Origin of the sequence: Nissabacter archeti (genome assembly GCF_018257325.1) — a bacterium.
In the GTDB taxonomy this organism is placed as follows: domain Bacteria; phylum Pseudomonadota; class Gammaproteobacteria; order Enterobacterales; family Enterobacteriaceae; genus Chimaeribacter; species Chimaeribacter arupi.
The window spans coordinates 171997-227643 of sequence record NZ_JAERKB010000003.1 but is presented as its reverse complement, the minus strand read 5'-3'; the positions used below and the strand labels follow the sequence as shown (position 1 = coordinate 227643).

Annotated in this window: 55 protein-coding genes, 1 tRNA gene and 1 other RNA gene (1 of these 57 only partly in view); 34 read left to right on the top strand and 23 right to left on the bottom strand. The window is 59.2% G+C overall.

Annotated features, from left to right (window positions below; translation table 11 throughout):
* The first annotated feature begins 18 nt into the window (after positions 1 to 18).
* From fni to crtB, 5 genes are read left to right on the top strand one after another with little or no spacing between them, the layout of a single operon-like run.
* Entirely contained in the window at positions 19 to 1062 is a 1044-nt protein-coding gene (fni, locus tag JK232_RS05465) for a type 2 isopentenyl-diphosphate Delta-isomerase (protein ID WP_072926386.1), read from the top strand.
* On the top strand, positions 1059 to 2342 hold the full coding sequence (locus JK232_RS05460) for a glycosyltransferase (protein WP_212588916.1): 1284 nt from the start codon (positions 1059 to 1061) through the stop codon (positions 2340 to 2342). Before fni ends, JK232_RS05460 begins: the two co-directional genes overlap by 4 nt.
* Positions 2339 to 3505, top strand: a complete 1167-nt coding sequence (gene crtY, locus JK232_RS05455) for a lycopene beta-cyclase CrtY (RefSeq protein WP_212588915.1) — start codon at positions 2339 to 2341, stop codon at positions 3503 to 3505. Before JK232_RS05460 ends, crtY begins: the two co-directional genes overlap by 4 nt.
* On the top strand, positions 3505 to 4986 hold the full coding sequence (locus JK232_RS05450) for a phytoene desaturase (RefSeq protein WP_101827872.1): 1482 nt from the start codon (positions 3505 to 3507) through the stop codon (positions 4984 to 4986). The genes crtY and JK232_RS05450 overlap by 1 nt, the downstream gene beginning before the upstream one ends.
* Positions 4983 to 5912 carry a 15-cis-phytoene synthase CrtB gene (gene crtB / locus JK232_RS05445; protein ID WP_212588914.1) on the top strand — a complete coding sequence of 310 codons (930 nt, stop codon included), beginning with the start codon at positions 4983 to 4985 and terminating at the stop codon, positions 5910 to 5912. Before JK232_RS05450 ends, crtB begins: the two co-directional genes overlap by 4 nt.
* Here crtB and JK232_RS05440 read toward each other — a convergent pair.
* The gene (locus tag JK232_RS05440) at positions 5845 to 6381 is read right to left on the bottom strand and encodes a sterol desaturase family protein (RefSeq protein ID WP_072926394.1); all 537 of its coding nucleotides are present in this window, start codon (positions 6379 to 6381) and stop codon (positions 5845 to 5847) included. The genes crtB and JK232_RS05440 overlap by 68 nt on opposite strands.
* 1014 nt (positions 6382 to 7395) lie before the next feature.
* Between JK232_RS05440 and JK232_RS05435 the strand changes: the two genes are divergently transcribed.
* Together JK232_RS05435 and JK232_RS05430 are read left to right on the top strand one after the other, a co-directional pair.
* Complete coding sequence (locus tag JK232_RS05435; RefSeq protein WP_212588913.1) at positions 7396 to 8100, top strand: acid phosphatase; 705 nt, start codon at positions 7396 to 7398, stop codon at positions 8098 to 8100.
* Positions 8090 to 9016, top strand: a complete 927-nt coding sequence (locus tag JK232_RS05430; RefSeq protein ID WP_212588912.1) for a hypothetical protein — start codon at positions 8090 to 8092, stop codon at positions 9014 to 9016. Before JK232_RS05435 ends, JK232_RS05430 begins: the two co-directional genes overlap by 11 nt.
* Before the next feature lie 234 nt (positions 9017 to 9250).
* Here JK232_RS05430 and JK232_RS05425 read toward each other — a convergent pair.
* Positions 9251 to 9327 (bottom strand) — tRNA-Arg (locus JK232_RS05425).
* A gap of 255 nt (positions 9328 to 9582) precedes the next feature.
* Between JK232_RS05425 and folD the strand changes: the two genes are divergently transcribed.
* Positions 9583 to 10449, top strand: a complete 867-nt coding sequence (gene folD / locus JK232_RS05420; protein ID WP_212588911.1) for a bifunctional methylenetetrahydrofolate dehydrogenase/methenyltetrahydrofolate cyclohydrolase FolD — start codon at positions 9583 to 9585, stop codon at positions 10447 to 10449.
* A 74-nt stretch (positions 10450 to 10523) separates the two neighbouring features.
* Entirely contained in the window at positions 10524 to 10736 is a 213-nt protein-coding gene (gene ybcJ / locus JK232_RS05415; protein WP_072926402.1) for a ribosome-associated protein YbcJ, read from the top strand.
* A gap of 77 nt (positions 10737 to 10813) precedes the next feature.
* Here ybcJ and cysS read toward each other — a convergent pair whose 3' ends face one another.
* Positions 10814 to 12199: a cysteine--tRNA ligase gene (gene cysS / locus JK232_RS05410; RefSeq protein ID WP_212588910.1), complete on the bottom strand. Its 1386-nt coding sequence runs from the start codon at positions 12197 to 12199 to the stop codon at positions 10814 to 10816.
* Between the two features lie 259 nt (positions 12200 to 12458).
* On the opposite strand from cysS, the gene ppiB reads away from it, so the two are divergent.
* Complete coding sequence (ppiB, locus tag JK232_RS05405; RefSeq protein WP_072926405.1) at positions 12459 to 12953, top strand: peptidylprolyl isomerase B; 495 nt, start codon at positions 12459 to 12461, stop codon at positions 12951 to 12953.
* 15 nt (positions 12954 to 12968) lie between these two features.
* On the top strand, positions 12969 to 13691 hold the full coding sequence (lpxH, locus tag JK232_RS05400; RefSeq protein WP_101857576.1) for a UDP-2,3-diacylglucosamine diphosphatase: 723 nt from the start codon (positions 12969 to 12971) through the stop codon (positions 13689 to 13691).
* A 1-nt stretch (position 13692) separates the two neighbouring features.
* On the opposite strand, the gene JK232_RS05395 is transcribed toward lpxH, so the two are convergent.
* Positions 13693 to 14304 (bottom strand): MiaE family protein, encoded by a 612-nt coding sequence (locus tag JK232_RS05395; RefSeq protein WP_072926408.1) that lies wholly within the window; start codon positions 14302 to 14304, stop codon positions 13693 to 13695.
* A 177-nt stretch (positions 14305 to 14481) separates the two neighbouring features.
* Here JK232_RS05395 and purE point away from each other — a divergent pair, with 177 nt between their 5' ends.
* Together purE and purK are read left to right on the top strand one after the other, a co-directional pair.
* Positions 14482 to 14991, top strand: coding sequence for a 5-(carboxyamino)imidazole ribonucleotide mutase (gene purE, locus JK232_RS05390; RefSeq protein WP_072926410.1), 510 nt, complete (start codon positions 14482 to 14484; stop codon positions 14989 to 14991).
* Positions 14988 to 16052, top strand: coding sequence for a 5-(carboxyamino)imidazole ribonucleotide synthase (purK, locus tag JK232_RS05385; RefSeq protein ID WP_212588909.1), 1065 nt, complete (start codon positions 14988 to 14990; stop codon positions 16050 to 16052). Before purE ends, purK begins: the two co-directional genes overlap by 4 nt.
* Before the next feature lie 90 nt (positions 16053 to 16142).
* On the opposite strand, the gene ybbP is transcribed toward purK, so the two are convergent.
* Both ybbP and ybbA read right to left on the bottom strand, forming a co-directional pair.
* Complete coding sequence (ybbP, locus tag JK232_RS05380) at positions 16143 to 18575, bottom strand: putative ABC transporter permease subunit YbbP (RefSeq protein ID WP_212588908.1); 2433 nt, start codon at positions 18573 to 18575, stop codon at positions 16143 to 16145.
* Entirely contained in the window at positions 18572 to 19258 is a 687-nt protein-coding gene (gene ybbA, locus JK232_RS05375) for a putative ABC transporter ATP-binding protein YbbA (RefSeq protein WP_072926415.1), read from the bottom strand. Before ybbA ends, ybbP begins: the two co-directional genes overlap by 4 nt.
* Here ybbA and tesA point away from each other — a divergent pair.
* The 5 genes from tesA (at position 19229) to JK232_RS05350 (ending at position 23170) form a co-directional block, all read left to right on the top strand.
* Entirely contained in the window at positions 19229 to 19864 is a 636-nt protein-coding gene (gene tesA, locus JK232_RS05370; protein WP_165698446.1) for a multifunctional acyl-CoA thioesterase I/protease I/lysophospholipase L1, read from the top strand. The genes ybbA and tesA overlap by 30 nt on opposite strands.
* Before the next feature lie 28 nt (positions 19865 to 19892).
* Positions 19893 to 20672: an SDR family oxidoreductase gene (locus JK232_RS05365; protein ID WP_072926424.1), complete on the top strand. Its 780-nt coding sequence runs from the start codon at positions 19893 to 19895 to the stop codon at positions 20670 to 20672.
* Positions 20673 to 20745: 73 nt separating this feature from the next.
* A complete protein-coding gene (locus JK232_RS05360) occupies positions 20746 to 21603 on the top strand; it encodes a co-chaperone YbbN (protein ID WP_072926426.1) in 858 nt (285 codons plus the stop codon).
* Positions 21604 to 21806: 203 nt separating this feature from the next.
* Positions 21807 to 22712: an SPFH domain-containing protein gene (locus JK232_RS05355; protein WP_072926428.1), complete on the top strand. Its 906-nt coding sequence runs from the start codon at positions 21807 to 21809 to the stop codon at positions 22710 to 22712.
* Between the two features lie 2 nt (positions 22713 to 22714).
* Positions 22715 to 23170 carry an NfeD family protein gene (locus tag JK232_RS05350; RefSeq protein ID WP_212588907.1) on the top strand — a complete coding sequence of 152 codons (456 nt, stop codon included), beginning with the start codon at positions 22715 to 22717 and terminating at the stop codon, positions 23168 to 23170.
* A gap of 3 nt (positions 23171 to 23173) precedes the next feature.
* Here the strand turns inward: JK232_RS05350 and cueR are convergent, their stop codons facing one another.
* The gene (cueR, locus tag JK232_RS05345) at positions 23174 to 23605 is read right to left on the bottom strand and encodes a Cu(I)-responsive transcriptional regulator (RefSeq protein WP_072926431.1); all 432 of its coding nucleotides are present in this window, start codon (positions 23603 to 23605) and stop codon (positions 23174 to 23176) included.
* A 106-nt stretch (positions 23606 to 23711) separates the two neighbouring features.
* Between cueR and copA the strand changes: the two genes are divergently transcribed.
* The 3 genes from copA to ybaK all read left to right on the top strand — a co-directional run bounded on the left by copA (position 23712) and on the right by ybaK (position 28146).
* Positions 23712 to 26474 (top strand): copper-exporting P-type ATPase CopA, encoded by a 2763-nt coding sequence (gene copA, locus JK232_RS05340; RefSeq protein WP_212588906.1) that lies wholly within the window; start codon positions 23712 to 23714, stop codon positions 26472 to 26474.
* 113 nt (positions 26475 to 26587) lie between these two features.
* The gene (locus tag JK232_RS05335; protein WP_072926435.1) at positions 26588 to 27403 is read left to right on the top strand and encodes a TraB/GumN family protein; all 816 of its coding nucleotides are present in this window, start codon (positions 26588 to 26590) and stop codon (positions 27401 to 27403) included.
* Between the two features lie 260 nt (positions 27404 to 27663).
* Positions 27664 to 28146, top strand: a complete 483-nt coding sequence (ybaK, locus tag JK232_RS05330; RefSeq protein WP_072926436.1) for a Cys-tRNA(Pro)/Cys-tRNA(Cys) deacylase YbaK — start codon at positions 27664 to 27666, stop codon at positions 28144 to 28146.
* Positions 28147 to 28186: 40 nt separating this feature from the next.
* Here ybaK and ushA read toward each other — a convergent pair whose 3' ends face one another.
* Positions 28187 to 29824, bottom strand: coding sequence for a bifunctional UDP-sugar hydrolase/5'-nucleotidase UshA (gene ushA, locus JK232_RS05325; RefSeq protein ID WP_241506078.1), 1638 nt, complete (start codon positions 29822 to 29824; stop codon positions 28187 to 28189).
* 269 nt (positions 29825 to 30093) lie between these two features.
* Here ushA and JK232_RS05320 point away from each other — a divergent pair, with 269 nt between their 5' ends.
* Together JK232_RS05320 and ybaL are read left to right on the top strand one after the other, a co-directional pair.
* Entirely contained in the window at positions 30094 to 31308 is a 1215-nt protein-coding gene (locus JK232_RS05320) for an MFS transporter (RefSeq protein WP_072926439.1), read from the top strand.
* Between the two features lie 208 nt (positions 31309 to 31516).
* Positions 31517 to 33208 (top strand): YbaL family putative K(+) efflux transporter, encoded by a 1692-nt coding sequence (gene ybaL / locus JK232_RS05315; protein WP_212588905.1) that lies wholly within the window; start codon positions 31517 to 31519, stop codon positions 33206 to 33208.
* 70 nt (positions 33209 to 33278) lie between these two features.
* On the opposite strand, the gene JK232_RS05310 is transcribed toward ybaL, so the two are convergent.
* The 9 genes from JK232_RS05310 to JK232_RS05270 all read right to left on the bottom strand — a co-directional run bounded on the left by JK232_RS05310 (position 33279) and on the right by JK232_RS05270 (position 42992).
* Positions 33279 to 34583 (bottom strand): inosine/guanosine kinase, encoded by a 1305-nt coding sequence (locus JK232_RS05310; protein WP_072926442.1) that lies wholly within the window; start codon positions 34581 to 34583, stop codon positions 33279 to 33281.
* Between the two features lie 139 nt (positions 34584 to 34722).
* Positions 34723 to 35685 carry a ferrochelatase gene (hemH, locus tag JK232_RS05305; RefSeq protein ID WP_072926444.1) on the bottom strand — a complete coding sequence of 321 codons (963 nt, stop codon included), beginning with the start codon at positions 35683 to 35685 and terminating at the stop codon, positions 34723 to 34725.
* Between the two features lie 201 nt (positions 35686 to 35886).
* The gene (gene adk, locus JK232_RS05300; protein ID WP_072926446.1) at positions 35887 to 36531 is read right to left on the bottom strand and encodes an adenylate kinase; all 645 of its coding nucleotides are present in this window, start codon (positions 36529 to 36531) and stop codon (positions 35887 to 35889) included.
* A 188-nt stretch (positions 36532 to 36719) separates the two neighbouring features.
* Positions 36720 to 38600, bottom strand: a complete 1881-nt coding sequence (gene htpG / locus JK232_RS05295; RefSeq protein WP_079205156.1) for a molecular chaperone HtpG — start codon at positions 38598 to 38600, stop codon at positions 36720 to 36722.
* Positions 38601 to 38774: 174 nt separating this feature from the next.
* Entirely contained in the window at positions 38775 to 39380 is a 606-nt protein-coding gene (recR, locus tag JK232_RS05290) for a recombination mediator RecR (protein ID WP_072926449.1), read from the bottom strand.
* Positions 39380 to 39709 carry a YbaB/EbfC family nucleoid-associated protein gene (locus tag JK232_RS05285; RefSeq protein ID WP_072926450.1) on the bottom strand — a complete coding sequence of 110 codons (330 nt, stop codon included), beginning with the start codon at positions 39707 to 39709 and terminating at the stop codon, positions 39380 to 39382. Before JK232_RS05285 ends, recR begins: the two co-directional genes overlap by 1 nt.
* A 50-nt stretch (positions 39710 to 39759) precedes the next feature.
* A complete protein-coding gene (gene dnaX, locus JK232_RS05280) occupies positions 39760 to 41796 on the bottom strand; it encodes a DNA polymerase III subunit gamma/tau (protein WP_101827886.1) in 2037 nt (678 codons plus the stop codon).
* Positions 41797 to 41873: 77 nt separating this feature from the next.
* Entirely contained in the window at positions 41874 to 42425 is a 552-nt protein-coding gene (apt, locus tag JK232_RS05275; protein ID WP_072926453.1) for an adenine phosphoribosyltransferase, read from the bottom strand.
* A 198-nt stretch (positions 42426 to 42623) separates the two neighbouring features.
* The gene (locus JK232_RS05270; protein WP_101854783.1) at positions 42624 to 42992 is read right to left on the bottom strand and encodes a DUF454 family protein; all 369 of its coding nucleotides are present in this window, start codon (positions 42990 to 42992) and stop codon (positions 42624 to 42626) included.
* A gap of 168 nt (positions 42993 to 43160) precedes the next feature.
* On the opposite strand from JK232_RS05270, the gene priC reads away from it, so the two are divergent.
* The 3 genes from priC (at position 43161) to rsmS (ending at position 44211) form a co-directional block, all read left to right on the top strand.
* Entirely contained in the window at positions 43161 to 43700 is a 540-nt protein-coding gene (gene priC, locus JK232_RS05265) for a primosomal replication protein PriC (RefSeq protein ID WP_072926455.1), read from the top strand.
* Positions 43701 to 43785: 85 nt separating this feature from the next.
* Entirely contained in the window at positions 43786 to 44034 is a 249-nt protein-coding gene (locus JK232_RS05260; RefSeq protein WP_072926456.1) for a GlsB/YeaQ/YmgE family stress response membrane protein, read from the top strand.
* A 9-nt stretch (positions 44035 to 44043) separates the two neighbouring features.
* Positions 44044 to 44211, top strand: a complete 168-nt coding sequence (gene rsmS, locus JK232_RS05255; RefSeq protein WP_072926458.1) for a pleiotropic regulatory protein RsmS — start codon at positions 44044 to 44046, stop codon at positions 44209 to 44211.
* Between the two features lie 137 nt (positions 44212 to 44348).
* On the opposite strand, the gene acrR is transcribed toward rsmS, so the two are convergent.
* Positions 44349 to 45032, bottom strand: coding sequence for a multidrug efflux transporter transcriptional repressor AcrR (gene acrR / locus JK232_RS05250; protein ID WP_072926460.1), 684 nt, complete (start codon positions 45030 to 45032; stop codon positions 44349 to 44351).
* Positions 45033 to 45174: 142 nt separating this feature from the next.
* Between acrR and JK232_RS05245 the strand changes: the two genes are divergently transcribed.
* From JK232_RS05245 to ykgO, 4 genes are all read left to right on the top strand, one after another.
* Positions 45175 to 46389, top strand: a complete 1215-nt coding sequence (locus tag JK232_RS05245) for an efflux RND transporter periplasmic adaptor subunit (RefSeq protein ID WP_072926461.1) — start codon at positions 45175 to 45177, stop codon at positions 46387 to 46389.
* 16 nt (positions 46390 to 46405) lie between these two features.
* Positions 46406 to 49564: a multidrug efflux RND transporter permease subunit AcrB gene (gene acrB / locus JK232_RS05240; RefSeq protein ID WP_072926463.1), complete on the top strand. Its 3159-nt coding sequence runs from the start codon at positions 46406 to 46408 to the stop codon at positions 49562 to 49564.
* Between the two features lie 147 nt (positions 49565 to 49711).
* Positions 49712 to 49972, top strand: a complete 261-nt coding sequence (locus tag JK232_RS05235) for a type B 50S ribosomal protein L31 (protein WP_072926464.1) — start codon at positions 49712 to 49714, stop codon at positions 49970 to 49972.
* A 10-nt stretch (positions 49973 to 49982) separates the two neighbouring features.
* On the top strand, positions 49983 to 50126 hold the full coding sequence (gene ykgO / locus JK232_RS05230) for a type B 50S ribosomal protein L36 (protein WP_101827887.1): 144 nt from the start codon (positions 49983 to 49985) through the stop codon (positions 50124 to 50126).
* A 147-nt stretch (positions 50127 to 50273) separates the two neighbouring features.
* Here ykgO and JK232_RS05225 read toward each other — a convergent pair whose 3' ends face one another.
* From JK232_RS05225 to JK232_RS05215, 3 genes are read right to left on the bottom strand one after another with little or no spacing between them, the layout of a single operon-like run.
* Entirely contained in the window at positions 50274 to 51152 is an 879-nt protein-coding gene (locus JK232_RS05225) for a metal ABC transporter substrate-binding protein (RefSeq protein WP_101827888.1), read from the bottom strand.
* A 21-nt stretch (positions 51153 to 51173) separates the two neighbouring features.
* The gene (locus JK232_RS05220) at positions 51174 to 52031 is read right to left on the bottom strand and encodes a metal ABC transporter permease (protein WP_072926469.1); all 858 of its coding nucleotides are present in this window, start codon (positions 52029 to 52031) and stop codon (positions 51174 to 51176) included.
* On the bottom strand, positions 52028 to 52768 hold the full coding sequence (locus JK232_RS05215) for a metal ABC transporter ATP-binding protein (protein ID WP_079205170.1): 741 nt from the start codon (positions 52766 to 52768) through the stop codon (positions 52028 to 52030). Before JK232_RS05215 ends, JK232_RS05220 begins: the two co-directional genes overlap by 4 nt.
* 432 nt (positions 52769 to 53200) lie before the next feature.
* On the opposite strand from JK232_RS05215, the gene JK232_RS05210 reads away from it, so the two are divergent.
* From JK232_RS05210 to JK232_RS05200, 3 genes are all read left to right on the top strand, one after another.
* The gene (locus tag JK232_RS05210; protein ID WP_072926472.1) at positions 53201 to 53554 is read left to right on the top strand and encodes a hypothetical protein; all 354 of its coding nucleotides are present in this window, start codon (positions 53201 to 53203) and stop codon (positions 53552 to 53554) included.
* Between the two features lie 158 nt (positions 53555 to 53712).
* Positions 53713 to 54081, top strand: coding sequence for an Hha toxicity modulator TomB (tomB, locus tag JK232_RS05205; protein ID WP_072926474.1), 369 nt, complete (start codon positions 53713 to 53715; stop codon positions 54079 to 54081).
* A 52-nt stretch (positions 54082 to 54133) separates the two neighbouring features.
* Positions 54134 to 54337, top strand: coding sequence for an HHA domain-containing protein (locus tag JK232_RS05200; protein WP_072926899.1), 204 nt, complete (start codon positions 54134 to 54136; stop codon positions 54335 to 54337).
* A 447-nt stretch (positions 54338 to 54784) separates the two neighbouring features.
* Here JK232_RS05200 and ffs read toward each other — a convergent pair.
* Positions 54785 to 54881, bottom strand: an RNA gene (gene ffs, locus JK232_RS05195) — signal recognition particle sRNA small type.
* 292 nt (positions 54882 to 55173) lie between these two features.
* Between ffs and JK232_RS05190 the strand changes: the two genes are divergently transcribed.
* Positions 55174 to 55485, top strand: a complete 312-nt coding sequence (locus tag JK232_RS05190; protein ID WP_072926901.1) for an MGMT family protein — start codon at positions 55174 to 55176, stop codon at positions 55483 to 55485.
* A gap of 30 nt (positions 55486 to 55515) precedes the next feature.
* Here the strand turns inward: JK232_RS05190 and JK232_RS05185 are convergent, their stop codons facing one another.
* Positions 55516 to 55647, bottom strand: partial view of a YbaY family lipoprotein gene (locus JK232_RS05185; RefSeq protein ID WP_072926476.1) — the end only. Its footprint extends 429 nt past the window's final position; the window shows 132 of its 561 coding nt (coding positions 430–561); the start codon falls outside the window, past its right edge; it ends in the stop codon at positions 55516 to 55518.

The following is a 55647-nucleotide window of genomic DNA, read 5'->3' as shown; positions in this document are numbered from 1 at the left end:
TTATTTACCGGAGTGTCAATGAAGGACGCGGAGCTCATCAAACGCAAGAACGACCATCTGGATATTGTGCTGCATCCGGCGCGCGCGGTAAGCCGCGTCCGCACCGGGTTTGAGCGCTGGCGCTTTGAACACTGTGCCCTGCCGGAACTGGATCTGGATCGTATCGATCTGCGCACCTCGCTCTTTGGCCGCCCGTTAAACGCCCCGCTGCTGATAAGCTCCATGACCGGCGGGGCCAACCGCGCCCGCAGTATTAACCGCCACCTGGCGGAAGCCGCGCAGGCGTTGGGGCTGGCAATGGGGGTCGGTTCCCAGCGGGTGGCGCTGGAGGGCAACAGCAATGTCGGGCTGACGCGCGAACTGCGTGATATCGCGCCGGACATTCCCCTGCTGGCGAACCTGGGCGCGGCACAGATTATTGGCCGCGACGGCCTGGATTTTGCGCGGCGCGCCGTAGAGATGATAGATGCCGATGCGCTGATCGTGCATCTCAACCCCTTGCAGGAAGCGTTGCAGAGTGGCGGTGACCGCGACTGGCGCGGCGTGCTGGCGGCCATCGCCCAGGTGGTGGCAGCCTTGCCGGTGCCGGTGGTGATCAAGGAGGTCGGTGCCGGGCTGTCGGCCCCGGTGGCGCAGCGGCTGGCGGAAGTGGGCGTGACCATGCTGGATGTGGCCGGGGCGGGCGGCACCAGCTGGGCGGCGGTGGAAGGCGAACGCGCCGCCACCCCCCAGGCGCGCGCCGTGGCCATGGCCTTTGCCGACTGGGGCATCCCGACCGCTGAGGCGCTGCGCGGGCTGCGCCAACAGCTCCCGGAGATGCCGCTGATCGCCTCCGGTGGCATCACCGACGGCATTGATGCGGCCAAGGCACTGCGCCTCGGTGCCGATCTGGTGGGCCAGGCGGCGGCGGTACTCGGCAGTGCGACAGCCTCAACGGAGGCGGTCACCGCCCATTTCCAGACGATTATCGACCAATTGCGGGTGGTCTGTTTCTGCACCGGCAGCGCCAACCTCACCGCGCTGAAAGCCGCGCCGTTGCTGAGCGCGGAGGCCACGGCATGAGCCACTATGCCGTGGTGGCCCCGCCGCTCTACAGCCATGTCCGGGCGTTACAGGCCCTTGCGCAGGCGCTTATGGCCCGCGGCCACCGGATCACCTTTATCCAGCAAGCCGATGCCGCCGGCCTGCTCAATGACCCGCGCATCGCCTTCCACCCGGTCGGCGCAGACAGCCATCCGCCCGGCAGCCTGGCCCATACCCTGCGGCTGGCGGCCAACCCGGCCGGGCCGGCAATTCTCCGCCTGATCAAAGACATGGCTGCCTCGACTGACATGCTCTGCCGGACGCTTCCCGCCGCCTTCCACCAGCTGGCGGTGGATGGCGTGATTGCCGACCAGATGGAGCCGGCCGGGGGGCTGGTGGCAGAGGCGCTGGGGCTGCCGTTTGTCTCGGTCGCCTGTGCGTTGCCGCTCAACCGTGAGCCGGGCCTGCCGCTGCCGGTGATGCCGTTTGATTACGCGACCGATGAGCGCGCGCTGACGCTGTACACCTCAAGCCAGAAAATTTATGACTGGATGATGCGCAGCCACGGGCGGGTGCTGGCACGCCACGCCCGGGCCTTTGGCCTGCCGCCACGCCACGGGTTGCATGAGTGCCTCTCGCCGCTGGCGCAAATCAGCCAGACGTTACCGGCGCTGGATTTCCCCCGGCAGGCGCTGCCGCCCGGCTTTCACGCCGTCGGGCCGCTGCGTGCGCCGGCGACGGCTGCGCCGTCTGAACACACCTGGCCGGCAGACCCGGCCCGGCCGCTGGTTTATGCTTCCCTCGGCACCCTGCAAGGGCATCGCTACGGCCTGTTCCGCACGCTGGCCCGCGCCTGCCGCAGCCTGGATGCGCAACTGCTGGTGGCACATTGCGGCGGCCTGACGCCTGCGCAGGCCGACAGCCTCTACGCCTGTGGTGCCACCCATGTTACCGATTTTGCCGACCAACCGGCCGTGCTGCGCCAGGCACAGGCGGTGATCACCCACGGTGGCCTGAATACGGTGATGGATGCCGTCAGCAGCGGGACGCCGATCCTCGCTGTCCCGATTGCCTTTGACCAGCCGGGCGTGGCGGCACGGGTGGTGTACCACGGCATTGGCCGCCGGGTGTCGCGCTTTGCCTGCCGCTTTACCCTGGCCGATAACCTGCACCTGTTGCTGAAAGAGCCGGGTTACCGGCAGCAGATGGCCCCGCTGAGCGCCCAGATCCAGCAGGCCGGAGGGGCCTTGCGGGCCGCCGCGATTGTCGAGCAGGCATTGTATGCCCGGCAGCCGGTGCTGGCGGAGGCCGTGTCGTGAGCAGTCCCTATGACCTGATTCTGGTAGGCGGTGGGCTGGCAAATGGGCTGATTGCCCTGCGCCTGCGCCAGTGCCAGCCGCACCTCAACGTACTGGTGATTGAATCTGCCCCGCATCCCGGCGGCAACCATACCTGGTCATTCCATCAGGATGACCTCACAGACGCCCAGCATGAGTGGGTCGCGCCGCTGGTGGCGCACCGCTGGCAGGGTTATGACGTCCGCTTTCCTCAGCTTACCCGCACCCTGCCGGGCGGTTACCTGAGCGTGACCTCAGATCGCTTTGCTGCCGTGCTGACCCAACAATTGGGCGGACGGTTGCTCACCGGCACCAACGTTGCCGGGCTGACGCCCACCGAAGTGCAACTGGAAAACGGGCTGACCCTGCACGCCGGGGCGGTGATTGACGGCCGCGGTTACCAGCCCGGCCCGCATCTGGCGGTCGGCTTTCAGGCCTTTTTAGGCCAGCAGTGGCAGTTGTCACGCCCGCATGGGCTGGTACGCCCGATACTGATGGATGCCACCGTTGACCAGCAGGACGGGTACCGTTTCGTCTACACCCTGCCGCTCTCCGCCGACACGCTGTTGATTGAGGATACCCATTACCTTGACCAGGCGGCGCTGGCCCCGGCCCAGGCGCGGCAGAACATCACTGACTATGCCGCGGCACAGGGTTGGGCGTTACAGACGCTGCAACGCGAGGAACAGGGCAACCTGCCGATTACGCTGGCCGGCCACCCGGTCGCCTTCTGGCGGCAGCACCAGGGCCAGCCCTGTAGCGGGCTGCGCGCCGGGCTGTTCCATGCCACAACCGGCTATTCCCTGCCGCAGGCGGTGGCGCTGGCAGACCTGATTGCCGCCCAGCCTGCGTTGACGCACGGCCCGCTGTTTACGCTGATTCACCGTTATGCCGCCCGGCAGTGGCAGCGGCAGCGCTTTTTCCGCCTGCTTAACCGTATGCTGTTTCTGGCAGGACGCCCGACGCAGCGCTGGCAGGTTATGCAACGTTTTTATGGCCTGGGTGAAGGCCTGATTGCCCGGTTTTATGCCGGACGCCTGACCCCGGCCGATATGGCACGGATCCTGACGGGCAAACCACCGGTGCCGGTGGGGGAAGCCCTGAAAGCCGTGCTGAAACACACTCCCCGGCTGCGAGCTTTTTGATGAATCGAACAATAGTAATTGGTGCCGGTTTCGGCGGCCTTGCCCTTGCCATCCGCTTACAGGCGGCGGGGGTTCCCACGCGGCTGCTTGAACAGCGCGACAAACCCGGCGGCCGCGCCTATGTCTACGAAGATCAGGGGTTTAAATTTGATGCCGGCCCGACGGTCATCACCGACCCAAGCGCCATTGAGGAGCTGTTTACCCTGGCCGGTAAACGCATGGCGGATTATGTTGACCTGATGCCGGTCACGCCGTTTTACCGCCTGTGCTGGGAATCCGGCCGGGTATTTGATTATGACAACGATCAGGCGAGCCTGGAGCGCCAGATCCAACAATTCAACCCGCAGGATGTCGAGGGTTACCGGCGTTTCCTCGACTACTCCCGTGCGGTGTTTAAAGAGGGCTACCTGAAGCTCGGGGCCGTGCCGTTCCTCTCTTTCCGCGACATGCTGCGCGCCGGGCCGCAACTGGCGCGCCTGCAGGCATGGCGCAGCGTGTATGACGTGGTGTCACGGTTCATTAAAGATGACTATTTGCGGCAGGCATTCTCTTTCCATTCGCTGCTGGTGGGCGGCAACCCCTTCGCCACCTCGTCGATTTATACGCTGATCCACGCCCTGGAGCGCGAATGGGGCGTCTGGTTTGCGCGCGGCGGCACCGGCGCGCTGGTGCAGGGGCTGGTGCGGTTGTTTGAGGATTTGGGCGGCGAGATCGCACTGAACGCGAAGGTCAGCCACATGGAAACCACCGGCGCACGCATCAGCAGCGTGCACCTGGCGGATGGCCGCCACTTTGACACCCCGGCGGTGGCCTCCAATGCCGATGTGGTGCACACCTACGGCACGCTGCTCGGCCACCTCCCGGCAGGCGCGGCACGGGCCGGGGCGCTGAAACGCAAACGCATGAGCAACTCGCTGTTTGTGCTCTACTTTGGCCTGAACAAACAGCATACCCAGCTCGCGCACCACACCGTCTGTTTTGGCCCCCGCTACCGGGAGCTGATTGAGGATATTTTCAACCGTGACACGCTGTCGGAGGATTTCTCGCTTTACCTCCACGCCCCCTGCGTGACCGACCCGTCGCTCGCCCCGCCCGGCTGCGGCAGCTATTACGTGCTGGCCCCGGTGCCGCACCTCGGCACCGCCGATCTTGACTGGACGGTCGAGGGGCCCCGCCTGCGCGACCGTATCTTCGCGTATCTGGAACAGCACTATATGCCGGGGCTGCGCGAGCAACTGGTCACGCACCGGATGTTCACCCCGTTCGATTTCCGGGATGAACTGGGCGCGCATCTGGGTTCCGCCTTCTCCATCGAGCCGTTGCTGACCCAGAGCGCGTGGTTCCGGCCGCACAACCGTGATGACCGCATCCCGAACCTTTATCTGGTGGGCGCGGGTACCCACCCTGGTGCCGGGGTGCCGGGGGTGATCGGCTCCGCCAAAGCCACGGCGGGCCTGATGCTGGAGGATCTGGCACCATGAATCAACCGCTGTTGAACCATGCGACCCAAACGATGGCGGTCGGCTCCAAGAGTTTTGCCACCGCCTCCAAACTGTTCGATGCCGGTACCCGGCGCAGCGCGCTGATGCTCTACGCCTGGTGCCGCCATTGTGACGATGTGATTGATGACCAGACGCTGGGGTTTGCCTCGCCCGGTGCCGCCCCTGACAGCCCCGAACAGCGGCTGGCGATGCTCAAAACCCTGACCCGCCGCGCTTATGCGGGGGTCACGATGGAAGACCCGGCGTTTGCGGCGTTTCAGGAAGTGGCGCTGGCCCATGCGATCCCGCAGCAACAGGCGTTTGATCATCTGGAAGGGTTCGCGATGGATGTACGCGGCGAGCGCTATGAGACCTTTCACGATACGCTGCGTTACTGCTACCACGTCGCGGGTGTGGTGGGGCTGATGATGGCGCGGGTGATGGGCGTGCGTGACGAGGTGGTGCTGGATCGCGCCTGCGATCTCGGGCTGGCATTCCAGCTGACCAACATCGCGCGCGACATTGTGGAAGATGCGCAGGTTGGCCGTTGTTACCTGCCTGCTGACTGGCTGGCAGCGGCGGGTATCGACCCGGCAAAGGTCGCTGACCCGGCGCACCGGGCGGCCCTGGTGCCGCTGGCGTCACGGCTGGTGGCTGAGGCAGAACCCTATTACGCCTCGGCGCGCGCTGGGCTGGCCGGGTTGCCGTTACGTTCCGCCTGGGCGATTGCTACCGCCCGCGGTGTCTACCGGGAGATTGGGGTGAAAGTGGATCGCGCCGGTGAGCGCGCCTGGGACCGCCGGCAAGGCACCAGCAAACTGGAGAAGCTCGGCCTGCTGGTTGCCGGTGCCGGGCTGGCTATTCGTTCCCGCGTGGCCGCGCGCCCGGCCGCCCGTCCTTCCGGCCTTTGGCAACGTCCACGTTAGCGCGGTTTTTTTGTTCACGCAGTATCGCCTGTAATTTGGCCACCGGCGGCGCATACAGGAACCCAAAGGAGACACAGCCCTCGCGCCCCCGCACCGCATGATGCAGCCGGTGCGCCAGATATAAGCGTTTCAGGTAACCGCGCCGTGGGATGTAACGGAACGGCCAGCGCTGGTGCACCAGCCCATCATGGACGATGAAATAGAGCAGCCCGTACAGCGTCATACCCGCCCCTATCCACTGCAACGGCCAATACCCTGCCGTACCCAGTGCGATCAGCACAATCGCCAGCACCGCAAACAGCACCGCATAAAGATCATTCAATTCAAACCAGGACGTATGCGGCGCATGGTGCGAATGGTGCCAGCCCCACCCCCAGCCGTGCATGATGTACTTATGTGACAATGCCGCAATGATTTCCATCGCCGCCACCGTTAACAACACAATTCCGGTATTCCAAAGCACAAGCATACATTCTCCTGGGTGTTTCCCGCTCCTGGGTGTTTCCGGCAGCCGGAAAATCTCCTGTGGTTCCAACAGGATTGGCGAGGGAAAGTATAGCAGTGTTAGCAACAAGGGGACGGCAGAGGGGAAACAGAGAGAGCGTAAACCAGACGAAGAAAGCAGAGAAGCCGGGAAGCGCGCGGTTCAGGCGCAGGACTAAATGGTACGCCCTACAGGGCTCGGCCCTGTGACCTACGGCTTAGAATGTTCTGACAACTTTAATTTTTATCGATTTCTTTTTACATAATGCTTTTTTTATATCTCTATGTTGAGACCGTTTTTTGGGGAAAAGCCATGCAGGGTTGATTTTGATCATTTTAGACAAGCTCATAATCTTTAGCGTTATAAACCTAACCAATTATTTACGAAAACTATATTTAACTTCAAAATTAAAACAAAACGAATAATTAAGAAAATCTTTAATAAAACTTCCTGGCAAACAGGAGAACGGTTCCTTTTATATTTTCCCACCTAAGCCATTATCAAATAACGAAATTTATAAAAAACCAACACAACACAAAGAAAAAACCCCTCTTAATAATCACTGATGAGTGTTTTTTAATTGACGATACTCAAGAATTAATTAACCCTTGAAAACCTGAATCAATTTGAATTGACTGCGTTATAGCCACACGTCTTTAACATTAAGTGAAAGAGTATTTTTATAGCCTCCTAAGAAAAAAATTCATTTAGGATTGTAAAAAACGTTAGCAACTCTCGCCCAATAATTTACAAGATTGTGAAAAATAAAGTGTTAAAGAACCGCCGCTTAGTTTAAAAATCACATGTAGTTAGGTTAAAGATAATGACTAAAACAGTTAACAATTCTGCATTAAAAAAGACCGGCACTATTAACCTCAATGGCTGAAAAATGCGGGGCTTAATGCTGGGAAGTTTTCTTCTTTCTCGTTTTGAAAAATATTACTTCTGACTGTAGCGCCCATGCTGCCAGGCCAGTTAACAAACGTAAAGTAGGATTACATGAATAAGTTATTGTTACTCTCTTTTTTATCAGGCATATCATTCTTCTGCTCAGCACAAGCACCGGGTTTTTTAAAGGAATTATCGCCTGATAGCGGAATTATCCTGCCACCTCCCCCACCTATTAAAAGCAAAGCTTTTCTCTCAGATGTCGATAGCTATGAAGAGGGCATAAAATCAAAGGGTTCCATGAGGTGGAATCAAGCGGTATCTGATGCAGATATGTCGCTAGAAAACTTAGAGGAAATATTTTCCAGGCCCTTGTCAAAAAAAATCTCCTCTACATCAACGCCAGCCGTTTCTAAAATCATAGACTTAATAAGATATGATGCAGGGTTTTATTCTACAAAAAGTGCAAAGCTAAAATACAAGCGAGAAAGACCCTTTACTTATTTCAAGCATCACTCTTGCACTCCAGATAAAGATAAAGAGCTGGCAATGAATGGTTCGTATCCATCAGGTCATGCAGCTGCTGGCTGGGCTATTGCTTTAGTATTAGCAGAAATTAAACCCTCAAATAAAGAAGAGATCATAAAACAGGGTTATGAGTATGGCCAGAGCAGAGTGATATGTGGCGTGCATTGGCAGTCAGATGTTATTGCCGGAAGGTTAATGGGCGCAGTGCTTGTTTCAACGTTACATTCGAATAAGGAGTTTGAGGAAGCATTAGAAAAAGCTAAAAAGGAAGTTGAAAATGAGATGTAAAATCGCAATAATTTTATTACCTCTCATTTTTTACGGCCTAAGCCACGGAAATAAAAACAGCCTTCTTTATAACAATGAACTTGGTAATTTATGTTGGCCCACTCAGGCTTCTTATGAGAATGGTAAAAAAATAATATCTGATTATAAAAATAAGAGAATCATTTTTGAAAACGAAGCGGGTAGGCTTAATTTACTATCGTTATCACTACATGGTTCTCATTCAATACGCTATGTAGAAGGAATTGGATATTTAATTGATGATACCGAAGGACACAGACTCATCAAGCTAGATAATTTGGAAAATCCTAATCCAGTTTATCTTGATAAGATAAATAATTATCCTTTAACCCGGCCACATGACATCCTCGACGGCAAAGATGGTTACGCTTACGTCATTGATGAGAATAGACTTTTTAGAATCAGCGATTTTAGCGGGAAAGGCGAAGCGTTTAAAATAGACAAAAGCCATTTTGGATATGTAAGGTCATTGTCACTTATAGATGGGAAGATTAATATAATAAGTGCCTCAATGGGAATGGTTATAAGGATCGATGACTTCAAAAATGGGAAATTTACTACATTTAAAACCAAATCGCATAAACAAGATGATAATGCCGGCGCATATGAAAGAACAGGGCCTATACTCAATAGCGTTATAAAATTAGGGAGTTATTATTATGGCAGCAATTATTTCACTAAAAGCTATGCTGGAAACAGTGATCCTAATCCATATCGATTGATAAGATGGAAAACCTGGAATGATTTTAAAGAAGGTGATTTTGAAGATCTAAGCCATTTACTTGAATTAAATCAAGTTCCCTATTTTTTATCGACCCATCAAGGTAAATTGCTTATAACGTCGTTTAACCATGAGAAACGTTGTGAGGGAGATAAGGTTTTCTCTTTCCAGCCCTGATCAGACATCTTACTGAAAAGAGTGAGGATGAATTAATCATGAACTAAAATGGACATCTCACTATCAAAATTTAGAATGTTTTATGTGCCCGATATTTTTCATCCGGATTACATTTTATCGGTCGTTGTATGATTCTGATGGACATCAGTAAACGTCAAGATATAAGTAGTGCAAGAAGGTAACTGGTTGACGACCGTTTTTAGGTGCTGCTGAATGTTTGCAGGGGGGACTAAATGGTACGCCCTACAGGGCTCGAACCTGTGACCTACGGCTTAGAAGGCCGTTGCTCTATCCAACTGAGCTAAGGGCGCATGGGGGATGCGGCTGCCGGTGCGCGGCAGTGGGCTCGAATTATACGCACCCGTCCCGGTGAGTCAACGAAATCACACCGGAAACCCGTCAGGCGCCGAATCCATGTACAACTCAACAAGATATGGTTGCGTTCGCCCTGCGGTTCGCATCCGGCGGCGGCATTTTATCTCGACACAGCGCCTGACAGCACGCCCGGCTTCTGACAAAATAGAGCCATTCCCCTGCATAATTACTTTTGATGGACTCTCCCACTGATGGCAGCAACAATTATTGACGGTAAAACGATTGCGCAGCAGGTTCGAAGCGAAGTTGCAGCGCGTGTGAAACAGCGTCTGGCGGACGGAAAACGTGCGCCGGGGCTGGCGGTCGTGCTGGTGGGTGAAAACCCCGCCTCGCAAATTTATGTCGGCAGCAAGCGCCGCGCCTGCGAAGAGGTGGGCTTCCTCTCCCGCTCCTACGATCTGCCGGTTACCACCTCTGAGGCTGAGCTGCTGGCACTGATCGATACACTGAATAATGACGGCGATATCGACGGCATCCTGGTTCAGTTACCGCTGCCGGCCGGTATCGATAACGTAAAAGTGCTCGAGCGCATCCATCCGGACAAAGACGTGGACGGCTTCCACCCGTATAACGTCGGCCGCCTCTGCCAGCGTGCGCCGAAGCTGCGCCCCTGCACCCCGCGCGGCATCGTGACGCTGCTGGAGCGTTATGACATCGACACCTTCGGCCTGAATGCCGTGGTGGTCGGGGCGTCCAATATCGTTGGCCGTCCGATGAGCATGGAGCTGTTGCTGGCGGGCTGCACCACTACGGTGACCCACCGTTTCACCAAAAACCTGCGCCACCATGTGGAAAATGCCGATCTGCTGGTGGTGGCGGTCGGCAAGCCGAATTTCATTCCAGGTGACTGGATCAAACCGGGTGCGATCGTCATAGATGTCGGCATCAACCGGCTGGAGAGCGGTAAAGTGGTCGGCGACGTCGATTTTGAGGCCGCGTCTGAGCGCGCCTCCTTTATTACCCCGGTGCCGGGCGGTGTCGGGCCGATGACGGTGGCGACGCTGATTCAAAATACCTTGCAGGCCTGCGAGGAATACCACGACAATAACGCCGGTTAAGCCTTATGCGGCCGCCCCTGTGGCGGCGCACTCATGCACTCTCTGCGCGCCAGGCGCGTTAAGTCAGGAACACGATGGACATTTTTAATCTCGACAATCACCCGCACGTTGAACTGTGCGATCTGCTGAAATTCCAGGGCTGGTGCGAAAGCGGCGCCGCGGCAAAAGCGGTGATCGCCGATGGGCTGGTAAAAGTAAACGGCCAGGTAGAAACCCGCAAACGCTGCAAAATTTTGGCAGATCAGCAGGTTGAGTTTGACGGCGCGACCGTGGTGGTCAAACCCTGACCCCGTGGTGGCAGCCATAAAAAAGGCGACGCTTCTGCGTCGCCTTTTTTGTGCTGATTTTTTGCTAATCGTTGCGGCTATTTACGGCGCCAGCTGGTGCCTTGCGGGCCATCTTCCAGAATGATGCCGAGTGCGTTGAGCTGGTCACGGGCGGAGTCCGCCATGGCCCAGTCTTTCGCGGCACGCGCGTCATTACGCTGTTTGATCAGCGCCTCAATCTGCGCCACATCGCCTTCGTCTGCCTGCGCCCCACTCTGGAGGAACTGCTCCGGCTCTTGTGCCAGCAAGCCCAGCACGCCCGCCAGGTGGCGCAGCTCTGCCGCCAGCCCATTGGCTGCCGCCATGTCTTCCGCTTTCAGGCGGTTTACTTCACGCGCCATATCAAACAGCACTGAATAGGCTTCCGGCGTGTTGAAGTCATCATCCATTGCCTCACGGAAACGGGTAACGAAAGCCTCGCCCCCGGCCGGGGCGGCAGCGGTATCGGTGCCGCGCAAGGCGGTGTAGAGACGCTCCAGCGAAGTACGCGCCTGTTTCAGGTTCTCTTCGCTGTAATTGAGCTGGCTGCGGTAGTGGCCGGACATCAGGAAGTAGCGCACGGTTTCGGCGTCGTAGTAGGCCAGCACATCGCGCACGGTAAAGAAGTTGTTCAGCGATTTGGACATCTTCTCGCGATCCACCATCACCATGCCGGAGTGCATCCAGTAATTCACGTACGGGCCGTCATGGGCGCAGGTGGACTGGGCGATCTCGTTCTCATGGTGCGGGAACATCAGGTCGGAGCCGCCGCCGTGGATGTCGAAGTGGTGGCCAAGCTGTTTGCTGTTCATTGCTGAACACTCAATGTGCCAGCCAGGGCGCCCTTCGCCCCACGGCGATGGCCAGCTCGGTTCGCCCGGCTTGGACATTTTCCACAGCACGAAGTCCATCGGGTTGCGTTTTACTTCCGCCACTTCCACCCGCGCGCCCGCCTGCAACTGCTCCAGATCCTGGCGCGACAGCAGGCCGTAGTCCGGGTCGCTGTCTACGGCGAACATCACATCCCCGTTGGCAGCCACATAGGCGTGGTCACGCGCGATAAGCTCCGTCACCAGCTCGATGATGTCGGCGATATGGCGGGTGGCGCGCGGCTCTTCATCCGGCGGCAGGATCTTCAGCGCGTCGAAATCGGCATGCATTTCGGCGATCATCCGCGTGGTCAGCGCTTCGCTGCTTTCGCCGTTCTCATTGGCGCGTTTGATGATTTTGTCATCAATGTCGGTGATGTTACGCACATACTTCAGGCGATAGCCGCTGTAACGCAGGTAACGCGCCACCACGTCGAAAGCGACGAACGTACGGCCGTGGCCGATGTGACAGAGGTCGTAAACGGTGATGCCACACACGTACATGCCGACGCTTCCGGCATGGATAGGTTTGAATTCCTCTTTTTGGCGACTCAGGGTGTTATAAATTTTCAGCATCAGGTCATTCCATGGTTTACATGTGTGGATGGCAATCTAAAAGAAGGTGAAAAAATCCGCCGGGATCCTCACCGAAAGGCGTATTGAACCTTGAACGTCCGGTGTTTGCAACATCCGGCCGGTTTCCCTTGCCTAAGCATATCAGCAAACATGCTAATCCTCCCGCTGCTGACGCCCGCCGCCGGTTTATGTTATAAAAGCCCTCTATTGTGCGGGCCGCCCCGCGGCGCACACCTTCAATCAAGCAGGATGAACTATTATGGTTACTTTTCACACTAATCACGGTGACATCGTCATCAATACCTTTGCAGACAAAGCGCCGGCAACCGTTGAAAACTTCCTGAACTACTGCCGTAAAGGGTTCTACGACAACACCATTTTCCACCGCGTGATCAATGGTTTCATGGTTCAGGGCGGCGGCTTTGAGCCGGGCATGAAGCAGAAAGCCACTGACGCACCGATCAATAACGAAGCCAACAACGGCCTGAAAAACACCCGCGGCACCCTGGCAATGGCGCGCACCAACGATCCGCACTCCGCGACTGCCCAGTTCTTCATCAACGTGGTAGACAACGACTTCCTGAACTTCCGCGGTGAAAACGCGCAGGGCTGGGGCTACTGTGTGTTCGCTGAAGTGGTGGAAGGCCTGGACGTGGTTGACAAGATCAAAGCTGTGCCGACCGGCCGCAGCGGTATGCACCAGGATGTGCCGAAAGAAGATGTGGTGATCACCCGCGTTACCGTCAGCGAGTAAGGTTAGCCCTGCGGCATGACCACACTTTTTATCGCTGATTTGCATCTGAGCGTACAGGAACCGGCAATTACTGCCGGTTTTCTGCGTTTTCTGGCCGGTGAAGCGCGGCGGGCGGAGGCGCTGTATATCCTGGGCGACCTGTTCGAAGCCTGGATCGGCGACGACGACCCGCAGCCGCTGCACGCGGAGATTGCCGCCGCGTTGAAGGCGCTGGCCGACCGCGGCGTGCCCTGCTACTTCATCCACGGCAACCGGGATTTCCTGCTCGGAAAGCGCTTTGCCCGCGCCAGCGGCATGACGTTGCTGCCGGAAGAACAGGTACTGACGCTGTATGGCCGCCGGGTGCTGATTATGCACGGCGACACCCTCTGCACGGACGATGAAGGCTACCAACGCTTCCGTAAAAAAGTGCGTAACCCACTGATTAAGAGAATGTTCCTCGCCCTGCCGTTACGCCTGCGGCTGAAGATTGCCGGGAAGATGCGCGCTGACAGCCAACAGGCTAACCAGCTGAAATCGATGGCGATCATGGACGTCAACCCGCAGGCCGTCTCAGACACGATGCGCCGCCATCAGGTGCACTGGTTAATCCACGGCCACACCCATCGCCCGGCAATTCATACCCTTGCCCTGCCGGACGGCGAGGCGCACCGCGCGGTGCTGGGGGCCTGGCATCAGGAAGGTTCGATGGTCACCGTCGGCCCGCAGGGTATTGATCTGGTGACGTTCCCGTTCTGAATCAGACCGGCACGCCGCTGTGGAAGCGGAACTGCTCATCCGGGGCCATGATCAGTTCAGCTTCAATCCTTCCGAATTCCTCGACCCGGTCACCGATATCTTTCCCGGCATATTGCTGTGCCAGTGACAGGTAATCCTGATAGTGGCGCGCTTCAGAGCGCAGCAACGACAGGTAGAAACGCCGCAGCTCCTGATCCAGATGCGGGGCAATCGCCGCAAAACGCTCACAGGATCGCGCCTCGATATAGGCACCAATGATCAGCCTGTCCACCAGCAACCCCAGCTCATCCTGATGGCGCACATGCTTCAACAGCCCATTGGCGTAGCGTGACGGCGACAACACGCTGTAGGCCACATTGCGCCGGGTCATAATTTCCACCACCTGCTCGAAGTGGTGCAACTCCTCACGCGCCAACCGCGCCGCACAGATCAACAGCTCAGTGCGGTCGAGGTAGCGGGTCATCAGCGACATCGCCGAGGCCGCCGCTTTCTTTTCGCAGTTGGCGTGGTCGATCAACAAAATATCCTGCTGCGTCAACGCTACATCGATCCAGCGGGCCGGCGTGGTGCAGTGCAGAAAGGCGTGAATCGGGGCCAGAAGGGCATCAGTCATAACGTATTGTCCTGCTTAATGGTTTTGTGGCGATTATACAAATTACCCCTGGCTTTCCCAGCCTCCGGCCGCGACGCAACCGTTTTCCTTGCGGATTTGCCATGCTATTATTTGCGCCCTCTCCGCCAGATACAACCGCTCTGGCGACGCCAGTCTATTCACAGGAGCACTACAGGCATGTCATCCAACCTTTCCCCGGCAAATGTCGCCCTCGTCATGGGGTCCAAGAGTGACTGGGCTACCATGCAGTTTGCCGCTGAAATCCTCACCTCGCTGAATGTCGCGTTCCACGTTGAGGTGGTGTCTGCCCACCGCACGCCGGACAAACTGTTCAGCTTCGCTGAGCAGGCCGCTGCCAATGGGTTTGACGTGATTATCGCCGGTGCGGGCGGCGCGGCGCATCTGCCGGGTATGCTGGCCGCAAAAACGCTGGTGCCGGTGCTGGGTGTGCCGGTGCAGAGCGCGGCCCTGAGCGGCGTGGACAGCCTCTACTCTATCGTGCAGATGCCGCGCGGCATCCCGGTCGGCACGTTGGCGATCGGCAAAGCCGGGGCCGCCAATGCCGCCCTGCTGGCCGCGCAGATCCTGGCCCTGCATGATGCGGAACTGGCGTCGCGCCTGGCCGCCTGGCGTCAGGCACAGACTGATGAGGTGCTGAATAACCCTGACCCGCGGGAGGACGCATGAAGCCGGTTTGCGTACTGGGCAACGGCCAGCTGGGCCGGATGCTGCGTCAGGCCGGGGAGCCGCTCGGCATTGCGGTCTACCCGGTAGGGCTGGACGCCGAGCCGGAAGCGGTGCCGTTCCGCCAGAGCGTGATCACCGCGGAGATTGAGCGCTGGCCGGAAACCGCCCTCACCCGCGAGCTGGCCGGTCACCCGGCTTTTGTTAACCGGGACATTTTTCCGCGCCTGGCCGATCGCCTGACACAGAAGCAATTGCTGGACCAGCTCGGCCTGGCGACGGCACCGTGGCAACTGCTGGCGTCTGCCGACGAGTGGCCGCAGGTGTTTGCCTCGCTGGGCGAACTGGCGATCGTCAAACGCCGCGTCGGCGGTTATGACGGCCGCGGCCAATGGCGGCTGCGCGCGGATGAGGCGCACACCCTGCCGGAAGAGTGCTACGGCGAGTGCATTGTCGAGCAGGGGATCAACTTTTCCGGGGAAGTGTCACTGGTGGGCGCGCGCGCGCATGACGGCAGCATGGTGTTCTACCCGTTAACGCATAACCTGCATCAGGAAGGCATTTTGCGTACCAGCGTGGCACTGCCGACGCCGGATATCGCGCTGCAACAGCAGGCCGAGTCGATGCTCTCTGCCATCATGCAGGAACTGGGCTATGTGGGCGTGATGGCGATGGAGTGCTTCGTGGTGGCAGGCGGGTTGCTGATCAACGAACTGGCACCACGCGTTCACAACAGCGGCCACTGGACGCAAAACGGCGCGTCGATCAGTCAGTTCGAATTGCACCTGCGGGCGATCCTCAACCTGCCGCTGCCGGTGCCGGTGGTGAGTGCGCCGTCGGTGATGGTGAACCTGATCGGCACAGGCGTGAACATCGACTGGCTCAGCCTGCCGCTGGTCAACCTGCACTGGTATGAGAAAGAGGTGCGGCCGGGCCGTAAGGTCGGCCACCTTAACCTCAGTGACCCGAGCTGGGAACTGATCAAACAGACGCTGAGCGATCTGGTGCCGATGCTGCCGCCTGAGTACCAGAGCGGCATTGAATGGGCGCAGAGTAAGCTGTAACGGTTCGCGCCCCGGCATCTTCTGCCGCCTGGCAGGGGGCCGGGGCGCGGTTTTCATCCTGGCGTTTACCTTCTCTTTTACCCTTCTTTTTTACCCCTCATAGTGCCTGAACAGCGCCCGGCCCCGCAGTAACCGCACGCCCAGCCAGCCGCCGCACAGTGACAGCAGCAGCGCACTCAGCAACGGCAACAGCCACCAGAGCATGAAATCCGGTTCCCACGGGAAATCGAAGACCTGCGTCTGCAACAGCCACAGTGCCGCTTCTGCGCCCACTGCCGCCGCGACGCCCGCCACCAGCCCCAGCACCGTGAACTCGCACCAGAGCGTGCCGCGCAGCAGCCGTTTGCCCGCGCCCAGCGTGCGGTAAACCACCAGTTCCTGTCGCCGCTGGCGCATCCCGACCTGAATCTGTGCCAGCAACAGCAGGGTGCCGCACACCATCACCAGCACCACCATCACTTCCAGCGCCCGGCTCACCTGGGACAGCACCTGCCCGACCTGCTTGAGGATCGCGCCGATGTCGAGCAGGCTCAGGGTCGGGAACTGGCGGTTAAGCTGGGTCAGCATCCGGCTGTCGCCCTGGTAGCGGAAGCTGGTGAGCCAGGTCTGCGGCTGCTCGTCCAGCGCGCCCGGCGGGAAGATAAAGTAAAAATTGGGGCGCAGGCTCTCCCAGTCCACTTTGCGCACGCTGCTGATGGTGGCGGAGAAGTCCTGCGTGTCGCCGCTGAAGGTGACGCGGTCGCCCAGCGTCAGCCCCAGCCGGTCTGCCACCCCCTGTTCAATCGAGACTTCCCCCGCTTTCGGCGGCCACTGCCCGGCCACCAGCGGGTTGTGCGCCGGTAATTCTTTCTGCCAGGTCAGGTTCAGCTCACGGCTCACCGCCTCGCCGCCCGGATCGCTCTCTTTCACCCGTTCGGTAGCGATCTCGTCGTTGATTTTGGTCAGCCGTACCCGCACCACCGGGTAGAAGGTTGAAGGCTGCACCTGATGCTGTTGCAGGAAGGCCGTCACCGGCGGCACCTGATCCTCCGTCATGTTCAGCAGGAAGAAGTTGGGGCTTTCCGGCGGCAGTTGCTGTTGCCAGCGATCCAGCAGATCGCCGCGCATCACCAGCAACAGCGCCAGCAACATAAATGACATGGAAAACGCCGCGAGCTGGCTCAGCGTCACCCACGGCTGGCGCAGCAGGCGGTTCACCGCCAGCCGCAGCGCCAGTTGCCGCACCGTAAGGCGCTTCAGCAGCAACAGCCCGCCCCAGCCGATCACGCCCAGCAGCAGCGCCAGCACCAGGATGCCCGCCAGCAGCGACCAGAGCAGCCGGCTGCCGCCCACCAGCCACGCCAGCAGGCCGACCACCACCAACAGAATGGCAGGCAGGTAATACTTCAGCGGCCAGACATTGGACACCGCATCCCGCCGGAGCACCCGCAATGGCTGGGTCGCCAGCAGTTGGCGGTAAGGGCGCAGGCCGACCAGCAGGGAGATCATCACCAGCGCGCCCAATGCCCAGAGCCACGGCCAGCCGCCTGCCGCCGGCAGTTGCGCAGGCAGAACCGGGGCCAGCGCGCGCATCAATCCCCATTCGAACAGTTTGCCGATGGCGCTGCCCGCCACGGCCGCCAGCAGCAGCACCGAGAGCCACTGGCCGATAATCAGTTTCTGCAAGGCACGCCGCCCGGCGCCCAGGGTTTTCAGCACGGCGATCAGGTCATAACGGCTGCGGCAGTAGTGGCTCATCGCCACCGCCACTGCGGCCACTGACAGCAGCAGCGTCAGCAACGCCGACAGCAACAGGAATTGCTGGGAGCGTTGCAGGGATTTGCTCAGCGCGCCCTCGGACTCCTCCAGCCCGTACCAGCGCTGGTCAGGTTTGAGTTGCGGCTTCAGGGTGTCGCCGTAGCGCGCCAGCGCGTCCGGGTTACCGGCAAACAGGTAGCGGTAAGTCAGGCGGCTGCCCGGCTGGATCGCGCCGGTTTTCGCCGCATCGCTGATGTGCATGATAAGCCGGGGGGCCATCTGGAACGGGTTAAACCCGGCGTCCGGCTCCTGTACCACGATGCCGGCAATGCGCAGCGTGGCGTCACCGACATCGAGCGCGTCACCGACTTTTTTATCCAGCAGCGCCAGCAGGCGCGGCGCGACCAGCACCTCGCCGGGCGTCACCCGCTGCCCCGGCGGGTCAGTCTGCAACGTGCCGTAGAGCGGGTAGGCGTTATCCGTGGCTTTCACCGAGGCGAGTTGCGGCCTGTCCCCGGCGTAGGTCATGGTCATGAACGTCATCTGCTGGCTGACCGTCAGCCCCTGCCGGCGCGCCTCCAGCAACCAGCCCTCCGGCACCGGGTGGGCGCTGCGCAGCACCCGGTCAGCCGCCAGGAAATCGCGGCTCTGCTGGCTCAGCCCCTTTTCCATCCGGTCGCTGATGGTGCCGAGCGACAGCACACACGCCACCGCCAGCGTCAGCGCCAGCCAGACAATCAACAGCGAGGGCGCGCGCCACTCGCGCCAGAACCAGCGCCAGATCATGCTTCCTCCTGCAATTTGCCGTCACGCAGCCGCAGGCGGCGCTGGCAGCGGGCCGCCAGTTGCGCATCGTGGGTCACCAGGATAAGTGTGGTGGCGTAGTCGCGGTTCAGGGAGAACAGCAGATCGGCAATGCGGTCGCCGGTCTGGCGGTCGAGGTTGCCGGTCGGCTCATCGGCAAACAGCACTTTCGGGTGGCCGATAAAGGCCCGCGCCAGCGCCACCCGCTGCTGTTCACCGCCCGAGAGCTGCGCCGGCAGGTGGGTCAGACGCTGCCCCAGCCCCAGCTGCTCCAGCAACTGGCCCGCCTGTTCGCGGCTTTTGGCGTCGCTGTCGCCCCGCAGCAGCGCCGGAAGCTGCACGTTCTCCAGCGCGTTCAGCGTCGGCACCAGCATGAAGGACTGGAACACAAACCCGACATTCTGCGCCCGCAGTGCGGCCCGCCCCTCTTCATCCAGCGCGGGCAGGGAGTGCCCCAGCAGCCGCACGTCGCCTTCGCTGCCGTCATCCAGCCCGGCGAGGATCCCAAGCAGCGTGGATTTACCGGAACCGGACTCGCCAATCAATGCCAGGGTCTGCGCGGGTTTGACAAGCAGGTCAACTCCGGTAAGGATGGAAAGCCTGTGCTCACCCTGACCGACGTGTTTACTAAGATGATGAACTTCAAGAACGTTTTCCGCTGGCATCTTCCCTTCCTTTTGCTGTTGGGATTATTCAGTGTACGGGCAGCCGCTGCCGATACCCTGTTGATTTTAGGCGATAGTTTAAGCGCCGGTTACCGCATTCCCCTTGAGAACGCCTGGCCGTCACTGCTGGCGGACAAGTGGCAGGACTCGCCCGGCGCACCCAGGGTGGTGAACGCCAGCATCAGCGGCGACACCGCCACCCAGGGGCTGGCGCGCCTGCCCGCCCTGCTGAAAAAACACCAGCCGCGCTGGGTGTTGATTGAATTGGGCGCGAATGACGGCCTGCGCGGCTTTGCGCCGCAAGACATTCAGCAAACCCTGAGTAAGATTATTACCCTGGTGAAACAGGCGGACGCCCAGCCGTTGCTGATGCAGATCCGCTTGCCCCCCAACTACGGGCGCCGTTACGGCGATGCGTTTTACGCTATCTACCCGGCACTGGCAGCGCAGTACAACGTGCCGCTGCTGCCGTTTTTCATGGAACAGGTCGCGATCAAACCACAATGGATGCAGGAAGATGGCCTCCACCCCAACCGGGATGCCCAGCCGTTTATTGCCGGCTGGATGGCTGAGCGCCTGAATCCTTTAGTAAATCATGCGTCTTGAAAAATAGGGCCCTTTAACAGGTAAAGTTATGCAAAAAGCGGTACTGATTACCGGCTGCTCCAGCGGCATCGGCCTGATTGCCGCCCAGGCGCTGCGCAACCACGGTTACCGGGTGCTGGCCGCCTGCCGTAAAGAAGAGGATGTCGACAACCTGCGCCAGCTAGGGTTTGAGAGCCTGGCGCTGGACCTGGATGACCCGGCCTGCGTTGATCGCGCGGCCGATGAGGTGATCGCGCTGACCGGCAACCGGCTGTATGGCCTGTTCAATAACGCCGGGTTCGGCGTGTACGGCCCGCTCAACACCCTGAGCCGCAGCCAGCTCGAGGGGCAGTTCGCCAGCAACCTGTTCGGCGTCCACCAGCTGACCATGCGCCTGCTGCCGGCGATGCTGCCGCACGGCGAGGGGCGCATCATCCAGACCAGTTCGGTGATGGGGCTGGTCAGCACGCCCGGCCGCGGCGCCTATGCCGCCAGCAAATACGCGCTTGAGGCGTGGTCTGACACCCTGCGCATGGAGCTGCACGGCACCGGCATTCAGGTCAGCCTGATTGAACCCGGCCCGCTGAGTACCCGCTTCACCCAGAACGTCAACCAGTCACAGCACGATAAGCCGGTCAAAAATCCGGGCATTGCCGCACGTTTCACCCTGCCGCCGGAGGCGGTATTGCCCAAATTGCGCCATGCTTTAGAGAGTCCGTCGGCCCGCCTGCGCTACCCGGTGACCTTAGTGGCCCACGCGCTCGGCCTCCTGCGCCGGGTGCTGCCGGGCCGGGTGCTGGATATGTTGCTGCGCGGCGGCGGCGGGTAAATCAATCGGACCGGGGGGTTGAAGCGCCACAGGCCGCCCCCATCTACCGTTAAAACGGATGAGAGAGAATGCCATGCTAGCACAAGCCACAGTTGTAGAGATTACCGAAGCCAACCTGCACCAGACGCTGGAACAGTCGATGACTGTGCCGGTGCTGTTCTATTTCTGGTCTGAGCGCAGCCCGCATTGCCAGGAGCTCACCCCGCTGCTCGACCGGCTGGCCGCCGACTACGCCGGGCAGTTTGTGCTGGCGAAAGTGGATTGTGACGCACAACAGATGGTCGCTTCCCAGTTCGGCCTGCGCGCTATCCCCACGGTCTACCTGTTTAAAGAGGGCCAGCCGGTAGACGGTTTCCAGGGGCCGCAGCCGGAGGAGGCGGTACGCGCCCTGCTGGAAAAAGTGCTGCCGAAACCGGAAGAGCTGAAAGCCGCCGAAGGGGCGGAGCTGATGCAGGAAGGGCGTTACAATGAGGCGCTGCCGCTGCTGAAAGAGGCCTGGCAGCTCAGCAACCAGAACAGCGAGATCGGCTTCCTGCTGGCGGAAACCCAGTTGCAGCTGAACCGCAGTGACGAGGCCGAAGCGGTGCTGGCGGTGGTGCCGTTGCAGGACCGTGACACCCGTTATCAGGGGCTGGTGGCGCAGATCGAACTGCTGAAGCAGGCGGCTGACACCCCGGAGATTCAGCAACTGCAACAGCAGATGGCTGACGCCCCGGAAGACGCCGAGCTGGCGCTGAAACTTTCGCTGCAACTGCACCAGGTCGGGCGCAATGAAGAGGCGCTGGAGCTGCTGATGGGCTTCCTGAAAAAAGACCTGGCGGCAGCCAACGGCGGCGCGCGTAAAACGCTGATGGACATCCTCGCGGCGCTGGGCACCGGTGATGCGCTGGCGGCGAAATACCGTCGTCAGCTCTATTCACTGCTTTACTGATTCCGCCCCGTCCCATCATCCGCGGAGCCGGCTGTTCCGGCCGGCTCCCTGCCCTGTTCTCACCCTTCTTATACACTTTTTCTGTTTTTTTCCGCCGTGAACACGGGGCGCTTGCCCGTGCCTGACGGCAGGTTCATGATCCGCCGGCTAAGGCGAAAGGGTTTCGCCGGTGTTCCCCCGGGCTGACTGACAGGAGTGTGACTATGTTTACCGTAATTCCGATTATTGTGGTGCTGGCGCTGGTGATTGTGTTTGCCGGGGTCAAAACGGTGCCGCAGGGCTACCAGTGGACGGTGGAACGGTTCGGCCGCTACACCAAAACGCTGATGCCGGGCCTGAACCTGTTGGTGCCGTTTATGGATCGCATCGGGCGTAAAATCAACATGATGGAGCAGGTGCTGGATATCCCTTCGCAGGAAATCATCTCGCGTGATAACGCCAACGTCTCGATTGACGCGGTCTGCTTTATCCAGGTGATCGACCCGGCGCGCGCCGCCTATGAGGTGAGCAACCTGGAGCTGGCCATCGTGAACCTGACGATGACCAACATCCGTACGGTGCTCGGCTCCATGGAGCTGGACGAGATGCTGTCGCAGCGTGACAACATCAATACCCGGCTGTTGCAGATTGTGGATGAGGCGACCAACCCGTGGGGCATCAAAATCACCCGCATTGAAATCCGCGATGTCCGCCCGCCGGCTGAACTGATTGACTCCATGAACGCGCAGATGAAGGCAGAACGTACCAAACGCGCCTATATTCTGGAGGCGGAAGGGGTACGGCAGGCAGCGATCCTGCGCGCCGAGGGGGACAAGCAGTCCCAGATCCTGAAAGCGGAAGGGGAGCGCCAGTCAGCATTCTTACAGGCTGAGGCGCGCGAACGGGCGGCGCTGGCGGAAGCACAGGCCACCCAACTGGTCTCTGAGGCGATCGCTGCCGGGAATATCCAGGCGATCAACTATTTTGTCGCACAGAAATACACCGACGCGCTGCAACAGATCGGCTCGGCGCCTAACAGCAAAGTGATCATGATGCCGGTGGATGCCACCAGCCTGATGGGATCGATTGGCGGTATTGCGGAATTACTGGGCGAAACCAAAGGAAAATAACGATGTGGCAGACGCTGGTGATTCATCCCCATTGGTTCTGGCTGTCGCTGGGCGGCCTGCTGCTGGTGGCGGAGATGCTGGGGGCCGGCGGTTATCTGCTCTGGAGCGGCATGGCCGCCATGCTGACCGGGCTGCTGGTGTGGATTATCCCGGTGGGCTGGGAGATGCAGGCGCTGATTTTCGCCCTGCTGACCCTGGTGGCGGCGGTAAGCTGGTGGTACTGGCTCTCCCGCCGTACGGCCTCCCGCCCTGCCCGGCCGCTTAACCGGCGCGGCGAACAGCTGATCGGCACCCGTGCTACGCTGCATACGCCGCTGGAGAATGGGTATGGCCGCATCACCATCGGTGACAGCAGCTGGCGGATGCACTGCGCCCAGCCGTTACAGCCGGGTGATGACGTCGAAGTGGTGGCGGTCGAGGGCATTACGCTTGAAGTGCGCCGCGTGCCGCCACGCTGATCGCTACGCTTGAGGGGCCGCGGGGCGGCAGCAGCCGGGCGCGCTATCGTTGCCGATCAGGGTGTCAATAATCGGGCAGCTCGCCCCGGCATCGCCAGGGCACTGCGCCGCCAGATCCAGCAGCCGCGCCTGCATTTTCTGCAACTCGTCAATGTGCCGCCCAATCTCGGCGGCCTTTTCCAGCGTCCGCGCTTTGACATCCGCACTGTGGCGATCCGGGTTATGGAACAGCGCCAGCAGTTCCCGGCACTCATCCAGCGTGAACCCGACCTGCCGTGCCTGCCGCAGCAACGTCAGCTCCTCGATATGTTTTACACTGTAACTGCGGTAGCCGTTCTCACTGCGCGCCGGCAGGGTGACCAGCCCTTTCTCTTCGTAGAAACGGATGGCCTTGCTGGTCAGGCCGGTTTTTTTCGCCACGTCACTGATGTTCATCTTGCTGCCCCTTGACCTTCCTGTTACTGGAAGGTTTATTCTGTCACAAGTCGGCATACCCGTACACTTATCATACCGGCCCGGTGGCCGGTGAGAGGAGGAGATTATGACCACCACTACCCTGCTCGCCCTGAACGGGCTGAGCTGCCAGCACTGCGTGAAGCGCGTGCAAAGCACGCTGGATGCGCTGCCGGACGTCACGGCGGCCGATGTCGGGCTGCATTATGCGCGTGTCAGCGGCACGGCCCCGGCCGGGCAGCTGATCCAGAGCATCGAACAGGCCGGGTATCACGCCACGCTGGCTGACCAGGCTGACACTGAGCTCACCCTCAGCGGGCTGAGCTGCGGCCACTGTATCGGGGCGGTGCAAAAAGCGTTAAGTGCCGTGCCGGGCGTGGAGATGGCAGAGGTGACGCTGGATCGCGCGCGGGTGTTTGGCGAGGCCGACCCGGCAGTGCTGATTGCCGCAGTGACGGAGGCCGGTTATCACGCAGCGGAGAGCAGCCACCCAAAAACTGAGCCGCTGCCCGATGCAGCACCCTCCCTGCCGGAACCCACGGCGGCGGCTCAGAACAGGGTTCCGGCCCCGGCCGCCCCGCTGGCTGATGCGCCGCAGGCGGCAGACACACACAGCTACCCTCTGCTTATCAGCGGCATGAGCTGTGCCAGCTGTGTCAGTAAAGTCCATCAGGCCCTGCAACAGGTGCCGGGCGTGGAGCAGGCGCGGGTAAACCTCGCCGATCGCAGTGCGCTGGTCACCGGTAAGCCGGACCAGGCGGCGTTAATCGCTGCCGTGGCCGCGGCCGGGTATGGCGCGGAAATTATCGAAGATGATACCGAACGGCGCGAACGCCAGCAGCAGACCAGCCGTGCCGCATTCCGGCGGTTCAGCTGGCAGGCGGCGCTGGCGCTGGCTGTGGGCATTCCGCTGATGGCCTGGGGGCTGTTCGGCGGCACGATGTCGGTCACCGCGCAGAACCAGAGCAACTGGCTGATGGTCGGGGTGCTGACGCTGGCCGTGATGTGCATCGCCGGCGGGCATTTCTACCGTAACGCCTGGCTGAGCCTGACCCACCGCAGCGCCACCATGGATACGCTGATCGCGCTGGGCACCGGCGCGGCCTGGATCTACTCAATGATCGTCAACCTGTGGCCGCAGCATTTCCCGCCGCAGGCGCGCCATCTCTATTACGAAGCCAGCGTGATGATCATCGGCCTGATTAACCTCGGCCATGCCCTCGAACAACGTGCGCGCCAGCGATCCTCCCAGGCGCTGGAGCGGCTGCTGGACTTGACCCCGCCCACCGCACGGGTCGTGGACGATCAGGGCGAACGCACGCTGCCGCTGGCGGAGGTACAGCCCGGAATGGCGCTGCGGCTGACCACCGGTGACCGGGTTCCGGTAGACGGTGACATCGTGCGCGGCGAAGCCTGGGTAGACGAAGCCATGCTGACCGGGGAGCCGGTGGCGCAACACAAAGCCGCGGGCGCACGCCTGCATGCCGGGACGCAAGTCACTGACGGCAGCGTGGTGTTCCGCGCGGATGCCGTCGGCAACCAGACCACGCTGGCGCGCATTATCCGGCTGGTGCGGCAGGCGCAGAGCAGCAAACCGGAAATCGGCCAGCTGGCGGATAAGATCTCGGCAGTATTTGTGCCGGTGGTGGTGCTGATTGCCCTGTTCAGCGCGCTGCTCTGGTACCTGTTCGGCCCTGCCCCGCAGGGCATCTATATGCTGGTGGTCGCGACCACCGTGCTGATCATCGCCTGCCCCTGTGCGCTCGGGCTGGCGACGCCGATGTCGATTATCGCCGGGGTCGGCCGCGCGGCGGAACTGGGCGTGTTGATCCGTGATGCGGACGCCCTGCAAAAAGCCAGCACCCTCGACACGCTGGTGTTCGACAAGACCGGCACCCTGACGCAGGGGCAGCCCACCCTCACCGACATTGAGACGGTAAACGGCATCGCTGATGCTCAGGCGCTGCGCTGGGCAGCCGCACTGGAGCAGGGGTCCCATCACCCGCTGGCGCAGGCGATCCTGGCACGCGCCGGTGAGCAGTCCCTGCCGGAGGCAACAGATTTCCGCACGCTGGGCGGGCTGGGGCTGCAAGGCACAGTGGAAGGCCATGCGCTGTTGCTTGGCAACCCGGCATTGATGGCGCAGCAACAGGTGGACATCACCGCGCTGGAGGCCGCCCTGCAACAGCACACCACGCAGGGTGCCACGCCGGTGCTGCTGGCGGTGGACGGAAAAGCGACCGCCTTGTTTGCGCTGCGCGACCCGCTGCGGGCCGACAGCCCGCAGGCGCTGCAACGCCTGCACCAGCAAGGCTACCGGCTGGTGATGCTGACCGGGGATAACCCGCACACTGCGGCGGCCATTGCGCGCGAAGCCGGGATTGATCAGGTGATCGCCGGGGTGCTGCCGGACGGCAAAGCTGACGCCATCCTGCGCCTGCAACAGGCGGGCCACCGGGTGGCGATGGTGGGTGACGGCATCAATGACGCCCCGGCGCTGGCGCAGGCGGAGGTCGGCATCGCGATGGGCTGCGGCAGTGACGTGGCGATAGAGTCCGCCGCAGTGACCCTGATGCGCCCGTCGCTGGCCGGCGTGGCTGACGCGATTGAACTCTCCCGCGCCACGCTGCGCAATATGAAGCAGAACCTGTTGGGTGCGTTTATCTATAACAGCCTCGGGATCCCGGTGGCGGCCGGGGTGCTCTACCCGTTCACCGGCGCGCTGCTCAGCCCGGTGATTGCCGGGGCGGCGATGGCGCTCTCGTCCATTACCGTGGTGGCCAACGCCAACCGGCTGCTGCGTTTCACCCCCAAAACCTCACCCTCTGAACCTTCTGCCCGGCAGAAATAGCGGTTCCGGCCGGGCGCCCTGCCCGGCCGGCCTGCGAATTCAGCCTAATCCCCCTACACCTGCGCGGCGCGAGCGGGTAGCATGGAACCCTGATTGATTGGGAGCCTCGTTGTATGGGTAACATGCTGTACCGTCTCGCCACGTTTCTCGGCCTGATTTCGCCGATGGCATACGCCTATCCGGCCATTGACCTCAGCCTGCCGGGCGATCGCCATTTGCATCTGGTGGGCAGCATCCATATGGGCACCATGGACATGTCCCCGTTGCCGGAAACCCTGCTGGCGCGGCTGAAAACAGCGGATGCGCTGATTGTGGAGGCGGACATCAGCGGCAGTGAGTCGCCGTTTGGCGAGCCGGTGCCGCAACCGCCGCTGGCCGAGCGCCTGCCGGCCGCCCAGTACCAGCGCTTCCTCGCCATTTGTGACACCCTCTCCGCCAATGAGGCGCAGCTTGACCCGCTGCCCGCCTGGCAGGTGGCGCTGATGTTGCAGGCCCGGCAGGCACAACAGCTCGGCCTGCGGCCGGAGTATGGCGTCGACTACCAGCTGATCGCTGCCGCCCACACCCAGCACACACGCATTATTGAGCTGGAGGGGCCGCAGCAGCAGGTGGACCTGTTGCTGCAACTGCCGCAGGACGGGCTGATGCTGCTGGAAGATACCCTGACCCACTGGCACACCAATGCCCGGCTGTTGCAGACCATGATGGGCTGGTGGATGGACAATTCCCCCAGGGCGCGGAGTAAAGCGCTGCCTTCAACCTTCAGCAACGATCTGTATGACGTGCTGATGCACCAGCGTAACCAGCGCTGGCAGCAACAACTGGCGGCACTTCCGGCCGGGCACTATGTGGTGGCCGTCGGGGCGTTGCATCTGTATGGCGAGGGGAACTTGCCGGATTTGTTGAAAGCGGGCAGTGGTGCGGGCTAAAAAAAGAGGCCAATATCGCTATTGGCCGTCAAAGAGGAATGACTTTTTTATTCATTATGGGCTTCGGCCCGCCCAGGGGCGGAACCGGCGGCGCTAGGGTATCAACCCGATGACGCAGTTTGCAACCGCCTTCATGCGCTTTCCGGCCCTGCGACCGAATGCCGGTTGATTTCCGGCGGCGAATCAAACCATTACCCTGCACTTTTTTATTACCCGCGCCAGGCCATGTTTTTCACGGCACCGGCCCTCAGGAGGAGACGATGACACCGGCGATTAAATTTCTCGAAAAACAGAAAGTGAAATTCACCCTTCACCCCTATGAGCATGACAGCCATGACACCCATTTTGGCGATGAAGCGGTACGCAAACTGGGGCTGGATGCCCGCCAGGTCTATAAAACACTGCTGGTGGCGCTGAACGGCGATGCCAAAGCGCTGGCGGTGGCGGTGACGCCGGTGGCCGGCCAGCTGGATTTAAAGAAAGTGGCGAAAGCGCTGGGCGCGAAGAAAGCAGAAATGGCGGACCCGGAACTGGCGCAGCGCACCACCGGGTATTTGCTGGGCGGCATCAGCCCGCTGGGGCAGAAAAAACGGTTGCCCACGGTGATCGACAGCCCGGCGCAGCAGTTCTCCACTATTTATGTCTCCGGCGGCAAACGCGGGCTGGACATTGAGCTGGCCCCGCAGGATTTACAACGGCTGCTGAACGGCGTATTTGCGGATATCGCCAGGCTGTCGCCCTGACCTGACCAGCCTGCGCCCGCAGGCTGCTCAGGGCGTTCTGTTATTTGTAGAGGATGTCGCCTTTCGGCGCATATGCGGCGGCATCCAGCGGTGAATGGGTCTGGATGTACTGTTTCAGCACTTCCGCATCCACAAAGCCGGTGTTCACGTAGCTGGGGTGATCGCTGATTTTCGGGTAGCCGTCACCGCCGGTGGCGTTAAAGCTGAGCGTCGCCATACGGTAGGTTTTGTCCGCCTGCAACGGCTGGCCGTTGATGGTGACATCACTGACGCCATTGCCGTCCGCCGTCAGGCTGACATCGATAAACTGCGCATACGCACCGGAATCAACTTTCATATTGGCCACCGCCGCCAGATAGCGCCCGACCTCGCTGCCCTTGAGATCGACATACACCAGCGTGTTGCCGAACGGCTGCACTTTCAGCACGTCTTTGTAGGTGATGTCCCCGGCTTCAATCGAATCACGGATGCCGCCGCCGCTCATCACCGCGAAATCCGCCCCTGCCCGCTCTTTCTGCGCGGCCAGCAGCAGGTGCGCCAGGTTGGTCTGCACAAAGCGCACTTTGCTGCGGTCGCCTTCCAGGTGGCCGTTGACGCTGCCGACTTTCACCTCCAGCTGCGCCTTGCCCTGGTTTTCAAACGGCGTCAGCAATTTGAGCATGTCGCTGTTTTCCGCGATCTCCTGGGTGTAATAGACGCGCTCACTGCTGCCGTCCGCTTTCTCAACCTTTTTCTTCAGGTTGACCGGGATCAGCTGGTAATGCTTAAGGGTAAATTCGCCGTTACGGAAGGTGAAATCAGCCCGGCCGACATATTTGCCCCACTCATGCGCCTGCACTATCCAGGTACCGTTCTGGCGGTCAGGCGCGCAGGGGGTGCCGGGCACATAATCGACCTGCTTTTTATTCTCGCCCGCCATGCAGACCGGGTCTTGCGAATGGCCGCCGACAATCATGTCGAGATAGCCGGCCGGCAGGCTGCGCGCCATCTCCACATCGCCCGGTGCGTTGGAGCCGTGGTGGCCGTCGTCATAGTGGCCCATGTGGGTCGCGGCGATGATCACGTCCGGCTTCTCGGTTTTACGCAATTCCTCCACCACCACTTTTGCCTCGTCGGCCGGTTTGTGGAACACGATGTCGGCGAAGTTTTCCGGGTTGCCGATTTTGGCGGTGTCATCGGTGGTCAGGCCGATCACCGCGATCTTCACCCCTTGCGGCTGGAAAATCGCATAGGGCTGGAACAGCCGGGTATTGGTGCTTTTCTGGTAGATATTAGCGGAAAGCAGCGGGAAGCCGGCCCATTTCTGCTGCTGGCGCAGCACGCTCAGCGGGTTATCAAATTCATGGTTGCCGATGGCCATCGCGTCATAGCCGATCATTTTCATGCCGCGGAAATCGGGTTCGGCGTCCTGAAGGTCAGACTCCGGCACGCCGGTGTTGATGTCCCCACCGGAGAGCAGCAACACGCTGCCGCCTTGCTCTGCGACCTCTTTGCGGATCGCATCCACCAGGGTTTTCTGCGCCGACAGCCCATACTCGCCATAGGCGTTCTGCCAGAAGTGGCCGTGGTGATCGTTGGTGTGCAGGATGGTGATGTCGTAGGTTTTGTCTTTTTCCCAGGCATAACTGATGGCAGGCTGAGCCGCCAGCGTGGCGGCCATCACTGCGGCGGCCGTCATTGTCAATGAACGCATGAACACTCCCTAATGATAATCAATGGAACTGCGCCAGCGGCACGTTGCGCGCCCTGTCTGTTGTTCTCCCCCCCCACTACCGGGCTGAGGGTAGCACTGCTGATGTCCGGAAATTGCCAATCACGTCAAAATATGTCCGTTGTGGTATTCACGCAAGCGACTGATTAAGATAACGGTGATTTTTTCACCGGCCGGGCGCCCCCTGCAACGCCTGTCGTCACAAGAATAAGTAATAAGAATAAGGATGACCCTGCATGACCGAGCAAACCGGGGTGACCGGCAAGGCACCCAGCGGCGATGCCATCAAACGCACCGCGTTCTCGATTCTGGCGGCAATCAGCGTGTCGCACCTGCTGAATGACATGATCCAGTCGCTGATCCTGGCGATTTACCCGCTGCTGCAACATGAATTTGCCCTCAGCTTCACCCAGATTGGGCTGATTACCCTCACCTACCAGCTTACCGCCTCCTTGTTACAGCCGGTGATCGGCCTCTATACCGATAAACACCCGCAGCCGTGGTCACTGCCGATCGGCATGGGCTTTACCCTGTGCGGGCTGCTGCTGATGGCGGCGGCGCACAGTTTCGGCATGGTCTTGCTGGCGGCGGCGCTGGTGGGCACCGGTTCCTCGGTGTTCCACCCGGAATCGTCACGGGTGGCGCGGATGGCCTCCGGCGGGCGGCACGGGCTGGCGCAATCACTGTTTCAGGTCGGCGGGAATTTCGGCAGTTCGCTGGGGCCGTTGCTGGCCGCGCTGGTGATCGCCCCGTACGGCAAAGGCCATGTGGCCTGGTTCTCGCTGGCGGCGCTGCTGGCCATCGTGATGCTGTTGCAGATCAGCCGCTGGTACCAGCAACAGCACCGCGTCAGCAAGGCGCGCCCGGCCGCTGCGGTAAACCGCCTGCCGGGGCGCACCGTGGCGTTTGCCATGCTGATTCTGATGGTGCTGGTGTTCTCGAAATATTTTTACCTTACCAGCCTGAGCAGCTATTACACCTTCTACCTGATGCATAAATTCGGGCTGTCGGTGCAGAATGCCCAGTACCATCTGTTCGCATTCCTGCTGGCGGTGGCGGCGGGCACCATTATCGGCGGGCCGGTAGGCGACCGGATTGGGCGCAAGCGGGTCATCTGGGCCTCGATCCTCGGCGTGGCACCCTTTACGCTGGTGCTGCCCTACGCCAACCTGCAATGGACCGGCATCCTGACGGTGATCATTGGCCTGATCCTGGCCTCGGCATTTTCGGCGATTCTGGTGTATGCCCAGGAGCTGATCCCCGGCAAAGTCGGGATGGTGTCCGGGCTGTTCTTTGGGCTGGCGTTCGGTATGGGCGGGCTGGGTGCGGCGGTGCTGGGCTATGTGGCGGATCACACCAGCATTGAACTGGTTTACCAACTTTGCGCCTTCCTGCCGTTGCTCGGCATTTTGACGCTGTTTTTGCCAAATACCGATCTTAACTCCCGTTAAACCGCACGTTTCCCGGCGGCCGGAGCCCTGTTTCCGGCCGCTGTTTTCCCTTCTGCACCCCTCTTTGTGAGAAATTTTTGTAATAAATCCCGCGCAGGGATCATCTTGTGCCTAAACGTGTTATTTTGTTACTGAATGCAATCTATTGATTCATTGACCATACTGATACGTGCCCTCTTTTCCCCCGTGCAGACAAGAAGGAGCCTGGATGCATCATTCTACGCCACTGATTACTACCCTCGTCGGGGGGCTGGTGCTGGCCTTCCTGTTAGGTATGCTGGCCAACCGCCTGCGCATCTCCCCGCTGGTCGGCTACCTCACGGCCGGTGTGCTGGCCGGGCCGTTTACCCCTGGTTTTGTGGCCGATACCTCGCTGGCCCCGGAGCTGGCCGAAATCGGCGTGATCCTGCTGATGTTTGGCGTCGGGCTGCACTTTTCCCTGAAAGATCTGCTGGCAGTAAAGTCGATCGCCATTCCCGGCGCGGTGGCGCAAATTGTAGTGGCGACGCTGCTGGGCATCGGGCTGTCACAACTGTTGGGCTGGGATTTGCAGGCCGGGCTGGTGTTCGGCCTCTGCCTCTCCACCGCCAGTACCGTGGTACTGCTGCGGGCGCTGGAGGAGCGGCAACTGATCGAGAGCCAGCGCGGGCAGATCGCGATTGGCTGGTTGATTGTTGAGGACCTGGCGATGGTGCTGACGCTGGTGTTGCTGCCGGCGTTCAGCAATATGATCGAAAGCCACCATGCCAGTTTCCAGGAACTGGCGCTGGAGCTGGCCATTACCCTCGGCAAAGTGATCGCCTTTATCACCCTGATGATTGTGGTGGGCCGCCGCCTGGTGCCGTGGATCCTGGCGAAAACCGCCAGCACCGGCTCACGCGAGCTGTTTACGCTGGCGGTGCTGGCGCTGGCGCTCGGCATCGCTTACGGCGCGGTGAAGCTGTTTGATGTGTCGTTTGCGCTGGGGGCGTTTTTCGCCGGGATGGTGCTGAACGAATCGGAGCTGAGCCAGCGCGCCGCCCATGACACCCTGCCGCTGCGCGACGCCTTTGCGGTACTGTTCTTTGTCTCCGTCGGGATGTTGTTTGACCCGATGATCCTGCTGAATGAGCCGCTGACGGTGCTCGCCACGGTGGCGATTATTCTGTTCGGCAAATCGGCGGCTGCCTTCCTGCTGGTGAAACTGTTCGGCCACTCGACGCGCACCGCCCTGACCATCTCCGTCAGCCTGGCGCAGATTGGTGAGTTTGCCTTTATCCTCGCCGGGCTTGGCATTTCGCTGAACCTGCTGTCAGAACATGGGCGTAATCTGGTGCTGGCCGGGGCCATCCTCTCGATTATGATCAACCCGCTGCTGTTCAGCCTGCTGGAGAAGTTCCTCGCCCGCACTGAAACCCAGGAGGAGAAAAATCCGGAAGAGACGCAGGAGGAGGCGTCCCAACTGCGGCTGGAGATGTGCAACCATGCGCTGCTGGTGGGCTATGGCCGGGTCGGCAGTTTGCTGGGTGGGAAATTGCAGGCCGCCGGGGTGCCGATGGTGGTGATTGAAAATGCCCGCCCGCGGGTGGAGGCACTGCGCGAACAGGGTATCAGCGCCATTCTGGGCAATGCCGCCAATCCGGAGATCCTCGATCTGGCGCGGCTGGACTGCGCCCGCTGGCTGCTGCTGACCATTCCGAACGGCTACGAAGCCGGTGAGATTGTGGCCGCTGCCCGCGCGCGCCGCCCGGACATGCTGATCATCGCCCGCGCCCACTATGATGACGAGGTAAGCTACATCCTCGACCGCGGGGCCAATCAGGTGGTGATGGGTGAGCGGGAGATCGCCAACAATATGATGTCGATGCTGGAGACCCCGCTGCCGGCAGATGAGGAGGCGCTGCCGGCGATCCTGCGCTGACCGGCACCGCAGCCATCCCCTATAAAAAAAGGCACCTGAAAAGGTGCCTTTTTTATCCGAAAGCCGGGGCTTACCGCTCCCAGTACGCCTCTTCCAGGCTGTCTTCCCGCTCCGGCAGGCCGCGCGTCAGGCGCGGGGAATGCTGGTTCAGCACCTGATAGCTGACGCGGTTGGCGTATTTGCACACCTGCGCCAGGGAGGAGTAAGTCAGGAAACTGCGTGCATGTTTGCTGGAGTTCGGCACGTTGTTGCGGTGGTAACCGTTGGCGGCGATGTCATGCAGCACGGCGGAGAGCGCCCCGTCACCCGCGCCGTTGGTGTTCATGATCTTCTCCGGCCCGCCCATGTACGGCGCGATGTGGGAGTAGATACGGAACGGCGTCTCGCAGTGCTGGCGGCGCATCGCCCGGCTGAACTCATACAGGTTGAATTCCGCAATCGCGCCCGGCAGCAACGGATGCTGGGTCTGGCGGCGGCTCGACTCTTCGGTGTAGCCCGCCATATAGAGGCCGTTCGGCCCGGCGGTGCAGAGCACCAGATCCACCCACTCCAGCGCCATGTCCGAGGCCAGCAGCGGATCGCTCTGGCCGGTCAGGGCCTCGGCCTCTTCTTCGTTCATCGCCAGAATCGAGACGTGCTCACGCAGGAACTCGCGCCACCCTTCCGGGTTATCAGAAATCACATATTTGGTGCCGAGCGTCAGCACCACCGGCACCTCATGCTTTTTGGCATAGGCAATGGCCTGCATGGTGGCTTCCGGCATCGGCTCGCCCGGTTTGCAGCGCACCAGATAGGCGGTCAGCACCAGCGCGGAGGCACCGGCGATCACCGCTTCCGGGATGCTTTCCGGCTTCAGCTGGTTCATCTGGCCGGGGCTGATGGCAAAGGTACGCTCGCCGTGCTCCCCAATCAGGGTGAAGCAGCGGCCGATCGCGCCGTCCACGCCCTGCAGGTAGTTGAGATCGGTACGGCTGGAGGTGTTGCAGAGGTAGCGGTACGCGTAGCCGCCAATCTGGACGTTATTGCACATCACGCCCAGCAGCACCGAGCGGTCATCCGCCAGCACCGAGTAGTTATGCAGGGTATTGCCGATGGTACCGCCGGCAAACTGGTGGGTGATCAGGTTGCCGCTCATCAGCTCCTGATACATCGCATCCGCGACATCATCCTCAATCACCAGCGAGTGGCCGACGCTCAGGCCATAGCGGCGGATAAAGTCATCATCCACTTTGGCTTCAATGTCCACCAGCGTCTGATCGATGCCCACCACGTAAGAACGGGCGGTTTCGCTTTCGGCCTGCGCCGGTTGCAGCAGCGGGTCACGCGCATTGACGGGAAAATAGTGTTTGGATTTACGTTTGCCTGGGAATTTCATCGGGATTGGCACAGCTTGGGAAACAGGCGGGCGATAGTAGCACAACTTTCACGCTGAAAAACGGCCTGCGTGATACCGCGCCGCCTGAAACCGGGATTTTATCTCCGGCCACCGCGCCGTGGCCGGAAAAGGGTCAGGCTCAGGCGTGCTGTCTGACCAGTTGTTCGAGCAGGTCGATATGGGCCGGTTCATCATTCAGGCAGTCGATGTATTCAAACTTCTCACCGCCCGCTTCCATAAAGATTTCACGGTTCTGCTCTTTGATCTCTTCCAGCGTCTCCAGGCAATCTGCGGCGAAGCCGGGGCAGATCAGCTGCACATGCTTCACGCCCTGCGCCGGTAACCCTTTCATGGTTTCGTCGGTATACGGGGTGAGCCACGGCTCCCGGCCGAAGCGCGACTGGAAGGTCATCATGCCGACGCCCGGCGGCAGGTCCAGCGCGGCAAACAGCGCGCGGGCCGTGTCTTCACAGCGCGTGCGGTAGTCGTCACCCTGGTCAGCGTAACGCTGCGGGATGCCGTGGAACGACAGCAGCAGCCGGTCCGGCATACCGTGTTGGGCGAACGAGCGCTCAACCGTGGCTTTCAGCGCCGCGATATACTGCGGGTGCTCGGCGTAGTCACGGATAAAATGCAGCGACGGCAGGCGACGGTACTGCGTGAGGTGGCGGGCCACCGCGTCAAACACGGCGGCGCTGGTGGAACAGGAGTATTGCGGGTAGAGCGGCAGCAGCACCAGGCGGGTCACGCCCTGCGCCAGCAGCTTCTCAATGGCGTCCGGCAGGCTTGGCTTGCCGTAACTCATGCCGAGTTCCACCGGCACGCCCGGCAGCCGGGCCGCCAGCGCCTTCTCCTGACGGCGGCTGAAGACCATCAGCGGCGAGCCCTCTTCCATCCAGACGGATTGATAGAGCTTGGCCACGCGCGGCGAGCGGAACGGCAGGATCGCGCCGTTGAGGATCGGCCACCATAGCCAGCGTGCGGTATCCACCACCCGGCGGTCGCCGAGGAATTCTGCCAGATAACGTTTTACTGCCTGCGGGGTGGGTGCCTCAGGCGTACCGAGGTTCACCATCAGAACCCCTAACTTTTCTTGCCCCATGAGCCTTTCCTTCTGTAAAACCGCCCCCGTGATGCAGCTATGGCCTCAGGGTAACAGGTTAAAAATTTGCTGAGCATTGTAACCAAAATGGGACGCTCCGGCACCGATAGCAGCAACAGGCGCTGGCTACGCATACCGGCAAAGAGAATAAGGGATAAAAAAATGCCGGGCTGGTGCCCGGCATGATACGCGGTAACACGCTTACCCGAGCAGGGAAGCCAGCTCCTGACGCACTTCCGCCACGCTGCGGGTGCCGTCGATTTTGTGGTACTGGGTGTTGCCCGCGTCCGCTTCGTTACGGTAGTAAGCGATCAGCGGCTCGGTCAGGGTATGGTACTCAACCAGACGTTTACGCACGGTTTCTTCCTGATCGTCCTTACGGGTGATCAGCGCTTCGCCGGTGACGTCGTCTTTGTCTTCCTGCTGCGGCGGGTTGAATTTGATGTGGTAGACGCGGCCGGAACCCGGGTGTACACGGCGGCCGACAATGCGCTCAACGATCAGCTCGTCCGGCACATCAAACTCCAGCACGCAATCTACCTTGATGCCGGCTTCTTTCATGGCATCCGCCTGCGGAATAGTGCGCGGGAAGCCGTCCAGCAGGAAACCGTTGCGGCAATCTTCCTGCGCAATACGCTCTTTCACCAGCGCAATCACCAGCTCATCGGTGACCAGCTTGCCGGCGTCCATAATTTCTTTGGCCTGTTTGCCCAGCTCAGATCCTGCTTTCACAGCTGCGCGCAACATGTCACCCGTGGAAATTTGCGGAATCCCGTACTTCTCCATGATGAATTGAGCCTGAGTACCTTTACCAGCGCCCGGAGCGCCCAGCAGAATGATACGCATCGCGTAAATCCCCTTGCTATGTAGTTTTTATAAAATGTCGAAAACGCTCAACCATACCATTGCAGGCCCGGCGGCTCAAGGAAGCGGCGGCAATAGCAGACTTTTGCCCAGCCGGCATTGCGGCTGTTCCGTCCATAAAAAAGCCTGTATTGCACAGGCAATACAGGCTTTTAGCGTTATCTGCGCAATCAGGCCAGCAGCAGCTGGTTCATGCGGCGGATAAACTGGTTCGGGTCTTCCAGGGTGCCGCGCTCGGCCAGCAGCGCCTGATCAAGCAGCAACTCGACCCATTCGGCAAAATGTTCGTCTTCGCTCACGGCGGATGCGCGTTTGACCAGCGAATGCTCCGGGTTCAGCTCGAAAATATATTTCACTTCCGGGGCTTGCTGGCCGGCCGCCGCGAACAGTTTCGCCATCTGGGTGGTCATCTCATCCGCACCGGTGGTGACAATCGCCGGGGTGTCGGTGAGGCGGTGGGTCAGGCGCACCTCTTTCACGCGGTCACCCAGCAGGGTTTTCACGCGATCCACAAACGGTTCCAGCGCCTTCTCGGCCTCTTTCTGCTGTTCGTTCTCCTCGTCGGCCAGCTTGTCCAGTGCGTCATCGGCCTTGCTGACGGATTGCAGCTGCTTACCGTCAAACTCGGTCAGGTAGCTCATCATCCACTCGTCAATGCGATCGGAGAGCAGCAGCACTTCGATGCCTTTTTTGCGGAACAGCTCCAGGTGCGGGCTGCTTTTCGCGGCGGCGTAGCTGTCTGCGGTGATGTAGTAGATCTTCTCCTGGCCTTCCACCATGCGGCTGACGTACTCGTCCAGCGACACCGTCTGCGCGGCACTGTCGCTCTGGGTAGTGGCGAAGCGCAACAGTTTGGCGATGCTCTCTTTGTTGGCGCTGTCTTCCGCCGGGCCTTCTTTCAGCACCAGGCCGAATTGTTGCCAGAATTTCTGGTAAGCCTCGGTGTCATCTTTCGCCAGTTTTTCCAGCATCTGCAACACACGCTTGGTCAGCGCGCCGCGCAGGTTCTGGGTGATGCGGCTGTCCTGCAGGATTTCACGCGAGACGTTTAGCGGCAGGTCATTGGAGTCAATCAGGCCGCGTACGAAACGCAGGTAGTTCGGCATAAACTGTTCGGCGTCGTCCATGATGAAGACGCGCTGCACATAGAGTTTCAGGCCGTGCTTGTGGTCACGGTTCCACATGTCCCACGGGGCCTGGGCCGGGATGTAGAGCAGGCTGGTGTATTCCTGTTTGCCCTCAACGCGGTTGTGGCTCCAGGTCAGCGGGTCGGTGAAGTCATGGGCGATGTGTTTGTAGAACGCCTTGTATTCGTCTTCGGTGACCTCGGATTTGCTGCGGGTCCACAATGCTTGCGCCTTGTTGATCTTCTCCCAGCTTTCGGTGCTGCCTTCGTCGCCTTCCCCTTCGGTGCGGCTCAGGATCTCCACCGGCAGCGCGATGTGGTCGGAGTATTTACCGATGATCGAACGCAGGCGCCAGTCGTCGAGGAACTCATCTTCGCCTTCGCGCAGGTGCAGGGTAATTTCCGTGCCGCGCTCCGCTTTGGTGATGTCGGCGATGGTGTAGTCGCCTTCGCCGGCGGACTCCCAGAACACGCCCTCATCTGCGGAGGCACCGGCTGCACGGGTGCGTACGGTGACTTTGTCCGCCACGATGAACGCCGAGTAGAAGCCGACGCCGAACTGGCCGATCAGCTGGCTGTCTTTGGCCTGGTCAGAACCCAGGGATTCCAGGAACGATTTGGTGCCGGATTTGGCGATGGTGCCGAGGTTATCAATCACCTCGTCACGGCGCATCCCGATGCCGTTGTCGCTGAGGGTCAGCGTGCGCTTCTCTTTGTCACTGGAGAGGCGCACACGCAGTTCGCCGTCGCCCTCGTACAACTCAGGCGCAGACAGCGCGCGGAAGCGCAGCTTGTCAGCAGCATCTGAGGCGTTGGAGATCAGCTCACGCAGGAAAATTTCCTTATTCGAATAGAGCGAGTGGATCATCAGGTGAAGCAGTTGCTTAACTTCAGACTGGAACCCGCGGGTTTCTTGACCTTTCATACTCATGTTCTACCTCAATCCTAAAAACAGTGTTTGGGCTGAATGCGGCGGGATGAACCCGACAATGGTGAGGAGATGGGGATAGCGCAGGGGGAATTCAACAGGGAAATTGCACAAGTGGTGTGAAAACGTGCAGTAGAACAATAAAGGCGCAGATGCCCGCGCCTTTTGAGGTCAGAACTTGATCGGGTGCCGGCCGGCCAGGGAGTGTGACAGCGTGGTGCCGTCCACCATTTCCAGTTCACCGCCCACCGGGACGCCGTGTGCGATACGGCTGGCGGCCACGCCATACTGCCCGCACATCGCGCCGATGTAGTTGGCGGTCGCCTCCCCTTCTACCGTCGGGTTGGTGGCGAGAATCAGCTCCTGAATCGTCTCGGAGGCCAGACGCTCCTCCAGGCGATCCAGGCCGATGTCATCCGGCCCGATGCCGTCCAGCGGCGAGAGGTGGCCCATCAGCACAAAGTAACGGCCGGAGAACTGCCCGGTCTGTTCAATGGCATGGATGTCCGCCGGGCTTTCCACCACGCAGATCTGCCCATTCTGACGGCGACGCGGGTTCGCGCAGATGGTGCAGATCTCCTGCTCGGTAAAGGTGCGGCAATCGGCACAGTGGCCGATTTCCGACATGGCACGCGTCAACGCCTGTGCCAGGCGCATCCCGCCGCTGCGATCGCGCTGCAACAGCTGGAATGCCATGCGCTGGGCCGATTTCGGGCCAACGCCCGGCAGGCAGCGCAGCGCCTCCATCAGGGTTTCGAGAAGCGGGCTGGTCTGCATCAGAACGGCATCTTGAAGCCCGGCGGCAATTGCATACCGCTGGAAACAGAGGCCATTTTCTCTTTCGATGCTTCGTCAATACGGCGGGCCGCATCGTTGAAGGCTGCGGCCACCAGATCTTCCAGCATCTCTTTGTCATCTTCCATCAGGCTCGGATCGATCTCGATACGGCGGCAGTTGTGCGCGCCGTTGATGGTGACTTTAACCAGGCCAGCGCCGGACTCGCCCGTTACTTCCATCTTGGCGACTTCTTCCTGCATCTGCTGCATTTTTTCTTGCATCTGCTGGGCTTGTTTCATCAAGTTACCCAGACCGCCTTTACCAAACATAGTCATCTCTCTTTGCGCTGGGCCGCGTTGTGCAACATGCACCGCGGCAGTTAAAGGGGGCGAATACTGTCTTCATCCAGATCCGCGTCAAAGAAGCGGCGCAGGGTCTGGATATTATTATCCGCGATAATCGACTGACGCGCCTGCGCCAGTTTTTCTTCATAAATTGCCTGACGCCACTCCAGCGGCGTTCGCACCGCCGGATTATCGTCTTCAATCACTGTCAATTCAACCGGATGCCCTTCGCAGGTGGAAATCGCCTCGGCCAGTGCCTTTTGGGCTGACGGCGAATTGAGGTGGCGCTGCGCCGGGCGCAAATGCAACCGCAATTCTGACGGCCCCACCACTTCGCGGAAGGCGTTTAACGCCAGTTGCTGCACCAGTTTCGGCAGCGGCAGCTGGTGCACATAAGCCGCCCAGTCGTCACGTTCCAGCGCCTCTTCTGCCAGCTTAGCTGACAATTCCGGGGTTTTCTCATGTTCCAGCGCCGAACGCAGGGCTTTCGGCGTCGCCAGCGGCATCACGTCGGCGGTTTCCGGCTGCGCCTGCGCTTTCCAGCGGTACGCTTCCGGTTTGACCGGCGCTTCCGGCACCGCAGGCCGTGAGGCCAGCCGTTGCTGGGTACGTTCGGTCACTGAAGCCAGCCGCTCCAGTGCTGAGGTGGCCGGCCGCGCACCAGGCGCCGCCGGCTCAGCTTTTTTTGGGCTGTGGTTTCCCTGTTGCCGCAACAGCTGGGTGCGCGCCTGCAACAGTTTAGCGGTATCAGAAATGCCGGTGGCCGCGGTCGCCGGTTCAGCCGGAGCCTGTACCGGCGGCGGCGCGCTCTGCGGCATGGCAGGCGGCTGTGGCCGTACCGGCGGTGCAGCGGAAGACGGCCGCGCAGGCGGCACATCGTTGTTTGCTATGGGCGGCTGAGCCTGAGGCTGGGGTTGTGCCTGAGGCTGCGGCTGCGGAGCCCGTGCCGCCGGCTGTGCCGGCATAACCGGCTCTGCGATCACCGCTTTCGGGTGGAAAGCCAGCGCGCGTAACAGCGTCATCTCCACGCCCATGCGGCGATCGGGCGCAAACGCCAGCTCTTTACGCCCAATCAGCAGCGTCTGGTAATAGAGTTGTACATCGGCAGGCGGCACCGCCCGCGCCAGTTCGCGCAGCCGCTGTTCCACTACCGCGTAGTGATCGTCAAGTGCGCCCGGCAGCAGTTGCAGCATGGCAATCCGGTGCAGCAGCGTCAGGGTTTCCACCAGCAGCGCTTCCCAGTCCACGCCGCGTGACGCAGCCTGTTCCACCTGGGCCATCACCCGCTCGCCGTCTGCCCCGACCAGTGCCTCGATGATCGCCAGCGGCTGTTCATCATCCAGCGTACCGAGCATCCGGCTGACGGTGTCAGTGCCGACCTGCCCTTGCCCCATCGCAATCGCCTGGTCGGTCAGGCTCAGCGCATCGCGCATACTGCCGTCCGCAGCGCGGGCCAGCAGTTGCAGCGCGCGCGGCTCCGCCGCAATCTGCTCCGCCTGCAACACCGTCTCCAGCTGTTGACGGATCTGCTCCGGCTCCAGCGCTTTCAGGTGGAATTGCAGGCAGCGTGACAGAATCGTCACCGGCAGTTTTTGCGGATCGGTGGTCGCCAGCAGGAATTTCACATGCGACGGCGGCTCCTCCAGCGTTTTCAGCAGGGCGTTGAAACTGTGGCGGGACAGCATGTGCACTTCATCGATCAGGTAGACCTTGAAGCGGCCGCGGGCCGGGGCGTACTGGACGTTGTCCAGCAGCTCGCGCGTATCTTCGACCTTGGTGCGCGAGGCGGCGTCAATCTCGATCAGATCAACAAAGCGCCCCTGCTCAATCTCCCGGCAGTTGTCGCACTTGCCGCACGGGGTAGCGGTGATCCCGGTTTCGCAGTTCAGCCCTTTTGCCAGCAGGCGGGCGATGGTGGTTTTCCCCACGCCGCGCGTACCGGAAAACAGGTAGGCATGGTGAATCCGCCCCAGCGACAGGCCATTGGCCAGCGCGGTCAGGACATGTTCCTGGCCGACAACATCAGCGAAGGTTTGCGGGCGCCACTTACGGGCAAGAACCTGATAGCTCATTAATACCGGAGAAGTTGGGAAATCTGGAGGGTAATGCTAACACAGCCTCGCCAGAGCGGCGAGGCTGAATGCTTCGGTTAGTGGCCGCCGAAAGAGACCAGGCTGAAGCAGTTGATGCCCTGGCGGGTCAGGCGCTGTTCGCCGCCCAGTTCCGGCAGATCGATAATGAAGGCCGCATCGCTGACGTCGCCGCCCAGGGCGCGGATCAGTTTCACGGTGGCTTCAATGGTACCGCCGGTGGCCAGCAGGTCATCGATCACCAGCACTTTGTCACCCGGCTGGATGGCATCGGTATGGATTTCAAGTTTGTCGGTGCCGTATTCCAGCTCATAGCTTTCGCTGAGGGTGGCACGCGGCAGTTTACCGGGCTTGCGCACCGGCACGAAACCGACGCCCAGCACCAGCGCAACCGGTGCGCCAAACAGGAAACCACGGGCTTCAGTCCCAACCACTTTGGTGACGCCGGTGTCGCGGTAGCGCGCGGCCAGCATTTCAATACTGGCGGCATAGGCTTTCGGATCTTCCAGCAGGCTGGTGACGTCACGGAACAGTATGCCCGGCTTCGGGTAGTCGGGGATGGTCTTGATACTGTCTTTAATTAACTGAAGCTGCTGTGCAGTAGCGATCATAATGTGTGCCTGAAAAAGCGGGTGTTCTGACTTAAACGCAGGCCGCCTGATATCCCTGCCCCGTCACCAACGTGACGTGCACATGCCTTAAGGAGAAGGATGATAAAGGGAAAGAGGAGATGACCCACGCACGAAAACGCCCAAATTTATGCAAACTCCAGTGAAATTGCAACCGAAGCCCGCTGTGCAAAGCGTATTTTATTGCTTTTGATCAACCACCGGCAGGCGCCATATTATCGCGAGCAGCACCAGCATCATCATCGCCAGCAGCACACGTAACCACAAAATCTTGATAAAAAAGAGAGAGATGCTGATGGATATCGCCGTGAACGCCATCGCTTTTCCCTTGGTTTTGGGCGGCAATGCCCGGTGCGCCTGCCAGTGGCGCAGGTAGCTGCCAAACCATGACCGGTGGAGCAGCCAATGGTGAAAACGCGGCGAGGACTGGGAAAAACACCAGGCGGCCAGCAACAGGAACGGGGTGGTCGGCAGCAACGGCAGCACAGCGCCCACCGCCCCCAATATCACCGCCAGCCAGCCGATCACCACCAGCGACCAGCGCCATATCTCTTTCTTCACTCTTCCCTGCTCCTTTCTCCGGCCGGTGCCGGCCTGACAGGCGGCCCCTGACAAACGGACATAGTAACGTCCAATTGCTGCCTGACACAATGAAACCGGCTTGTCAGCCCGGCGTTTCAGCGGCAAGCTACCCGGAAGATCCGCCGGAGAGAAAATGTGACAACGCAAAAAGTTTTACACACGCTGGAACAACAGATAAATGCGCTGGCTGTGGAGATAGAGCCTGTCGGCCATGTGCCGGCGCAACAGGCGCGGTTTGATGCCGGGCTGTTCCACACCCACGGCACGCGGCTGCGTGATTATCTGGCTGAAGTGCGGCAGAACCTCGCCCAGCTGAAAACGGTGGTGGCCGAAGGGCGTACAGCGCAGGTGGCGTTTGTGGCTGACCGGCTGGTGACGCAGATCGGTGCGCTGCAACGTGAGCTGGCGACCCAGGCGTTGCGTAAGGCCGTCGCGCGCCCGCAGGGCGAGAGTAAAGAGGATATTTACCACCGGCTGGCCCAGCACCAGGATTTCGAACGCCGGTTGATTGCCATGATCCGCGATCGTGAAAGCCTGCTGGGCCGTCAGGAATCCCTGGCCCAGCAGCGCAAAATCCAGCAGGAGCTGGCCGCACTTGAAGGACGGCTGCAACGCTGCCGCCAGGCGCTGATGCGGATTGAGCGGGCCGTTGAAAGAAAAGAAAACGGTTTTTGAATGTTTATCACAATTTTTTAAAGCCCTGTCCTTCCCGCTCCCGCAATTATCTATACTATAGGGATGTCCGCAGCGGGAGAACATTATGGGCCTGATTTCATGGATCATTCTGGGGCTGGTGGTCGGGCTGCTGGCAAAAGTGTTTATGCCGGGCAAAGAAGGCGGGAGCGTGATTTTATGGGTGGTGCTGGCCATCAGCGGTGCGCTGGTGGGGGGGTATATCAGCACTTATCTGGAGTCAGGCTCAGTCGCCGGGTTCAGTTTCAGAAGCTTGCTTATCGCACTGACGGGCGCAATCCTGATTCTGTTTGTTTATCGCAAACGTAACTATTGAGTTGGCCTTATGTCAGTTGAAAACGCCTCACCAGAACTGCAGTTGGCAGTTGACCTGATCTATTTGCTGGAATGCAATGAAATTGCCCCGGATATCGCGCTGGCGGCGCTGGAAATTGTGGCGCGTGACTACCGGGAAAAATTGCGCCTGGGCGGTGACGGCCCGCTCAGCGCCTGATGCCGGCCGGTTTACCCCATCACGCCTGTCGTAACATAAAGAGGGGTGCATAAAGAGAGGGGTACGTATACATCGTTACGCACCGCCTGTTATGCGCAGAGAAGATCAACCGGCATCAGGAAGGATGGCGTTGCCGGTTAGTTATCATCAGAAACAGTGTCCTGACTCTCCTGGCTGCCTGCCGCGCTGTCTCGCCGCAGATGCGGGCTGAGTTTTAACATATCAATATAAATATCGGCGTAATGCGCCGCCTGGCCTTTAAGATCAAACCCTTCCGGCATAAACAGCCAATTTTCCATCAGGCCGCTGATATAGGAGCGCAGCACCACGGCGGCCCGGCGGGTATCCAGATCATCCGGCAGTAACTTTAATTCAATACAATTTTTTAAAACGACCTCTATTTTTTCATAACTTTCCAGATACAGGATTTTATGCGCCTGCTGAAGAGACATCAGCTCTCCCACAAATTCACATTTATGAAAAATGATCTCCATCAAGGCACGCCGGCGTGGATCGTCTACCGTGGCACGGAGAATATAGATAAGGATTTCACGCAGAATACGCAGTGGATTATTGGGGTACTTTGCCTGATACTCTATTTCGAGATCGTCTATTTTAGACTCAGAAATCGCCCAAACTTCATTAAACAAGTCTACCTTGTTTTTGAAGTGCCAATAGATAGCACCCCGCGTTACACCGGCCGCGGTGGCAATGTCGGTCAGTGATGTCGCAGACACTCCGCGTTCTGAAAATTCCCTCACTGCGGCGTCCAGAATGTGTTGGCGGGTTTCAAGTGCTTGTTGTTTGGTTTTTCGTGCCATGGCTATTGGTTTTCACAGAGAGATGTCTTACATACATTCGCGTATGTATGTACGATGGTACGCACATATCTAAAATGCAGCAATGGGTTTTATGGCTTGTGATCCATTGATCAATTTGAAATCGGACACTTGAGGTTTATCTATGAACAAAAACAGAGGGTTAACGCCTCTGGCGGCCGTTCTGATGCTTTCAGGCAGCTTAGTTCTCACAGGATGTAATGATAAGGAGTCCTCACAGGGGGCCCAGCAACAGCAACAAGCGCCGGAAGTAGGCATTGTGACGCTGAAAACAGCGCCGCTGAATATCACCACTGAATTGCCCGGCCGCACCTCGGCGTTCCGTGTGGCAGAAGTCCGCCCTCAGGTGAGCGGCATTATTCTCAAGCGCAACTTTGTTGAAGGCAGTGATATTAAAGCCGGTACCTCCCTTTATCAGATCGATCCTGCGACCTATCAGGCTTCTTACGACAGTGCCAAAGGCGACCTGGCCAAAGCACAGGCCACCGCCCAAATCGCCCGTGTTACGCTGAACCGTTATAAACCCCTGCTCGGGACTAACTACATCAGTAAACAGGATTACGATCAGGCCCAGGCGGATGCCAGCTCAGCGGATGCTTCCGTGCTTGCGGCCAAAGCGGCGGTAGAAACGGCGCGTATTAATCTGGCGTATACCAAAGTCACCTCCCCTATCAGCGGCCGGATCGGTAAATCCAGTGTCACGGAAGGCGCGCTGGTCACCAGCGGCCAGACCACCGCCCTGGCAACCGTTCAGCAGCTTGACCCGATTTATGTGGATGTCACCCAGTCCAGCACCGATTTCCTGCGTCTGCAGCAGGAGATGTCAGAAGGCACGCTGAAGCAGCAGAACGGCAAAGCCAAAGTCACCTTACTGCTGGAAAACGGCAGCCAATATAAGCAGGAAGGGACGCTGGAGTTCTCCGACGTGACCGTGGATGAAACCACCGGCTCCATTACCCTGCGTGCGGTATTCCCGAACCCGGACCATGTTCTGCTGCCGGGGATGTTCGTCCGTGCGCGGCTGGATGAAGGCGTGAATGAAAATGCGCTGCTGGTACCGCAACAGGGCATCACCCGTAACCCGCGTGGTGAAGCTACCGCGATGGTCGTGGGCGCAGGCGACAAGGTAGAGACCCGCACCCTGACCACTGCCCAGGCGATTGGCGATAAATGGCTGGTCACCGACGGCCTGAAAGCGGGCGATCGCGTGATTGTGACCGGTCTGCAAAAAGTGAAGCCGGGTGCCCAGGTGAAAGTGCAGGAAGTGAGCGCTGACGCGCCGGCGCAACCCGCCGGGCAACAGCAGCAGGCAGCGTCCGATCAGGCCTCGAAGTCTTAATAGGAGCCGGTAATACATGGCTAAGTTCTTTATAGATCGCCCCATTTTTGCGTGGGTTATCGCCATCATTATCATGCTGGCGGGCGGACTGTCGATATTGAGTCTGCCGATTGCCCAATATCCGACAGTGGCGCCGCCGGCGATTGAAATATCCGCCAACTACCCGGGTGCCGATGCGCAGACCGTGCAGGATACCGTGACGCAGGTTATCGAGCAGAACATGAACGGCATCGATAACCTGATGTACATGTCCTCCTCCAGTGACTCGTCCGGCAGCGTGACCCTGACCTTGACCTTTGCCTCCGGCACGGATGCAGACATCGCCCAGGTGCAGGTGCAGAACAAACTGCAGCTGGCGATGCCGCTGTTGCCGCAGGAAGTGCAGCAACAAGGGATCCAGGTACAGAAGTCGAGCAGCAGCTTCCTGATGGTGGCCGGTTTTGTGAACAATAACGGCACCATGACGCAGGAAGATATCGCGGACTATGTGGCCTCAAACATCCAGGACCCGATCAGCCGTACCAGTGGTGTGGGTGACGTGCAGCTGTTTGGTTCCCAGTATGCGATGCGTATCTGGATGGACCCGAACAAGCTGACCAACTTTGCGCTGACGCCGGTCGATGTCATCAATGCCATTACCGTGCAGAACAACCAGGTGGCCGCCGGTCAGCTGGGCGGGACGCCGCCGGTGAAAGGGCAGCAGCTTAACTCCTCTATCATTGCGCAGACGCGCCTGACCTCTACCGAAGAGTTCGGCAAAATCCTGCTGAAAGTGAACCCGGATGGCTCCCAGGTGCGCCTGCGTGATGTGGCGACCATTGAGCTGGGTGGTGAAAACTACAGCGTGGTAGCCCGCTTCAATGGCCAGCCGGCTGCCGGTCTCGGTATCAAACTGGCGACCGGTGCCAACGCCCTGGACACCTCGAAAGCAGTAAAAGCCACACTGGATAAACTGAAACCCTTCTTCCCGAACGGGATGCAAGTGGTTTACCCGTACGACACCACGCCTTTCGTTCAGATCTCCATTAACGAAGTGGTGAAAACGCTGTTCGAAGCGATCGTGCTGGTGTTCCTGGTCATGTACCTGTTCCTGCAAAACTTCCGCGCGACGCTGATTCCAACCATTGCGGTGCCGGTGGTGTTGCTCGGGACTTTTGCGGTCATCGCAGCCTTTGGCTATTCGATCAACACCCTGACCATGTTCGGGATGGTGCTGGCGATAGGCCTCCTGGTGGATGACGCGATTGTGGTGGTGGAGAACGTCGAGCGTGTGATGGTCGAAGAGGGCCTGCCGCCGAAAGAAGCGACCAAGAAGTCGATGGATCAGATCCAGGGGGCGCTGGTCGGGATTGCGCTGGTGCTGTCTGCGGTCTTTATCCCGATGGCCTTCTTCGGTGGTTCTACCGGGGTTATCTACCGCCAGTTCTCCATTACCATCGTCTCCGCCATGGTGCTGTCAGTGATTGTGGCATTGATCCTGACCCCGGCGCTCTGCGCCACGATGCTCAAGCCGGTGCCGAAAGGACACCATGATGAGAAGAAAGGCTTCTTCGGCTGGTTCAACCGGATGTTTGAAAGCAGCACCAACCACTACACCGACAGCGTCGGCAATATCCTGCGCAGCACCGGCCGGTATTTGCTGATTTATCTGTTGATCGTAGTGGGTATGGCGCTGCTGTTCATCCGCCTGCCGACCTCCTTCCTGCCGGAAGAGGATCAGGGCGTGTTCCTGACCATGGTGCAGCTGCCGGCCGGGGCGACCCAGGAGCGGACGCAGAAAGTGCTGGATGAGGTGACCAACTACTACCTGGAAAAAGAGAAAGCCAACGTTAACTCCGTGTTTGCGGTTAACGGCTTTGGTTTCTCCGGCCAGGGCCAGAACACCGGTATCGCCTTCGTCAGCCTGAAAGACTGGTCTGAGCGCAGCGGCGCTGAGAACAAAGTGCCGGCGATTGCCGGGCGGGCCATGGGCACGTTCTCTGCGATTAAAGACGCGATGGTCTTCCCGTTCAACCTGCCGGCCATTGTTGAGCTGGGTACGGCGACCGGTTTCGACTTCCAGCTGATTGACCAGGCTAACCTGGGCCACCAGAAACTCACCGAAGCACGTAATCAGTTGCTCGGCATGATTGCCGAACACGGCGACCTGCTGGTAGGTGTGCGCCCGAACGGCCTGGAAGATACCCCGCAGTTCAAACTGGAAATTGATCAGGAGAAAGCCGAGGCGCTGGGCGTTTCTATCTCTGACATCAATACCACGCTGAGCTCAGCCTGGGGCGGCAGCTATGTGAATGACTTTATCGACCGCGGCCGCGTGAAGAAAGTCTATGTGCAGTCACAAGCGGAATACCGTATGTTGCCGAGCGATCTCAACAACTGGTATGTGCGTGGCAGCAATGGGCAGATGGTGCCGTTCTCCTCCTTCTCCACCTCCCATTGGGAGCATGGTTCGCCGCGTCTGGAGCGCTATAACGGCTTGCCGTCTATGGAGCTGCTGGGCCAGCCTGCACCGGGTAAAAGTAGTGGTGAAGCGATGGCGATGATGGAGTCACTGGCGGCGAAACTGCCGACCGGCATCGGCTATGACTGGACGGGGATGTCCTATCAGGAGCGGCTCTCCGGCAACCAGGCCCCTGCCCTGTATGCCATCTCGCTGATTGTGGTATTCCTCTGCCTGGCGGCCCTGTATGAGAGCTGGTCGATTCCGTTCTCTGTCATGCTGGTGGTGCCGCTTGGGGTCATCGGGGCGCTGATCGCTGCGACCTTCCGTGGCCTGAGTAACGACGTTTACTTCCAGGTGGGGCTGTTAACCACCATTGGCCTGTCGGCGAAGAACGCCATCCTGATTGTCGAGTTCGCCAAAGACCTGATGGACAAAGAGGGCAAAGGGTTGGTTGAGGCCACGCTGGAAGCGGTGCGGATGCGTCTGCGCCCGATTCTGATGACCTCTCTGGCCTTTATCCTGGGCGTATTGCCGCTGGTCATTTCGACCGGGGCAGGCTCCGGCGCCCAGAACGCGGTAGGTACCGGCGTAATGGGCGGGATGGTGACGGCGACGATTCTGGCCATCTTCTTTGTTCCGGTCTTCTTTGTGGTGGTTCGCCGCCGCTTCAGTAAGAAATCGGACGATATAGAACACAGCCACAGCCCGGCGGTATCGCTGGATAAGCACTGATGCTGTAAAGCCTGAAAGCCGCGCAATGCGCGGCTTTTTTTTGCCTGCTGTTTACCCGGACGCCGTACAGGGCTTGCTATCTGTCACATTCTGCGCAATACTGCCCGCATCATTCGTTATGTTATAACATATCAAAAGGAGCTCATTATGCGCACCGGCATTCATCCTGATTACCGCACTGTGGTCTTTCACGATACCAGCGCTGACACCTATTTCGTCGTAGGGTCGACCCTGCGCACCGATCGCACCATTGAATGGGAAGGCCGCACGCTGCCTTATGTGCCGATTGAAGTGTCATCAGCTTCCCACCCTTATTACACCGGGAAACAGAAAGAGTTTTCCAAAGAAGGCAGCACGGCGCGCTTCCAGCAGCGCTTTGGCCGCTTCCTGACGCCAAAATCTGCCTGAGGAGAACATCATGCAAGTACTCAGTTCATTGCGCTCGGCAAAGCGCCGCCATAAAGATTGCAAAGTAGTGCGTCGCCACGGCCGCGTGTATGTCATTTGCAAAAGCAATCCCCGGTTTAATGCCGTACAAGGCAGAAAAAAGCGGCGTAAATAGCCGCCGCGACTCCCCTCTGGTTCCATCGAAGGGATCGCCCTGCCAGTAAAAAGCCCCGCTGCTGCCCAGCGGGGCTTTTTTTATGGTGTGAATAAGAAGATGCCGCCATGAACAGGTGCCCCGTTGCCTGATGCAACGGGGCACCGTTTATTTCATGCTGCTGACCAGCGCAGTCACGTTATGCTGAAACGCCTGTACGTAGGTGGGTGCCGGGCCGCCCGGTTTTGACAGGGCTTCCGGGTAGAGTTCGCCACCAGGCTGCGCGCCGCTGGCTGCGGCGATCTGTTTCACCAGCCGCGGATCGGTCTGGTTTTCAATAAAGTAAGCGCTGACATGCTGCTGCTTGATCTGCCTGATTAAAGCGGCCACCTCACTGGCGCTGGCTTCAGCCTCTGTAGAGAACCCCACCGGGGCCATAAAGGTGACGCCGTATTCGCGCCCCATATAGCCAAACGCATCGTGGCTGGTCAGCACCTTGCGCTTTTCTGCCGGAACATCGGCAAACTGCTGTTTAGCCCACTGGTCAAGCTGCTGTAACTGCGCAATGTAGGCCGCGCCGCGCTGGCGGAAATAACCGGCATCCTGTGGGTCGGCCGCGGCCAGCGCCGCCATAATATGCCGGGCATACAGCACGCCGTTCTGCATACTGTTCCAGGCATGAGGATCGGTAATCATTTTCCCGTCCTCTTCCATCTGCCGGGTATTCACCCCTTCAGAAGCCACCACCGGCTGCCCGCGATACCCGGAGGCGCTAATCAGGCGATCCATCCACCCTTCCAGCCCAAGCCCGCTGACAAATACCACATCAGCATGCGCCAGCGCCTGGCTGTCCTGAGGGGTTGGCTCATAGCTGTGCGGATCGCCGTCCGGCCCGACCAGGGTTTTTACATGAACATGCTCGCCCCCGATGTGCTGCACCATATCCCCCAGAATGGAAAAACTGGCGACGGTTTCCACCGTTTTTGCCATGGCTGAGTGGGCAGACAACAGGGCAGCCGTCGCTAACACCACCGGTAAATATTTCATGACATCTCCTTATTTAACGCACTATAACGACCGGGCAGCAGCAAAGATCCCGCCATACCGGCCAAATAAAACTGAAATGAAAAACAGCAGCGCGGCACTCAGCACAATGGCCGGGCCGGCAGGAAGCGAGGCGTAATAGGACCAGAGCAACCCGGCCAGGCTGGCGGCCATGCCGAAGGCCACCGCCGTCAACAACGTGGACGGTAACGTCCTGGCCCACAGCCGGGCGGCAGCGGCCGGTAACATCAATAGCCCGACTGACATCAGCGTGCCGAGGATCTGAAAACCCGCGACCAGGTTAATCACCACCAATGCCAGAAAGGCCGCATTGGTGACCGGCAGCCAGCGCCCCGCGCTGATCTGTAAAAATGTTTTATCGAACGCTTCAATCACCAGCACGCGGTAAAGCCCTGCCAGCACCAGCAGCGATACGCTGACAATGCTGCCCACCAGCCACAATGCCGGCGCGTCCACGGCCAGGATCGAACCAAACAGCACATGCAACAGGTCAATACTGGAGCCGCGCAGGGACACCAGCGTAACGCCCAGCGCCAGCGATCCGAGATAGAATCCGGCGAAGCTGGCATCTTCTTTCAATGCCGTATGCCGGCTGACCCAACCAGAGAGCACTGCAACCGCCAGGCCGGCAATAAAACCGCCGATGCCCATCGCCACCAGTGACATCCCTGAAAGGAGATAACCCATCGCCGCGCCGGGCAGCACCGCATGTGAAAGGGCATCCCCAACCAGGCTCATGCGTCGTAACAGCAAAAAAACGCCCAGCGGGGCGGCGCTGAGCGACAATGCCAGGCAGGCGACCAGCGCGCGGCGCATAAACCCGAAGGTCAAAAAAGGATCGCTTAACAGATGCAGCATCATGGTGCGGTGCCTCCCTGCCATCGCCCTTCACCGGCGGTAAAAGCCTGGCCAGCCCGCAAGGCGGCTGCGCGATCTGCCTGCTGGGCCAGTACATGCGCAGTGCTGCCCCACGCATTCCCCTGCGGGTGAAGCAATAAGGTGTGAGGAAAGTGCCCGCTGACCATGTCGATATCGTGCAACACCGCAATGACCGTGCGCTGCTGCGTATGCCATTTGGCAATAATCTCCAGCAGCAGCCGGACAGTGACGGCATCAATGCCGGTAAAGGGCTCATCCAGCAGAATCAACGGCGCTTGCTGTACCAGCAAACGGGCAAACAACACGCGCTGAAACTGCCCGCCGGAGAGCTGGCCAATCGGTGCGCGGGCGAATGCTTCCATCCCCACCTGCCCCAGCGCGGTGGCAATCTGTTGCCGGTGGCTGCGGGTCAGCCGCCCGAAAACACCCCGGCTGCGCAAGAGTCCCATTGCCACCAGGTCTTCCACCAACAAAGGAAACTGACGATCGAGATCGGCCTGCTGGGGCAGGAACGCAAACGGGCGACGCGCATGGCGTGAAGGCCGGACCTCGCCTGACACCGGGGGTTGCAGACCCGCCAGCGTTTTAAGCAATGTGGATTTGCCACTGCCGTTAGCGCCGATAACCGCCGTCAGGGAGCCGGGGTGAAAGACCCCGCTAAGGGGAAGCGTCACAGGCTGGCGTCCGTACCCTGCCGTGAGCTGATGCAATCCGATCATGGCAGACGCGTCGCCCAGTAAATGGCCGCCCACAACAGGGCCAGTATCAAGGCAACGGCGATACCCCGTAAGCCGGCAGATGCCATCAGCCAGCTTGCGCGGAAAGGGGATGAAGAAAAAACAGACATAGTGGCCTCAGCTTGCGTTTGTTGTTATGATATAACATCACAATAAAGGCACGGAGACAACCCTGAGGGTGTGCAGGCCGCGCGCATCCTGCACCAAAGGGCAACCGACGGAATCTGAAAATGCGGTTTTTGGGTCACAGAAATGCGTGATTAAAGAGTAATTTTTTATGTATTAAGGTTAAAACCACTATTTTTCAGTGAGATAAGGAGATTGCGTCAGGGAAAAAAGTCCGCTGCCTGCACTGACAAAATGTTCTGGAGTGTGCAATACTATAAATATGCGTTAATAAAACATGATGAATAAATGCAACTTTGTATTTCTTTACCTTCTGACAACGCGACGCTTTCTGTTTCTCAACTCAAAACAATCGTCGACGCGAATATTCCTTTACTGGAAGATAGCCTGATCGGGAATTTGAGCTATTATTCAGATAATGCCCGTTACGAAGCAGGAAGCCTGACAGTCACCGGGCTTGAACCGCTTTCCGCGCACGTTTATTCAATGACTTACCGATATCGTTGGACAATTTTCAACGGCTGCCTGGATATAGACGCCGCTGAACAAAGGGAAGAGAGAATCACATTTACACATTCAGGTTCACAGCTCTGTTTCAATATCATTGATAACAGCCGCCCCTCACCTTCTGATGAATTGTAATTTTGAGTAATTCTTCCTCCCACGTTACTGAAAAATGTTTTATATTTATTTGTAAGGATGTCAGCCATCACTGATTAAAATGATCTCTCATCTGTCCGGTTATTAAATTACTCACTTAGTGTTATCAATACGAATAACGACCTAACGGAGGAGATGATATGGATGAGTATTCGCCTAAGCGGCACGATGTTGCCCAACTGAAGTTCCTGTGTGAGAACCTCTATGATGAAGGAATTGCCACGCTGGGAGACAGCCACCACGGCTGGGTAAATGATCCGACGTCTGAGGTTAATCTGCAATTGAACGAACTGATTGAACATATTGCTTCTTTCGTCATGAGTTTTAAAATAAAATATCAGGATGAACTTGCGCTTGCTGACCGTGTCGAAGAGTACCTGGATGACACCTATACCTTGTTTGGTAATTACGGCATCAGCGCGGCTGATTTAAAGCGATGGCAAAAAACTAAAAGACGATTATTCGGAATGTTCTCAGAAGAGAATATCTGTACGCTGATTAAAACTTAATAGATAATTCACCGCAATCTACTTATATAAGATTCGAACCACTATGACTATGATGAAAAAGATCGACTACCTGATGCGTTTACGTAAATGCACCACAATAGACACATTAGAGCGTGTTATTGAAAAAAATAAGTACGAGCTTTCGGATGATGAACTCGAAATGTTTTATTCCGCAGCTGACCATCGCCTCGCTGAATTGACGATGAATAAACTTTATGACAAAGTCCCGACATCTGTCTGGAAGTATGTTCGTTAATTGTCGCTTAGCGTTCCGTTAAGATAAATAACGTTGAGCCGATACTTCTATCGGCTTCAATCACTTAGCTCAGTCTCTTCCTCTGCCTCTCTGTTGTCTCGGTCTGCCCTGCATTTCTCCTTGTCGCGATGCCGCGTTATATGGCGCCGCCTTGCCCGGAAACAGAAAAACAGATCATTTTCCTTCTGCTACTATTAGCAACGTCGTTACCCCAGAGTGATCTTATACACCATTCTTTAACAAAACTTATTAATTGAGTGCATAAAACCAACAAAAATACGTGTTTTCAGCCGATCTGGTTAATCGGGGTAAGTTATTTCCGGTGTCAGGCGGAGTGATGCCGAAAAAAGGGTAAACGGGGGGCGATACGCGTGACGGGTAAGCGTCATAAAGCAGAATGGGTTTTGAGAAAGAATAAAAAAAGAGAGGGGCAGAATTGGGTGGGGGCCCTGCCAGCTACATCCCGGCACACACGACGCCTGCTGCGGCTGCTTCCTTCCGGACCTGACCGAGTTCACAAGTTAGTGTTGCGGGAGAACCAACAGGGCCCCCATTGACGGCTCCGATGTTGCGGAGCGGGGAGCATTATCAGTGAACCCCCTTGCAAAAGCAACCCATTACCACCTGACCGTTGTTTTCTTAAACAATCCACCCGCAGCGTGAAAGAAGGATAACCGTTAAAAAACAAATGGTAGCCCTTCCGCCGGCCTGGGCATTCTCACACGCAGGCCTGTTGCCCTGCGCGCGCCTCGCCTGTGTCGCGGCCCTTCCCTGCCCGGCCGTTTTGCTTTTAAATGGCGCGGTATACCTGTTTTTATTTTTACGCAGAGACGGACATGAACGAACCGGAAAATTTTAATCAGCGCGTTTACCATATTGTCGCCGCAATCCCTGAAGGCCAGGTGACGACTTATGGCCATGTGGCGCGGCTGGCTGGTTCACCGCGGGCCGCGCGCCAGGTTGGGGGGGTATTACGGCGTTTGCCGGAAGGCAGCCGCCTGCCCTGGCACCGGGTAGTAAATCGCCACGGCGGGATTTCACTACAAGGGGAAGATTTTCAGCGCCAGCGGCAGGCCTTGCTGTCAGAAGGCATTGTCTTTGGGCCGGGCAGCCTGATTGATTTAGCCCGCTATGGCTGGAAAGAATAAGGCCGGCAGCCGTAGCTGTCGGCCGGGCCCTTATGGCATCGGTGACGGTGCCGGGTTCAGGGAAGAAGGTACAGGTTTATTTGGCGAGGTATCCAACGGCCCCAGGGTTGACGGCTTGGTGGTCACCGGAACAGACGTCATCGGGATCAGGTTTAACTGAAC

What these genes read in the sequence shown, in the direction of transcription:
- recR (WP_072926449.1), bottom strand. Translation starts at nt 39,380, where the DNA reads ATGCAGACCAGCCCGCTTCTCGAAACCCTGATGGAGGCGCTGCGCTGC.
- cueR (WP_072926431.1), bottom strand. Translation starts at nt 23,605, where the DNA reads ATGAACATCAGTGACGTGGCGAAAAAAACCGGCCTGACCAGCAAGGCC.
- JK232_RS05285 (WP_072926450.1), bottom strand. Translation starts at nt 39,709, where the DNA reads ATGTTTGGTAAAGGCGGTCTGGGTAACTTGATGAAACAAGCCCAGCAG.
- adk (WP_072926446.1), bottom strand. Translation starts at nt 36,531, where the DNA reads ATGCGTATCATTCTGCTGGGCGCTCCGGGCGCTGGTAAAGGTACTCAG.
- JK232_RS05245 (WP_072926461.1), top strand. Translation starts at nt 45,175, where the DNA reads ATGAACAAAAACAGAGGGTTAACGCCTCTGGCGGCCGTTCTGATGCTT.
- JK232_RS05200 (WP_072926899.1), top strand. Translation starts at nt 54,134, where the DNA reads ATGAAAAAGATCGACTACCTGATGCGTTTACGTAAATGCACCACAATA.
- JK232_RS05355 (WP_072926428.1), top strand. Translation starts at nt 21,807, where the DNA reads ATGTTTACCGTAATTCCGATTATTGTGGTGCTGGCGCTGGTGATTGTG.
- purE (WP_072926410.1), top strand. Translation starts at nt 14,482, where the DNA reads ATGTCATCCAACCTTTCCCCGGCAAATGTCGCCCTCGTCATGGGGTCC.
- JK232_RS05365 (WP_072926424.1), top strand. Translation starts at nt 19,893, where the DNA reads ATGCAAAAAGCGGTACTGATTACCGGCTGCTCCAGCGGCATCGGCCTG.
- ybcJ (WP_072926402.1), top strand. Translation starts at nt 10,524, where the DNA reads ATGGACATTTTTAATCTCGACAATCACCCGCACGTTGAACTGTGCGAT.
- JK232_RS05235 (WP_072926464.1), top strand. Translation starts at nt 49,712, where the DNA reads ATGCGCACCGGCATTCATCCTGATTACCGCACTGTGGTCTTTCACGAT.
- JK232_RS05260 (WP_072926456.1), top strand. Translation starts at nt 43,786, where the DNA reads ATGGGCCTGATTTCATGGATCATTCTGGGGCTGGTGGTCGGGCTGCTG.
- JK232_RS05320 (WP_072926439.1), top strand. Translation starts at nt 30,094, where the DNA reads ATGACCGAGCAAACCGGGGTGACCGGCAAGGCACCCAGCGGCGATGCC.
- purK (WP_212588909.1), top strand. Translation starts at nt 14,988, where the DNA reads ATGAAGCCGGTTTGCGTACTGGGCAACGGCCAGCTGGGCCGGATGCTG.
- tesA (WP_165698446.1), top strand. Translation starts at nt 19,229, where the DNA reads ATGAACTTCAAGAACGTTTTCCGCTGGCATCTTCCCTTCCTTTTGCTG.
- htpG (WP_079205156.1), bottom strand. Translation starts at nt 38,600, where the DNA reads ATGAAAGGTCAAGAAACCCGCGGGTTCCAGTCTGAAGTTAAGCAACTG.
- dnaX (WP_101827886.1), bottom strand. Translation starts at nt 41,796, where the DNA reads ATGAGCTATCAGGTTCTTGCCCGTAAGTGGCGCCCGCAAACCTTCGCT.
- JK232_RS05350 (WP_212588907.1), top strand. Translation starts at nt 22,715, where the DNA reads ATGTGGCAGACGCTGGTGATTCATCCCCATTGGTTCTGGCTGTCGCTG.
- JK232_RS05450 (WP_101827872.1), top strand. Translation starts at nt 3,505, where the DNA reads ATGAATCGAACAATAGTAATTGGTGCCGGTTTCGGCGGCCTTGCCCTT.
- JK232_RS05435 (WP_212588913.1), top strand. Translation starts at nt 7,396, where the DNA reads ATGAATAAGTTATTGTTACTCTCTTTTTTATCAGGCATATCATTCTTC.
- JK232_RS05335 (WP_072926435.1), top strand. Translation starts at nt 26,588, where the DNA reads ATGGGTAACATGCTGTACCGTCTCGCCACGTTTCTCGGCCTGATTTCG.
- ybaK (WP_072926436.1), top strand. Translation starts at nt 27,664, where the DNA reads ATGACACCGGCGATTAAATTTCTCGAAAAACAGAAAGTGAAATTCACC.
- JK232_RS05460 (WP_212588916.1), top strand. Translation starts at nt 1,059, where the DNA reads ATGAGCCACTATGCCGTGGTGGCCCCGCCGCTCTACAGCCATGTCCGG.
- ybbP (WP_212588908.1), bottom strand. Translation starts at nt 18,575, where the DNA reads ATGATCTGGCGCTGGTTCTGGCGCGAGTGGCGCGCGCCCTCGCTGTTG.
- ybaL (WP_212588905.1), top strand. Translation starts at nt 31,517, where the DNA reads ATGCATCATTCTACGCCACTGATTACTACCCTCGTCGGGGGGCTGGTG.
- JK232_RS05215 (WP_079205170.1), bottom strand. Translation starts at nt 52,768, where the DNA reads ATGATCGGATTGCATCAGCTCACGGCAGGGTACGGACGCCAGCCTGTG.
- hemH (WP_072926444.1), bottom strand. Translation starts at nt 35,685, where the DNA reads ATGGGGCAAGAAAAGTTAGGGGTTCTGATGGTGAACCTCGGTACGCCT.
- JK232_RS05190 (WP_072926901.1), top strand. Translation starts at nt 55,174, where the DNA reads ATGAACGAACCGGAAAATTTTAATCAGCGCGTTTACCATATTGTCGCC.
- JK232_RS05440 (WP_072926394.1), bottom strand. Translation starts at nt 6,381, where the DNA reads ATGCTTGTGCTTTGGAATACCGGAATTGTGTTGTTAACGGTGGCGGCG.
- JK232_RS05310 (WP_072926442.1), bottom strand. Translation starts at nt 34,583, where the DNA reads ATGAAATTCCCAGGCAAACGTAAATCCAAACACTATTTTCCCGTCAAT.
- ushA (WP_241506078.1), bottom strand. Translation starts at nt 29,824, where the DNA reads ATGACGGCCGCCGCAGTGATGGCCGCCACGCTGGCGGCTCAGCCTGCC.
- ykgO (WP_101827887.1), top strand. Translation starts at nt 49,983, where the DNA reads ATGCAAGTACTCAGTTCATTGCGCTCGGCAAAGCGCCGCCATAAAGAT.
- ybbA (WP_072926415.1), bottom strand. Translation starts at nt 19,258, where the DNA reads ATGCCAGCGGAAAACGTTCTTGAAGTTCATCATCTTAGTAAACACGTC.
- copA (WP_212588906.1), top strand. Translation starts at nt 23,712, where the DNA reads ATGACCACCACTACCCTGCTCGCCCTGAACGGGCTGAGCTGCCAGCAC.
- ppiB (WP_072926405.1), top strand. Translation starts at nt 12,459, where the DNA reads ATGGTTACTTTTCACACTAATCACGGTGACATCGTCATCAATACCTTT.
- JK232_RS05360 (WP_072926426.1), top strand. Translation starts at nt 20,746, where the DNA reads ATGCTAGCACAAGCCACAGTTGTAGAGATTACCGAAGCCAACCTGCAC.
- fni (WP_072926386.1), top strand. Translation starts at nt 19, where the DNA reads ATGAAGGACGCGGAGCTCATCAAACGCAAGAACGACCATCTGGATATT.
- lpxH (WP_101857576.1), top strand. Translation starts at nt 12,969, where the DNA reads ATGACCACACTTTTTATCGCTGATTTGCATCTGAGCGTACAGGAACCG.
- acrB (WP_072926463.1), top strand. Translation starts at nt 46,406, where the DNA reads ATGGCTAAGTTCTTTATAGATCGCCCCATTTTTGCGTGGGTTATCGCC.
- folD (WP_212588911.1), top strand. Translation starts at nt 9,583, where the DNA reads ATGGCAGCAACAATTATTGACGGTAAAACGATTGCGCAGCAGGTTCGA.
- JK232_RS05395 (WP_072926408.1), bottom strand. Translation starts at nt 14,304, where the DNA reads ATGACTGATGCCCTTCTGGCCCCGATTCACGCCTTTCTGCACTGCACC.
- rsmS (WP_072926458.1), top strand. Translation starts at nt 44,044, where the DNA reads ATGTCAGTTGAAAACGCCTCACCAGAACTGCAGTTGGCAGTTGACCTG.
- JK232_RS05430 (WP_212588912.1), top strand. Translation starts at nt 8,090, where the DNA reads ATGAGATGTAAAATCGCAATAATTTTATTACCTCTCATTTTTTACGGC.
- JK232_RS05210 (WP_072926472.1), top strand. Translation starts at nt 53,201, where the DNA reads ATGCAACTTTGTATTTCTTTACCTTCTGACAACGCGACGCTTTCTGTT.
- tomB (WP_072926474.1), top strand. Translation starts at nt 53,713, where the DNA reads ATGGATGAGTATTCGCCTAAGCGGCACGATGTTGCCCAACTGAAGTTC.
- acrR (WP_072926460.1), bottom strand. Translation starts at nt 45,032, where the DNA reads ATGGCACGAAAAACCAAACAACAAGCACTTGAAACCCGCCAACACATT.
- JK232_RS05220 (WP_072926469.1), bottom strand. Translation starts at nt 52,031, where the DNA reads ATGATGCTGCATCTGTTAAGCGATCCTTTTTTGACCTTCGGGTTTATG.
- crtB (WP_212588914.1), top strand. Translation starts at nt 4,983, where the DNA reads ATGAATCAACCGCTGTTGAACCATGCGACCCAAACGATGGCGGTCGGC.
- cysS (WP_212588910.1), bottom strand. Translation starts at nt 12,199, where the DNA reads ATGCTGAAAATTTATAACACCCTGAGTCGCCAAAAAGAGGAATTCAAA.
- apt (WP_072926453.1), bottom strand. Translation starts at nt 42,425, where the DNA reads ATGATCGCTACTGCACAGCAGCTTCAGTTAATTAAAGACAGTATCAAG.
- JK232_RS05225 (WP_101827888.1), bottom strand. Translation starts at nt 51,152, where the DNA reads ATGAAATATTTACCGGTGGTGTTAGCGACGGCTGCCCTGTTGTCTGCC.